Below are 55,669 nucleotides of genomic sequence, written 5' to 3'. Positions count from 1 at the left end.
AGAATGCAGCCACTGGCAAGACGGTGACGGTCAGCGGCATCACCTTGGGCGGCGCGGATGCGGGCAACTACACGCTGGCCAGCGATGTTGCCATCGGCACGGCCGATATCGGCAAGGTGACGATCAACGGTGTCAGTGGCATCAGCGCCGGCAACAAGGTGTATGACGGCAAAACTGCCGCCAGCCTGAATCTGGCAGGTGCCACGTTCAACGGCATGGTGGCGGGCGATACACTGGCCTTGGACAGCGGCACGGTCAGCGGCGTCTTCAGCGACAAGAATGCGGCAGTTGGCAAGACGGTGACGATCAACGGTTTGGGCCTGAGTGGGCAGGATGCGGCCAACTATGTGCTAGCGAGCAATATTGCAAGCACCACGGCCGATATCACGCGCGCCAGCCTGGTCGTCAGCGTCACGGCGGCCAGCCGCGTATATGACACCACCACGGGCGCCAGCGTGACCCTGAGCGACAACCGCATCGGCAACGATCAGTTGGCCTTTAGCACGAATGGCGCCAAATTCAGCGACAAGAATGCAGGCATGGGCAAGACGGTAACGGTTGGCGGGATTGCCATCTCCGGTGTCGATGCGGGCAACTATACGGTCAATGGCACGGCCAGCGCCACGGCTAATATTGCGCAGGCGGCCTTGACCGTGAAGGTCGGCAACGCGGAAAAAGACCAGGGAAATGCCAATCCGGCATTCAACGCCAGCTATGCGGGCTTGCTGGGCGGCGATACAGCGGCCGGTGAACTGAGCGGCAACCTGGCATTCAGTACGACCGCAATGACCGGCTCAGCGGCAGGCGATTACCTGGTCTTGGCTTCTGGCCTGGCATCGACCAACTATGCCCTGAACTATGTCGATGGCGTGCTGAAAGTCAAGCCGACGGCTGCGCTGCAAGGTACCATCGCGAATGTGATCGCTGCCGTCAACGTGGTGCCATCGCAGGGCAACATGGTCGCCAGCGAGACGGTGACGGGCAAGCCCGACGCGAAAGGCGAAGGCAAGGGCAATCAGGACGGCGCTCCGGTGGTGCAGATGGCAGGCAATGTTATCAGCAACGTTTTGCCAGGCTTGCGCTTGAGTGTGGTGGATAGCGGCTTGCGCCTGCCCGTCGAATCGGGCGGCAACAACAGCCTGGAAAGCCAGTAACGCTGGCGGCATCGTTCTGTAGGGATGCCGGAGATGCCGCTTCGTGTTTCGCAGCGGCTTTTTTATACGGCCATGGCATGGCGGCGCTCGTATAATTGCCGCACAGAATTTATGTTTCTTCTTCAGTGCAGCGCTTCACGGAAAGTAATTACGCATGGTATCGAATTTCATCGGCGTGGCCGGCTTGCCCCGCGCCGGTTCCACCTTGCTGTGCCAGCTGCTGGCGCAGCACCCCGACCTGTATTGCGAAGGCAATAGCTCCCCCCTGTGCAATACTTTGAGGGGCATGCGGCGCATGGTCAGCGACGATCCTTTTTTCCTATCGCAACTCGATACGGCCTTCGATACCAGTTATGGCCATCTGAAAACGGCCATGCAAGGCTTCTTGCGCGGCTGGTACCAGGACTGCGGCAAGCAGGGCGTGGTCGACAAGAACCGCGCTTGGCTGCACTGCGTGGAAATGCTGCTGCAACTGGCGCCTGAGGCCAAGATCATCGTCTGCGTGCGCGAACTGGGGCAAGTCTATGGCTCCATCGAGGCGCAGCACCAGCGTACCATCCTGCTCGATTTTATTGATCACCTGGCCGACTACGACCGACTGGGCCGGGCCGACATGTTGTTTGGCAAGGGTCATACCATTGGCGACCCCTTGAGTGGGCTGCAGGCCGTACTGGATCTGCCCCTCGCAGTGCAGCGCAAACTGTATTTCGTGCGCTTCGAAGACGTGATGGCGCGTCCCGTGGAATGCATGTCGCACCTGTATGCGTGGCTGGGCCTGTCGCCCTTCCAGATCGACCCGCAGGACCTGGCTGTCGGCATCCAGGAAAGCGACAGCCATTACCGCATGAAATACACGCATCGCCAGCAGGCGACGATCAGCGCGCCCACTCCGCATGCGATACCGCCGCGCATCCAGGCGCAGATCGAAAGCGCGTATGGCTGGTTTTATGACCTGTATTATCCGCAACACCAACGCGTGGCGACGCCATCCGCCTGACAACACCTGCGGCAGTGCTAATACCACTTGCTGCGCCGCTGCCGGCGCGGTATTGCCGGCAGTTGCTGCAAATTCGGCTTTTTTTCCTTCCTCTCACTCGTTGCCTGCCGCACCGTAGCCGCACCGCCTGACGTTACCGGTATTGTAAAAAACACCGTTATATAAAACCACTTGACTACCAATTTTCGGCGTCGCATTCTCTGTGCAGAAAGCCGATGCTGCGCTGCGCTTTCTTTACGTACAACATAAAAAGCTACTTCGATAGTTTTCGTATAACGTTCAGGAGACAATGTGAAGACACGGCAATCAAGCCGGCTGGCTACGCCTTTCATGGCTGGCCTGCTGGGCAGCGCGCTGCTCGCTTGCGGCGGCAATTCCACCACCGAACCCCCGTCGACCCTGCTGGCGGCGACCACCGCCAGCGACAGTTGCGCGGCCTGGAGCGCCAGCGCCGTCTACACGGCGGGGCAGTGCGCCGTCTACGACGGCAAGGTCTACCGCGCCAAATGGTGGGTGCAGGGCACGGCGCCGAGCAACGAGCAATGGGGACCGTGGAGCCTGGATACCACCACACCCACACCCACTCCGACGCCGACACCGACGCCGACACCGACGCCGACACCGACGCCGACACCGACGCCGACTCCCACGCCAGGCGTGCCCTCCAGGGCCCAGGCCGAGGCCAACGAGGCGACGCTGACGAACAATGATTTCTTCCGCAAGGTCAAGGCCTCGATCCGCACCCTGGGCAATACGGCCGTCGAGGCCGTGCAGCCTGGCCTGGCCAGCAATCCGCTCAACGTCAAGCGCGTCGAGCGTCTGCTGCCGGCGGCGAAGTGGGATTATTATTTTGCCGCGCGCGACGCCAGCTACACCTACCAGCGCTTCCTGCAAGCCGTGGCCAAGTTCCCCGCCGTGTGCGACGACTACAGCGACGGGCGCAATGCGGATGCCATCTGCCGCCACAGCCTGGCCACCATGTTTGCCCACTTCGGGCAGGAAACGGGCGACCATAACGCCAGCAGCCCGCTGCCGCAATGGCGTCAGGGCTTGAAGTATTTGCGCGAACTGGGCTGCGACGAGACAGGCGCCGGCTGCGGCTACAACATCGAGTGCGCCGACCCCGTCTTCAACAAGGTGTGGACCTGCGGCAAGAATGCCGATGGCAGCTTCAAGAAATACTTTGGCCGCGGCGCCAAGCAGCTGTCCTACAACTACAATTACGGTCCGTTTTCGCAAGCCATGCATGACGGCGATCAATCCGTCCTGCTGAAAAATCCGGACCTGGTGGCCTCGACCTGGCTGAACCTGGCGTCGGCCACGTTTTTCTTTGTTTATCCGCAACCGCCGAAACCGTCGATGCTGCATGTGCTCGACGGCACGTGGGTGCCGAATGCGGCCGATACGGCGGCAGGCGCGGGCAACAATTTCGCCACCACCATCATGATCATCAACGCCGAATGCGGACAGGGCACGGAAAAGCAGGCCGCGCAAAACCGCATCGATTACTACAAGCAATTTGCCGCCGACATGGGCTGGGATTATTCCGGCGAACAATTGTCGTGCGCCAACATGCAACGTTTCACCCCGGCCAGTTCCGCTTCCTACAACATCTACTGGGAAAAGAACTGGAGTGCGGGTGGCGATAACCAATGCCAGCTGGTCAGCTATCAAACCCCGTACAGCGCCTTGCAGGCGGGGAACTACGTGAAATGCGTGGAAGCCAACTGGAATGTGAAGTTGCAGTAAAGCAAGTGCAGGAAGGCCGGCCAGGGATCACAGTTGACAAGAGCCCCCAGAGGGGCCTGCAACAGCTCACAACGTACAAGCTGTACAACCATAACGGAGACCCACATCACATGAAATCGAATGCATTATTGATGGCCCTGCTCAGCGGCGTGCTCGTCGCTTGCGGCGGCGGCCAGGAAGGCACGACGGCCACGCCAAACACCTTGCTGGCCGCCGTCGAAGCGTGCGCCGTCTGGGATGCCGCCACCGTCTATACGGGCGGCCAGTGCGTGCTTTACCAGGGCGTTACCTACAAGGCCAAGTGGTGGACGCAGGGCAATGTCCCCAGCGCCGCCGACCAGTGGGGCCCGTGGGCCGTGACGGATACGCCGACGCCAACGCCGACCCCGACTCCGACCCCGACTCCGACGCCAACGCCAACGCCGACGCCGACGCCAACGCCGACCCCAACGCCGACCCCAACGCCGACCCCAACGCCGACACCGACACCGACACCGACACCGACACCGACACCGACACCAACGCCCACGCCCACGCCCACGGCCTGCCGTCCGGACGGCTTGATCTCGGCCGTGCCGAATGTGCCGTATTGCAAGGTGTACGACGCGAATGGCCGCGAAGTGCTGGGCAATGGCTTGAACCGGCGCATCGTCGGCTATTTCGCCAGCTGGCGCACGGGTGTCGATGGCAGTCCTACGTATCTGGTGAACAACTTGCCGTGGGATAAGATCACTCACCTGAACTATGCGTTTGCTTCTGTCGACCCGGCCACCTCGAAGATCGCCATCGGCAGCGGTGCGGCCAATCCCGATACGGGTCTGACCTGGCCGAACGTGCCGGCGGCGGCCATGGACCCGTCCCTGCCGTACAAGGGCCACTTCAACTTGCTGGCGCAATACAAGAAGAAGTATCCGGGCGTGAAACTGATGATTTCCGTGGGCGGCTGGGCCGGCAGCGGCGGCTTCTACACGGCCACGACGAATGCGGACGGCAGCATCAACACGGCCGGCATCAATACCCTGGCCGATTCCATGGTGGCGTTCGTGCGCCAGTACAACTTCTTTGATGGCGTCGATGTCGATTACGAACACCCGACCACCAACAATGAAGCGGGCAATCCGAACGATTTCGCCGCCTCGAAACCACGGCTGGCCGGCCTGATGACGAGCTACAACGTGCTGCTGAAAGTGCTGCGCCAGAAGCTCGACGAAGCGGCCGTGCAGGACAATAAATACTATCTGCTCACCATCGCCGGTTCCGCCTCGGGCTGGGTCTTGCGCGGCGAGGAAAATATGTCGGGATTGAAATATCTCGATTATGCCAGCCTGATGAGTTACGACTTGCACGGCGCGTGGAACCAGTACGTGGGGCCGAACGCGGCGCTGTTTGACGACGGCAACGATGGCGAACTGCGGGCCGGCAACGCCTACCAGTACCAGAACATCGGCTACCTGAATACGGACTGGGCCTATCGCTATTACCGGGGCGCCATGCAGGCGGGACGCATCAATATCGGCGTGCCGTTCTACACGCGGGGCTGGAAGGACGTGACGGGCGGTACGAACGGCCTGTGGGGCACGACGCCACTGATCAGCTCCACGGTCACCTGCGCCGGCACCAAGACGTGCGGCACGGGCGCCACCGGCATCGATAACGTGTGGTTCGACCTCGACTCGCAAGGCAAGCCCACGCCGGGCGGTGGCAACCCCATCTGGCATGCGCTGAACTTGCAAAACGGCATCGTGCCAAGCTACCTGGACGCCTACAAGGTCACGGACAAGGCCCTGGTAGGCACTTATGTGCCGTACTACAGCAGCACCATGGTGGCGCCGTGGCTGTGGAATGCGAGCAAGAAAGTGTTCATTTCCACGGAAACTACGCAGTCGATCGCGGCCAAGGCCCAGTACATCGTCAACAACAATATCGGCGGCGTGATGATCTGGGAAATGGCGGGCGACTATGCCTGGGATGCCACGCGCAATGGCGGCAAGGGCGAGTACTTCATGGGCACCACCCTGACGGACGTGCTGTACCAGGCCTTCCGCACGGCCGGCGTGTATGGCAACAAGCGCGCCGAAATCGCCATGCCGGGCACGGCTGCCAACGTCAGCATCACCTTGGGCGGCTGGAAGCTGGGTGACAACAACTTCCCCATCAACCCGGTGATGACGCTGAAGAACAACACCACGTCGACCTTGCCCGGCGGCACCGTGGTGGAGTTCGATTATCCCGTGTCGGCGCCATCGGACATGAGCGACCAGTCGGGCTTCGGCTTGACGGTAATCAATGCCGGCTACACGGGACCGAACAATATCGGCGGCTTCACCAAGAACTACAACCGGGCCCGCTTCGCGATTCCCGCCTGGCAATCGCTGGCGCCGGGCGGCTCCGTGGCGCTGACCGTGAACTACCGCTTGCCCATCTCGGGACCGGCCAACTACACGGTCACCGTGGGCGGCACCAAGTATGCGCTGACGCAAGAGTACCCGGAATTGCCGGTGGCCTTGCCGTAAGGCGATGATACGGTAGGGTAAACAGGGAAGGGCGGAACCGCGGTTCCGCCCTTTTTCAATTGCAGCAATTAAACTAGCTTAGAACCAAGTTTCCACTTGGAAACCATACGACGTGCCGCTGGTATTGTTGTTGTACACGGGACCGGAGTTGTTCGACGCGTTGACCGAAGCGGTAGCCGCATCGTTCCATTTGCCGTAGGTAACAAAAGCGCGCAACTCGGGACGCGACCACAGGCCAGGACCGGCGGAGATCGTCGGTGCGATGGTCAGCTTGGTCAGGCGCTTGGCCGGCAGGCCGCCCGCTTGCGTCACGCGATCCGTGCCCAGTTCCGTCACCAGCTTGAAGTTGTTGGTGAACGCATACACGGGACGCACGCCGACCGAGGTCCAGGTCGAGGAACCGGTGGCGTTCGACTCGTCTTTTTGCCACAGGGCGACGAATTCCATGCCGAAGTTTTCCATCGGCTGGATCGCCATGTCATTGAAGACGCGCGTGCGCTTCACGTCCGAACCGAACGAAGTGCTGCCGGTAGCACCCAACTGGCCGTTGCCGGAACCACCGATGCCGGGGCCGACGCCGTACTGCACGCCGAAGGTATTGCCGCCGCCGAAGACCTTGCCTTGACGGTGGAATGCCGACAGCTGCCAGCCATTGTGCTTCGGACCGTAGCCGTCGTTATCCTTGCCCTGGCCGATGATATAGGTCGCGGCGATGTCCAGCAAGCCATCCTGGTTCACAGGGATGTCGCCGTAGATCAGATTCTGGCGCACGGCCGAAGTGGTGCCCACCACGTTGGTCACGGGATTCACGTTGCGCACGTCGTTATCCTTGAAGAAGGCATACGACAGCTTGCCCGTGCCCACAGGAATGCGATCCAGGCCGGCACCTGTGCCGTTCATGTTGATGTATTGCAGATCCAGCATGTGGATGTCGGGACGGTAGTAGAAGCGTTTGCCGACCCAGGCCGTGCCGCCGTTCAGGAAATCGAGTCCCTGCGCTTCGACATAGGCCTTGACGATGCCCAGCTTGCGGTCGCCGAAATCGGACGATGGCGCGTAAGCGTTGACCCAGATGGTGGCCAGGTAGTTCACGTCGCCGGACTTGGCGACGGACTTGGTGTAGCCGAATTCCGTGTAGGCGTCGCACTCATTGCCCAGACGATATTTCATGGTATTGCCGCCCAGACCATAGCAGCTTTGCGGGCCGCCGCCGTCAGCGGTGGTGCTGCCGGCGCCGGCGCGCAGGTAGCCGTGGAAGCCTTCGGCATCACCTGGGTACATGGGGCCGGCGGCAGCGGAAGCGCTGGCGATGGCCAGGATCAGGGCAGGTAAGGTTTTCAATGCAGTGCGATTCATGCGGTCTCCAGAATAATGTAGGTGGTAGCGCTGGCGCCCCCGAGGACGGCCATCGCATACGGTCTAATGCCGAAAACCAAGTCTAGCAGCGCTTTTTTAACCACCCTGATACAAAACGGACAAGTGACGATACTTTCTTCCAGAGTGTTGTTTTTGCTGCATATCGATACTCTCGCGCATAGTGGACCTGCAAAAGAGTATCGAATTGCGGTTTCGGAGTATCAGAAAGTATCAAAGGCCGGTGCTACATTGTGGTCGTGGTGCTAAGTACCTGAGCATTGCCAACGACAAAAAACACTGGAGACACACAATGAAACGTTCCGCCATTGCCGCGCTGTGCGCCGGCGCCTTCTGCTTCGCTTCGTCCGCCTTTGCCGCCACCGACCTGGTCATCGCCACCGTCAACAACGGCCACATGATCGAAATGCAAAAGCTCAGCAAGTTCTTCGAGCAAGCCAATCCCGACATCAAGCTCAAATGGGTGACCCTGGAAGAGGGCGTCTTGCGTCAGCGCATGACCACCGACATCGCCACCAAGGGCGGCCAGTTCGACGTGATGACCATCGGCCTGTATGAAACCCCTATTTGGGGCAAGAAAAACTGGCTGATCCCCATCAAGCCGGACGCCAAATACGATATCGACGACTTGCTGCCGGCCATACGCGAAGGCCTCTCCGGCGATGGCAAGCTGTACGCGTCGCCGTTCTATGGCGAAAGCTCGATGATCATGTACCGCAGCGACCTGGTCAAAAAGGCGGGCGTGACGATCGAAGACCGCCCCACCTGGAACCAGTTGCGCGACGTGGCCGCCAAGCTGCACGATCCGGCCAATGGCGTGTACGGTATCTGCCTGCGCGGCAAGCCGGGCTGGGGCGACAACATGGCGCTGATCACCACCATGGCCAATTCCTACGGCGGCCAGCTGTTCGACATGCAATGGAAACCGCAATTTACCAGCAAGCCGTGGAAGGATGCGGTCACCATGTATGTCGACCTGATGAAGAAATACGGCCCGCCGGGCGCGGCCGCCAACAGCTTCAATGAAAACCTGGCGCTGTTCAACCAGGGCAAGTGCGGCATCTGGATCGATGCGACGATTGCCGCGTCTTTCATCACGGACCCGAAACAGAGCAAGGTGGCCGATAAGGTGGCGTTTGCCCAGTCGCCCATCGGCGTGACGGAGCGGGGCGCCAACTGGCTGTGGATCTGGTCGCTCGCCATCCCAGCGAGCTCCAAGCACCCGAATGAAGCGCAACGCTTCATCAACTGGGCCACGTCGCCCGACTACGTGAAACTGGTTGCCAAAGAAACCAGTTGGGCCAACGTGCCGACGGGCACGCGCAAATCGACGTATGCCAACCCCGAGTTCCAGAAAGTAGCGAAATTTGCCGCCGCCGAAGGCAAGGCGCTGGCCACCACGCGCGCCGTGCAAAGCACCATGCTGCCATCGCCGTACGTGGGCGTGCAATTCGCGTCCATCCCCGAATTCCAGGTGATCGGCGTGGCGGCAGGCCAGCAGATGGCGGCGGCGCTGCTGGGCAAGGTGACGGTCGACCAGGCGCTGGAATTGTCGCAGCAGACGGCGGAGCGGGAGATGCGCAAGGGCGGCTATTACAAGTAAGAGGATAGCCTGACCAAACCTACTACGCGTCGCGCTTTGCGGCCGGCGATGCTCACCGTACTAGAGTACGGTTGCGCTTCTCGGCCACAAATCACTGCCGCTCGCTACGGTTTTGTCAGGCATCTATGCTGTTTGGTTTGTAAAACAGGTGAAGTGGCTGGTCTTGCTATTGCGTGAGATCAATCACTCACCTCACGTCCCAAGAGAACATTATGAAACGCATTATCCCCCGGGCTTTGCTGACGCCGGCCGTGGTCGCCGTCTCCGTCATTTCCGTGATCCCGCTGCTGATCACCCTGTTTTACTCGTTCGTGCGCTATTCCATGCTCGATCCGAGCGGCCATCCTTTCCATGGCCTGGCCAATTTTCACTTTTTCTTTACCGATGCATCTTTCCTGCCGGCATTGCAGAACACGTTTACTTTGTTGTTTTCCGTCATGCTGATCACCGTGGTGCTGGGCACGGCGCTGGGACTGCTGATCAATGAAGCGTTCCCCGGGCGCGCCATCGTGCGCGTGCTGCTGATTTCGCCGTTTCTCGTCATGCCGGCCGTCAACGCCCTGATGTGGAAGAACATGCTGCTCAACCCGATCTACGGCTTGTTCGCGCAAATCAGCATCTTCTTTGGCGCCACGCCCGTCGACTGGCTGTCGGCCCACCCCCTGTTTTCCATCATCATGATGGTGTCTTGGCAATGGCTGCCGTTTGCCTGCCTGATCTTCATGACAGCCCTGCAATCGATGGACCGCGAACAGCTGGAAGCGGCGCGCATGGATGGCGCCACGTATGTGCAGCAGTTGCGCTACCTCTACATCCCCCATCTGGGCCGCGCTGTTTCGGTGGTGCTGATGATCGAGATGATCTTTTTGCTGTCGATCTTTGCGGAAATCTTTACCACCACGGGCGGCGGTCCCGGCTTCGACACGACCACCATCACTTTCATGATTTATCAGCAGGCACTGCTGTCGTATGACGTGGGAGCGGCCTCGGCCGGCGCCCTGTTCGCCGTGCTCATCGCCAACATCGCCGCCTTCTTCCTGATGCGCGTCATCGGCAAGAACCTGTCGAAATAAGGAGACCTTGATGCATAGCAAACTCAATCTGTATAGCCGCACGGCCGCCGCCTGGCTGTGCGCGCTGCTGCTGTTCTTTCCCATCTTCTGGTTGGGTCTGATGGCCTTCAAGACGGAAGGGCAAGCCATTTCCACGCCGCCCCTGCTGTTCTTCACGCCGACCCTCGACAGCTTCCGCGAAGTGCTGGCGCGCGACAATTACTTCGGTTACGCGTGGAACTCCTTGTTTACCAGCGTGGTCTCGACGGCCATCGGCCTCTTGATCGCCATTCCGGCCGCCTATTCGATGGCTTTCTTTCCCACGGGCGGCACCATCGGCTTGCTGAAATTCATGCTCAGCTCGCGCTACATGCCCGGCGTGGGCGCCCTGATGCCCGTCTATATCTGCTACCAGTACTTTGGCCTGCTCGACACGCGCATCGGCCTGACCATCATGTTCATGCTGATGAATCTGCCCATCATGATCTGGCTGCTGTACACGAGCATGAAGGAGTTGCCGCGTGAAATCCTGGAAGCGTCGCGCATGGATGGCGCCACCGTGTGGGATGAATTCCGCCATGTCGTGCTGCCCCTGTCCGTGGGCGGCATCGCTTCCACGGCCCTCGTGTGCATGGTGTGGTCGTGGAACGAATCGTTCTGGTCGCTGAACCTGGGCGCCTCCAATGCGGGCACGCTGGCCTGGCTCATCGCTTCGTATTCCAGCCCGGAAGGTTTGTTCTGGGCGAAATTGTCGGCCGCCTCCCTGATGGCGATTGCGCCCATCATGGCGCTGGGCTGGTTCTGTCAAAAACAATTGGTGCAGGGCATGACCTTTGGCGCTGTTAAGTAAACACTATTGGATGACATCATGGCTTATCTTCAACTGAGCAATATCGAGAAATTCTTTGGCGAGCACCGCGCCATCAAGGGCATCGACCTGGACATCCAGCAGGGCGAATTCGTCGTCTTCGTGGGGCCGTCAGGTTGCGGAAAATCAACCCTGCTGCGCCTGATCGCGGGCCTGGAACCGATCGATGGCGGCAAACTGTCGCTCGACGGGCGCGACATCACGAACGTGCCATCGTCCAAGCGGGACCTGGCGATGGTATTCCAGTCGTATGCGCTATACCCGCACATGACGGTGTTCCAGAACATGTCCTTCGCGCTGAAGCTGGCCGGCGTCGATCCTGCCATCATCCGCGAAAAAGTCGACAAGGCGGCCGCCATCCTCGACCTGGGGAAATACCTGGAACGCACGCCGAAGGAGCTGTCGGGCGGCCAGCGCCAGCGCGTGGCCATCGGCCGCGCCATCGTGCGCGACCCGAAAGTGTTTTTGTTCGATGAACCGTTGTCGAACCTGGACGCGGCCCTGCGCGTGCAGACGCGCATCGAGATCGCCAAGCTGCACCGCGAGCTGGGCGCCACCACCATCTATGTCACGCACGACCAGGTGGAAGCGATGACCCTGGCCGACCGCGTGGTGGTGCTGCGCGACGGGCAGATCGAGCAGCATGGCTCGCCATTGGAACTGTATGACCGCCCCGCCAACCGCTTTGTCGCGCAATTCATCGGCACGCCCAGCATGAACGTGGTACCCGCCGACGCAGCACCGCAACTGCTGGCGCAGGCGGGCAGCGCGGCGCAGACCGACGGTTTTGTCGGCATCCGCCCCGAGCACGTGCACCTGGGGGCGGCGCAGCCGGGCAGCGTGCCCGTCACCGTCGACCTGGTCGAATCCCTGGGCGTGGAAACGCTGACCTATGTGCGCCTGCCGAACAATGTGCAGGTGGTCTCGCGCGGCGCCGAACGCAGCAGCCTGCAGCCGGGCCAGCAGACGCACCTGACCTTCGAACCGGGCTTCGTGCATTATTTTGACCGCGCGGGCAAGACTTACGCGGCAGCGAAAGGAGCGCTGTAATGGACGCCATCGCATTGAACCAGGCGAACCTGGCGCAGCTGCCAGCCAGGGTGGCCGTGCCCGCGTATGCGCGCGGCGCGCTCGTGCCCAGCATCGTGCATATCGGCGTGGGCGGCTTTTTCCGAGCCCACCAGGCCGTGTACCTCGACGATTTGCTGGCCTTGCCCGGAAATGAGCAATGGGGCTATTCCGGCGTGGGCTTGCTGGTGATTGATGCGGCCATGCGCGACGCCATGCAGGCGCAGGATGGGCTGTACACGGTGGTCGAGCGCAGCGCGGCCGGCGACTCGGCGCGCATCATCGGCAGCATCGGCGAATACCTGTATGCGCCCGACGAGCCGCAAGCCGTGCTGGAAAAGCTGGCCGACCCTGGCACGCGCATCGTCGCGCTGACCATCACCGAGGGCGGCTACTATGTGAATCAGGGCACGGGCGAGTTTGATGCGGATCATGCCGACATCGTGCATGAACTGGCGCATCCCGAGGCGCCGCGCTGCTCGTTCGGCTACCTGGCCGCCGCCCTGGCCCTGCGACACCAGCGGGGACTGGCGCCGTTTACCATCATGTCCTGCGATAACCTGCAAAACAATGGCGACGTGACGCGCAAGATGCTGCTGGCCTTTGTCTCCCTGCGCGACGGGGAACTGGCGCGCTGGCTGGCCACGCATGGCAGCTTCCCCAACAGCATGGTCGACCGCATCACGCCGGCCACCACCGATGAACACCGGGCGCTGGTGCGCGATACGTTCGGCATCGCCGACGCCTGGCCCGTGGTGTGCGAGCCGTTCCGCCAGTGGGTCATCGAGGACGAATTCCCGCAGGGCCGGCCGGCCTGGGAAAAGGTGGGCGCGCAGATGACGCACGACGTGCTGCCGTATGAAAAGATGAAGCTGCGCTTGCTCAATGCCAGCCACCAGGCCCTGTGCTACATAGGCATGCAGCTCGGTTACACGTATGCGCATGAAGCGATGATGGATGCCGGCATCCGACTGCTCGTGCGGCGCATGATGGATGACGAGGTCACGCCCCTGCTCGATGAAGTGGAGGGCATCGACCTGGCCAGCTACAAGGACACCCTGGTCGAGCGCTTCTCGAATCCGGCCGTGCGCGACCAGCTGGCGCGCATCGGCACGGAGGGTTCGGCGCGCATCCCGAAATTCGTGCTGCCGTCCGTGCGCGAAGCGCTGGCGCAAGGCGGCGCCATCAAGCTGCTGGCCTTCACGGTGGCATGCTGGTTCCGCTACCTGGAAGGCCACGACGAGCAGGGGCGCGAGATGCCCCTGAACGACCCGTATGCGGCACGCCTCCGGGCACTGGCGCTGCAGGGCGGGGCCGATGCCACGGCGCTGCTGTCCTTGCGCGAGCTGTTCGGTGACTTGAGCGACACACAAGCGTTCACGCAGGCGGTGGGCGAGGCGCTGGCCAGCCTGTATGGACTGGGCGCGCGTGCTGCGCTGGAACAGAGCGTCGCCTGACGGGGAGGGCGCGCCATGCCACGCAAAGCCGATGCTGTCTTGCCGCAGATGGAGCTGGAACAGCAGCGCGATGCCACGCCCGGCTTCGAACCAAAAGGCAGTTTCGGCTTCATCCGCTACCTGGAGCATGGCTTTCCGAATGCACTGGTGCGCTGGCACTATCACGACGAGTACGAACTGCACCTGATCGTCAAGACGAGCGGCAAGGTCTTCGTGGGCGACTACATCGGCCAGTTCACGCCCGGCCACCTGGTGCTGACGGGGCCGCGCGTGCCGCACAACTGGGTCTCGCTCGACACGCCGCCCGAAGGCGTGGCCTTGCGCGACATGGTGATCCAGTTTTCGCACGCGCCGCTGGCTTCGATGTCCGCCGCCATTCCCGAATTGAAGGATATTTTTCCGCTGCTGCAGCGCGCCCTGCACGGCGTGGAGTTCTTTGGCGTCAGCGAGCAGTCGCTGCGGCGCTTCCAGCGCATCCGCGACAGCAGCGGCCTGCCGCGCTTCATCGAGTTTTTGACCTTGTTGGGTGAACTGGCGCAGACCAGCGATTACCAATTGCTGTCGACGGTGCCGATGCAGTCGAGCGACGACGACGTTGCCTTGGCGCGCATCAGTTCGGCCATCAACTTCATCGTGCACAATTACAGCAGCCAGTTCTCGCTGAAACAGCTGGCCGAGCAGGTGGACATGCCCGAGCGGACGTTTTCGCGTTTCTTCCGCAGCGCCACGGGTAACAGCTTCACGGACTTCGTCAACCGCCTGCGCATCAACAAGGCGTGCCAGCTGCTGATGGAGACGGAGCGCTATGTCAGCAACATCTGCTACGAAGCGGGATTCAATAACGTGGCCAACTTCAACCGGCGTTTCCTGGAATTGAAGGGCATGACGCCGAAGGAGTTTCGCCAGCAGGCGCTGGGCCGTTTTGGCGCATGAGGCTTTTTGAGGTACATTGGATGGCACAGGCGGGGACAGCCTGAGAGAGACAAGCATGGAACACCTGTGGCAGAAGGACAGCGAGCGCAAGGCGCCTGAACTGGAACGCGAAAGCTACGACGGCATCATCAATTACCTGGAACATGGCTATCCCAGCTCGCGCGTGCGCTGGCACTGCCATGAAGAGTATGAGCTGCACCTGATCGTCGCCACCAGCGGGCGATTGTTCGTGGGCGACTATATCGGCGAATTCTCGCCCGGCCACCTGGTGCTGACGGGCCCGCGCCTGCCGCATAACTGGATCTCGAACGTGGTGCCGGAAGGGGGCGTGGCCCTGCGTGACATGATCGTGCAATTCGCCCACGCGCCGCTGGCTGGCGCCGCGCGTGTTATCCCCGAACTGCGCGAGCTGCTGCCCCTGCTGGAGCGCTCCAGCTATGGAGTGGAGTTTTTCGACATGGGCCATGAGGCGGAGCAGCACCTGGCGCGCATCCGCGCCACGCATGGCGCCGAGCGCTTCGCCGAATTCGTCCAGTTAATCAGCAAGCTGGCGCGCACGGCCAACTACCGCTTGCTATCGAGCGCCTCCCTGCGCTCGTACGACGATGACGCCACCCTGGCCAAGGTCAATTCCGTCCTCAACTACATCACGGACAATTACCGCGAGCCGATTTCGGCGGAAATGCTGGCCGAGCAAGTGGGCATGTCGCTGAGTAAATTCTCGCGCTTCTTCCGCAAGGCGACGGGCAACAGTTTTACGGATTTCATCAGCCGTTTGCGCATCAACAAGGCGTGCCAGCTGTTGATGGATACCGATCACTATGTGTCGAACGTCTGTTACGACGTGGGTTTCCAGAATGTGGCCAATTTCAACCGCCGCTTCCTGCAGGTGAAAGGCGTCACGCCGAAGGAATTTCGGCGCCAGGCCGATGGCCGCTTTGGCGGCATCGGCGGGCCTGTTGCGGATACGCCACTGGCGTGAAGGCTGTCATGGGCTTGTCACTTTGCCCAGTTACTCTCCACGGCTTCAATCCCACCTTAGCCGAGGAATGCATGAACACTGCTGTAACGTCGACCCCGAAACTGACCCTGCTGGCCATCGCCGCCAGCCTGACCCTGGCCGCTTGCGGCGGCAGCGATAGTACGCCGGCGGAACCGGCCAAACCCGTGGCGCAGACGGGCGTGTTCCTCGACGGTGCGGTGGAGGGACTCGATTACGTGGCTGGCAGCGCGGCCAAGTCCAGCACCAATGCCAAGGGCGAATTCATTTGCAACCCGGGCGAGACGGTGGCTTTCAGCGTGGGCGGCCTGGCCCTGGGCTCGGCGCCATGCGGCGCCGTCGTCACGCCGCTGGCGCTGGCCGCCAGCACGAATGTGGCGGACGACAAGGTCGTCAACCGCCTGCTGGCGCTGCAACTGCTCGATGACGACAGCGATCCGTCGAACGGCATCAAGCTCACGGCCGAAGTGAAGGCAGCGTTGGCCGGCAAGACGCTGGACTTTGCCGTCGCTCCGGCCGTCTTCAACGCGGCCCTGGTCGCACACTTGAGCAGCGTGGGCGGGAAATTCGCCAGTCGTACGGTCGATGCGGAGCGCCGCGCCCTGGTGCGCGAGCATTTCGAAGATACCCTCGCCTCGAAAGTGGGCGCGCCCGTCAACGAAGCGCTGACGCAGGCCAATCCGGTGGGCGAAGTGAAAGTCACCGTGACGCGCTACCAGATCCAGGCAGCGGACAAATACTATGTGCCGTACGAAGGCGCGAATGCGAAAATCAAGGGCGAATTCCCGAACGGCTTCCTGCCGTCGTATGGTTCGGGCCTGGCCTACAAGGGCAAGAATGCGGCGGGCGACCTGGAATTCTATGGCTTGACGGACCGCGGCCCGAATGGCGATGGCCCGCTGCTGCCCGACCCATCGGGCAAGGGCACCATCGGCAGCAAGATCTTCCCGTCACCCAGTTTTACCCCCTCGTTCGGCGTGATCACGGTGGGCAAGAACGGCGCCGTGCTGACGTCCAGCACCCCGATCAAGGTATCGGCCACCGTCAACAGCTCGGGCTTGCCCGTGCCCGTAGGCGCGGTGGGCAATTCGGCCGAGATTCCCGTCATGGATGCGATGAAGTTCGACGCGACCGGCAAGGCTGTCTTCAACGCGGGCGGCCTCGATTCGGAAGCCATCGTCGTCGATGCGAAGCGCAATGCGCTGTGGGTGTCCGACGAATACGGCCCGTTCATCGTCAAGATCGATGCCGCCACTGGCGTCATCCAGGCCAAGTACGAGCCGGGCAAGGGCTTGCCGGCGCTGTTCGCCAAGCGCCGCGCGAATCGCGGCATGGAAGGCATGACCCTCGACACGAGCAACGACAAGCTGTACGCCTTCCTGCAAAGCCCCTTGTCCGACGGCAGCGCGCCGTACACGGTGACGAAGAAGAATGAACAGGTCGAGCGCTTCGCCCGCTTCACGCGCTGGATCGAATTCGATCCGACGACGGGCACCAGCGGCAAGATGTATGCGTATCCGCTGAATGCCGCCGACTACCAGGATGGCCGCACGGGCAACGCCAAGCTGGGCGACATGGTGGCGCTGGGCGGCGGCAAGTTCCTCGTCATCGAGCAGGGCGCCGCGCCGTCGGGCAAGGTCTTTAACAAGCTGATGCTGGTCGAATTGAAGGGCGCCACCGATATCGCGGCCGCCGCCTTCAATGCGACGACCTCCGACCTGGAAAAAAGCAGCATGGGCGGCGCGGCCGTGAATGGCGCCGACTGGACGGCTGTCACGCCGCTGAAGAAAACCCTGCTGCTGGACTTGAACGCCATCGGCTGGGCGGCGGAAAAGGCCGAAGGCTTGACCCTGATCGACGACTCCACCATCGCGCTGGCCAACGACAATGACTTCGGCCTGAAAACCAAGATCTTTGATGCGAATGGCGTGGAAGTGGCGGATGCCGACGTGACCAAGTGCACGGTTGATGCGAACGGCGCCATCGTCACCAGCGCTGCCGTCGGCTGCACTGCGGGCAATACCATCCGCGTGGCGCGCGGCGACGACCGTGAACGCCCTAGCCGCTTGTGGATCGTGAAGTTCGCCAAGGCGCTCAATACGTATTGATGCAGCCGGACGGATGAAAAAAAGCCGCACAGTGTGAACTGTGCGGCTTTTTTACTGTGGGCCAGGCTTACTTTTTGGTGTAGGTGTTCAACCAGTCCAGCACCGTGTGATGCCACAGCAGCGAGTTCGCCGGTTTCAGCACCCAGTGGTTTTCGTCCGGGAAGACCAGCAGCTTGCTCTGGATACCCTGGCGCTGCAGCGCCGTGAAGGTGCCCAGGCCTTGCGCGGTAGGGATGCGGAAGTCCAGGTCGCCCTGCACCACCAGCATCGGCGTCTTCCAGTTTTTCACGAAGTTCACGGGGTTGAACTGTTCGTGCTTGGCTGGCGCGTCGTAGTACGGGCCGCCGTTTTCCCACTCGGTGAACCACAGTTCTTCCGTCGCGTAAGCCATGCCGCGGTTGTCGAACACGCCGTCGTGGTTGACCAGGCATTTGAAGCCGTCCGGCCAGTTACCGGCGATCCAGTTCATCATGTAGCCGCCATACGACGCGCCCAGCGCGCAGCTGCGCTCGCGGTCCAGCCATGGGAACTTCTTGGTGGCCGCTTCCAGGCCCTTCTGCAGATCGACCAGTGGCTTGCCGCCCCAGTCGCCGCTGATGGAATCCGTGAACTTCTGGCCATAGCCGGTCGAGCCGTGGAAGTCGATGAAGACGGTGGCGTAGCCGGCGCCCGCATACACTTGCGGATTCCAGCGGTAGCTCCAGCTGTTGCCAAAACTGCCTTGCGGGCCGCCGTGGACGAGGAAAGCGATGGGATACTTTTCACCGGCCTTGGCATTCCACGGCTTCATCACGTGGCCGTAGACGGTTTCGCCATTCGCGCCCGCGAACGAGAACTGTTCATATTCGCCGAAACGCACGTCGGCCAGCGCTGCCGCATTCTGCTTCGTCAACTGCTGCATCGGTGCGTTTTCCGACTTCGCGTCGAGTTTACGCGTGTACAGCTGCGCGCCCGAAGCCAGGTTGGCTTGCGCCAGCACGATGGTATTGCCGCGCACGTCGAAGTCGCCCACGGCGCCCTTGCCCGTCAGCGCAGCGACCTTGCCGCTGGCCGCGTCGATGTGGAACAGGCGGTGCTGGCCCACGTCATCGGCGGCGACCAGGAAGGCCTTGCCGTCCGGCGTCCAGCGGAAGTCCGCCACGGAACGATCCCAGTCATCGGCCAGGGTGCGTTTCTTGCCCGTGGCGACATCCATCAAGACCAGGTGGAAGCGGTCCGCCTCGAAGCCCGGCTTGGTCATGGCGACATACGCCAGGGTGCGGCCATCGGGCGAATACGTGGCTTTCGCATCCCAGGCCGGATTGTCGGCGGTGAGATTGCGCGGCGCCTGGCCGCCGGCGGCAGGTATCGTGTAGACGTCGAAGTTGGTCGACCACGATTCCGTGCGGCCAGCTACGCGCACCGAGAATGCCACGGTCTTGCCGTCCGGGCTGAAGTGGTATTCGCCATTGTCGCCGAACGGTTTGGAAGGCGCGTCGCCATCCAGGGTGCCGCTCAGGCTGACAGGTGCGGCGCTGACCTTGCCGCTGGCGTCGATGGGCGCCGAGTACAGCGCATTGCGGCGGCCGTCGGCCCAGGTATCCCAGTGGCGCACGAACATCTGGTCGTAGACCATGCCGCTCGCCTTGTTCTTGGCTTTTTCATCGAGGCGTTTTTTGCTGCAGGCGACGTCCGCGCAATCGAGGAAGACGCCCATGCTGAAGGCCAGGCGGTCGCCCTGCGGCGACAAGCGGTAGGTGTCCACGTCCAGCGCCAGGTCGGTGACCTTGGCCGCTTCGCCGCCGTTCAGCGGGAGCTGCCACACTTGCGAGGAGCCGGAACGGCCCGACAGGAAGTAGATGGCGTCGCCGTTCGGCGACCATTGCGGGTCGCTGGCGCTGGCATCGCCGCGCGTGAGCTGGCGCGGCGCCGCGTTTGGCGCGCGCAGGTCGACCATCCACAGCTGCGTGTTGCCGCGGTTTTTGTCCAGGTTGGTGGTGCGCACCGTGTAGACGACGCGCGTGGCGTCCGGCGACAGCACGGGACTCCCCACGCGTTCCATTGCCACCATGTCTTCCACGGTGAAACCGCGCGGCGCGGCCAGCGCAGATTCTGCAGCAGCGGCGGTGGTGGCCATGGCGGCACTGAATGCTCCCAAGAGCAGCAGACGTAAACTCATTCAAACTCCCGTTTTATATTGCGACGTTATCGATATGGTATTGACGTGGCCGGCTGTACCGCCGGCAGCCCGACATCATAGCAATAAAGAGGCAGTCCAAGCGGGAGTTGACCGCCGGTTAGCCGGCCGGAGTTGCCAGTTGGTCGAGCGCCACGTGGCCCAGGAATCCGCCCTGGCTTGCCGCTGGCAAGCCATCCTCGATGGCGTGGGCAAAGCGGATGCCGGGGTCTTGTTCCAGCGCGGCCAGCACGCGCGCCACGTGCCGATAGTCGGCCAGGCGCGCCAGTTGCAGCGGTTCGGCCCAGCGCGCCGTGGCGGCCAGGTAGGCGTCGGCAATCGTGGGCGTGGCATCGGAAGCCAGCCAGGCGCGGCCAGCGAGCAGGCGCTCCAGGTGCGCCAGGCTTTTGTTCACCTTCTCGACGGCCATCTCGCGCCAGACGGCTGCGCGCGCATCGCCAGCGGCGGCGCGCGATGCCTGGAAGGCGGGCATGAAGGCGGCGTGGAAGGTCGTGTGCAAAAAGGAGAGCACGCTGTTCAGGCGGTCGTACTCCTGCGTGCCTTGGGCAAAACCCAGCTGGCTGTCCGGCGCGCGGGCGGCCAGGTGCAGCAGGATCGCCATGCTTTCCAGCAGCGGCGTGCCCGCGTGCGTGAGCAGGGCCGGCGTCTGGCCCAGGGGATTGATGGCGAGAAAGGCAGGATGCTGCTTGCTGGCCGGGTCGCGCGCTTCCACGCGGGCAAGTTGAAAGGGCAAGCCGCTCCATTCGAGGGCGGCGATGGCGGCAAACGAGCAGCCAAACGGCACGCTGTAGACCAGGGTGGTTTCCAAGTCGAAACTCCAATGGGGTGAGAGAAGGGCAGTCTAAGGGCAATGGTTACTATTTGGAAGAAGGCAGAATAATGTGATATAGGTACATTTTTTATACCAGGTGGGAAGCCAACCATGAAAGACAATGTCTCCGGCTGCGCCGTGGAAGAAGCCATGCGACTGCTGGGCGGGCGCTGGAGAGTGGTGCTGCTCAGCTATCTGATGGCGGGGCCGAAGCGCTTCAGCGAAATCCGCCGCGCCGTACCGAATATTTCGCAGCGCATGCTGACCCTGGACTTGCGCGCGCTGGAAGAGGCGGGCTTGCTGACGCGCACCATCTACGCGGAAGTGCCAGTGAAGGTGGAATACCGGCTGACGGAGGAGGGCTTGCGCCTGCAGGAACTGGTGGAAATGCTGCGCGCCATCGGCCTGCGCCTGCGCGGGCAGGCGGACGGGGGCGGCGCTTTTCTCGCACCGGATACCGTGGATAATTCCCTATAGAAACAGCTGTTTTTATGCAAAGTGCTAGACTGCCGGCCTTTCATCACTACTCTTGATACCCATGCGCCTGACCTCCTTCGCCCTGACCGCCGCCGCCCTGTTCGCCGCCTTGCCGGCCCATGCCGCTACCATGCCCACGCTGGAGCAAATCCAGGCTGCAGTGCAGGCGGGCGTGGCCAAGACCCAAGCCAAGATGCAATCGGCTATGCCGGTACCGATCGCCGTCAAGGTCAAGAGCCTGCAGGGTTGCCAGGATTCGCTGGAAGTGCCAGGCGAAGTGGTGTGCCTGGTCGCCATGAGCGCCGGCATGCGCGATGGTTTTAATGTGTTGCCGCTGCGTAATGAGGGCGGCACCTGGGTCGGCGTCGAGCGCAAGGATGCCAAGTTCGCGGGACCGTCGCCGGCCGAGGCGCAAGCGATGATACGCGCCTGGGCCAAGGAAGAAGTGGCGCGCAATCCGGAAGCGGCCAAGGATGTGCAGATGCAGGAAGCGCAGACCACCATGCAGGTCAAGGCCGTCAACGAGTGCGACGTCAAGCGCAAGACGGGTTACCTGGTGTGCGACACGGAATTGAGCGTACCGAGCCGTCCGGAAGGCATCAAGACGGAACTGACCTTCATGCTGGAAAGCGGCAACTGGCGCTACGTGCCACGTTAAACGCCACGCTGTTTGCCGCCGGAACAGCCACGCTGTTCCGGTATTGCTCTCGCCATCCTCCTGTGGCCACGCTGCCACCTGCAATATTTGCAGATTCACAAGGTAATTTCGCACGTAAGAATTGCTGCTTTTAATTAATAATTAAATATTAAAATTAAGGTATCGGTGCAAACTGCCGCCGGCTTCCTGCCGTCCCGCATTTGCCCGCTTTCCCGTGCCCGCGAGGGCTACAGCCAAGGATCCGACCGTGCGACTCAATCTTCCTTCCGCTCGGGCCGCTCGTGGAGCGGCATGGTGAAAAACCGCTGCAAGAATGGCGATTACTACTGGGTGCTGGCGAACGTGACGCCGGTGGTGGCGGATGGCGTGGCTGTCGGCTACGTGTCCGTGCGCACCAAGCCCACGCGCCAGCATGTGGCGAAGGCATGCACCCTGTATGCGCAGGCCCGGCTACGCCCCTGCGTGCGCCGGAGCGTCGCCGTGCTACAGCAGGCGCTCGGACAGCGCCTTGAAGGGTACCTTGGGCACGAGGAAGGCGAACGGCCTGGACACGGGCGGCAACTGCCCCAGCAAGCCGCAGTCGGCGCGCAAGGTCGTCAGCGCTTGCACTTGATCCAGATCAACGGGCAGGTCGATTTCACCGAAAACCAGCTTGTCGTTGCGTGGCACGTGCGCGATGGCCGCATCCTGGCAAGCCAGGAAGGCGACGGCATCATGCCAGTTGCCGAACAGCTGGTGCCAATCCCCGTCGAGCGTCTTGCCGCCAACGATGTCGGCCTGCACCTCCAGTGCCGGAGCGCTGCCGGTGCCGCTGGCAATGCTGCAGTGGGCTTGCGTGGCGCTGACCTCCAGCGTCATGCCGGCGGCCAGGTGCGTCGGTAATATGTCGCTGAACAACCGCGTGCCCAGCGCATGGGGCAAGCTATCCATGATGTTTTTCAGAAAATACACGCAGGGCACGGCGGGCGCGCCCGGTGGCGTGTGCTCCAGGTACAAACGCCAGTTGCTTTGCAGGGGAGACGGCAGCAGCCGGCGCAAGGGATCGGGCAGGGCTGGGCCGAAATGCCCGTGGCGGTAGGTCAGCACGGTAAACGGCGTCTTGCCATCGCGCTGCCACAGGGTCACGCCAGCGGGCAGCAATTGCTGCGCGGCAGCGGCGTCGACCAGCCAGCTCACATAGACGACGTCGCGCACGTCGCTGTGCAGGGTCAGGAAGGGCAGGCGGGACAGGATAGCCTGGCGCGCGTTGGCAAAGTGCGTGCAGTTGGCGAGTGCGGCAAACAGGCGCCCCGGCCAGCCCGCGCGCGGGTGACGGTAAGTATTGTCGTGCAATTGGGAACTTTCGGGAAAGGCGCAGGAAGGTTGATACGCTAACGCTGCAACGCCCGTCCACATCATCGCGAGCGGCAGTGATGTGTGGCCTAGACGCGCAGCTATGCTGGAGCACAGCGAGCATCACAGGCCGCACAGGGCGCCGCGCAGCCGATGTGGGCGGGCGTCACTATTACTGCATTACTGCATGTGCCAGCCGTGGCTCACCACGATGGATTGTCCGCTCAGTGCCGTCGACGGGAAGGCGGCCAGGAAGATGGCCGTTTGCGCCACGTCCTGGGTGGTGGTGAATTCGCCGTCGATGGTTTCCTTCAGCATCACATTCTTGATCACTTCCTCTTCCGTGATCTTCAACTGGGCCGCCTGCTCGGGGATTTGCTTGTCGACCAGCGGCGTGCGCACGAAGCCGGGGCAGATGACGTTGGCGCGGATGTGGTCTTTCGCGCCTTCCTTGGCCACCACCTTGGCCAGGCCCAGCAAGCCATGCTTGGCGGCAACGTAGGCGCTCTTGAAGGGCGAGCCTTCGTGCGAGTGCACGGACCCCATGTAGATGATGGCGCCGCCGCGGCCCGCCTTGATCATTTCGCGCATGCAGGCGCGCGTGGTGAGGAAGGCGCCGTCCAGGTGAATGGCCAGCATCTTTTTCCATTGATCGAACGGGTAGTCGACGACGGGGCTGATGATCTGGATGCCCGCATTGCTGATCAGAATATCGATGCCGCCGAAGTGGGCCACGGCATCCGCCACGCCCTTGTCGACCTGTGCTTCGCTGGAGACATCCATGGCGACGGCAAATGCCTGGCCGCCCGATTGCTTGATTTCCTCGGCCGTCTTGCTGGCCGCTTCCAGGGCCAGGTCGGCGATGACCACCTTGGCGCCTTGTTTCGCGTATTCAATGGCCATTTCCTTGCCGATACCACTGGCGGCGCCGGTAATCAGTGCGACTTTGTCTTTGAGTTGCATATTAATCCTTTGCATTGCGGGTTGGAGTGATCGTGGGAAGTCAGACTATGCCAGTATAGCCAGAAAACGCGCCGGGCATGGCCCGCGCACGCCTACAAACCAGCTTGCCTCGCCTGCAACTCCTGCAGGCGCCAGGCGCCGGGATTGGTGCCTGCCCATACGCGGAACGCGTGGTTGAACGCACTCTGTTCCTGGTAGCCGAGCAGAAAGGCGATATCGACCAGGGACAAGTCCGGCTCGCGCAAATAATCGCGCGCCAGGCCATAGCGGGCCTGGTCCAGCAGGGCCTGGAAACTGGTGCCCGCATCGGCCAGCTTGCGCTGCAGGGTGCGCGGCGTGACGGCTAGGGTGGCGGCAACGGTGGCCAGCCGGGCCGAACCCTGGCGCAAGCCCGCCACGATGGCCGCATGGACCTGTGCCTCGATGCCGCCGCCGCTCTCTGCTGCGGACTGCCGCTGCGCCAGCAATTGCTCCGCATGCTGGCACAGCACGGGGTACAGGCTGACGTCGGCGTTCGGCACGGGCCAGTCCAGCAATTGCGCATCGAAGGTGGCTGTGTTGGCGGGGGCGTTGAAGGCGGGCAGGCTGCCCAGCACGCGCACGTATTCATCGCGGTGCGCCGCGTGGCGCAGCAAGTCGCCGCCGCCATCATGGGTAAACGCCAGCCGGGCCGGCGGCAGCGGCAGGCCCGCCAGCCAGTCGCCGCAGACGCGGATGCCTGCAAAGACGCTGTCGACCAGGTGCCGGCTGGCGCCCGGATAGTGGCTGGCCCAGCGGTAATGCGCGATGGCGCCATCGCGCTGCAATGTCGAGCGGCCCAGGTCGTGCGCCAGCCGTTCATAGCGGGCCGTCTGTTCCAGCGCCTGGCCCACATTCTTGCAACTGAGCAAAATCAACCCATACGCGCTGTAAGTGCCCATGCGCACGCGCTGGCCCACATGCAGGCCAAAATGCGCATCGCCCGCCAGTTGCGCACCCGCATCGAGCAGGCGCACGTAGTCGCGCGCGGCCAGGCTGGCCGCTGACGCTTCCAGGCTGTGCGGCGCCACGCCGGCCGCGCGCGCCAGGGTGGTGGTGGCGATGCCGTGCGCGCCGGCCGCTTCCAGCAGCGGTTGCAGATAGGCGCCCGCGACCCTGCCGTCCGCGTGGTGGCTGTCAGTGCCTGGCATGATGGAACAATGCGATTGTCATGAAAAACCAATACCCTTGGACTGTGGCGGCATATGCTGTTGAGAAGGCAAGGACAGTATAGCAAGCCGCCGTGGCGCGCAACTGGCCAAACACAGGGGATGTCGATGCAACGCTGGAATGGCTGGGGGGACGAGAGTGTCACGTATGCGCTGAGCGCAGAGGCGCTGGCTTTTTTGGGCGAGCGTCTGGGGTCGGGCAGCCCCATGCTCGACGCCACATTTGACGACGCTTGCGCGCGGGTGCCCGCTTCGCGCCTGGCGCCGCATCCGCTGATCGACACCACGCCTGCCACGCGCGTGCGCCATGCGCTGGGTCAAAGCCTGCCCGACTGGTTCAAGCTGCGCCACGGCAGCATCGGCGCGGTGCCCGATGGCGTGGCCTTTCCCGACAGCGCGCTGCAGGTACGCCAGCTGCTCGAATACGCGCGCCAGGCGTGCGTGGCCGTGATACCCCACGGTGGCGGCACCAGCGTGGCCGGGCACCTGACGGTGGCGGCGGGGTCGCGCCCTGTGCTGTCGTTGAGCCTCCGGCGCTTGTCTGCGCTGGGCCATCTGGACCGCGAGGCGCAGCTGGCCACGTTTGGTGCCGGCGTCTACGGTCCCGACCTGGAAGCGCAGCTGCGCGCGCAGGGCTATACCCTGGGCCACTATCCGCAGTCGTTCGAATATTCCACCCTGGGCGGCTGGATCGCCACGCGCTCGTCGGGCCAGCAATCGCTGCGCTATGGCCGCATCGAGCAGTTGTTTGCGGGCGGCGAAGTGGAAACGCCGTCCGGCACCTTGACGATTCCCACGTTTCCCGCCTCGGCGGCCGGCATCGACTTGCGCGAAATGGTGCTCGGTTCCGAAGGGCGGCTGGGCATCCTGACGCAGGCCACCGTGCGCATCTCGCCGCTGCCGCCCCACGAAGCATTCCACGCCGTGTTTTTCGCCGACTGGGGTCAGGCGCAGGCGGCCGTGCGGGCGCTGGCCCAGTCACGCCTGCCCCTGTGCATGCTGCGCCTGTCGAACGCGCTCGAGACGCAGACCATGCTGACCCTGGCCGGCCACAAGAAACTGGTGGGATTGCTGGAGCGATACTTGTCCCTGCGCGGCTGCGCAGAAGGAAAATGCATGCTGATGGTGGGCGTCAGCGGAGACGCAAAACCGGCGCGCGCGGCCCTGCGCGGCGCCCTGGCGCTGGCGCGGCGGCACAAGGGCGTGCATGTGGGGCGGCACATGGGCGACAAGTGGAAACAGGGGCGCTTTCGCAACGTCTACCTGCGCAATGGCGCCTGGGAACACGGCTATGTCATCGACACGGTGGAAACGGCCGTCGACTGGCCGCGCGTGGCGCCGATGATGGCGGCGCTGGAGCAGGCGGGGGCTGGTGCGCTGGCCGCGCATGGCGAGCAGGTGCACGCCTACACGCATCTGTCGCATGTGTATGCGCAGGGTGCCAGTGTCTACACCACGTATGTGTACCGGCTGGCGCCCACGTATGAAGAAAACATGGCGCGCTGGCGCAGCTTGAAGGACGCGGCCTGCGCCGCCATCGTGGCCAACGGCGGCACCATCAGCCACCAGCACGGCGTGGGCACGGATCACGCGCCTTGGCTGGCAGCCGAAAAGGGAGAATTGGGTATTGCTGCCATGCGCGCGCTGCTGCGCCAGTTCGACCCGCAGGGCATGATGAACCCCGGCAAACTGCTGCCCGAGCCCGGGGGCGGATTGTGAGCAGGGCGGATTTGCCTGGCGTCCTGGCGCGCGACTGGGATGTGCTGATCGTCGGCGGCGGCATCACAGGCGCCGGCATCTTGCTGGAAGCATCGCGGCGCGGCTTGACGGCGCTGCTGGTGGAACAGCGCGATTTTGCCTGGGGTACGTCGAGCCGTTCATCGAAGCTGGTGCACGGCGGCCTGCGCTACCTCAAACAGGGCCAGTTCGCGATGACGCGTGAGTCGGTGCATGAGCGGCAAGCCTTGCTGACGGATGCTGCCGGGCTGGTCGAGCCGCAGGGCTTTGCCTTTGGCGACTACGTCGGCAGGAAACCGGGGCGGCGCCAGTTCATGCTGGGACTGGCCATCTATGACGTGATGGCGGGCCGGCGCGCGCGCAGCTATGTCGCCGCAGACGATTTTGCCATGCTGGCGCCGCACGTCCAGCGCGAAGGCTTGCAAGGCGGCATGCTGTACCAGGACGCCAAGACGGACGATGCGCGCCTGGTGCTGCGCGTGCTGCAAGAGGCGCGCCGCCATGGCGGTGTGGCCGTCAATTACCTGGGCGTGGCATCGCTGCTGCGTGAAGACGGCAAGGTCGTGGGCGCCATGCTCAAGGATGCGCTCGACGGTACGGCGCCTGCCGTGCGCGCGCGCCTGGTGATCAGCGCCACAGGCGCCTGGGCCGACGGCTTGCGCGGCCAGGTGGGAGAAAAGCCGAAGCTGCGGCCCCTGCGCGGCAGCCATCTGCTGCTGCCTGCCTGGCGCCTGCCGCTGGCGCAAGCCGTCAGCCTGATGCACCCGCACGATGGCCGCCCCGTCTTCGCCTATCCGTGGGAAGGCGTGACTCTGGTGGGCACCACCGATGTCGACCACGGCGCCAGCCTGGACCTGGAGCCGGCCATCACGCGCAGCGAACTCGCATACCTGCTGGTGGCGCTGCGCTGGCAGTTTCCGCAGCTGGCGCTGGGCGAAGACGACGTTCTGGCCACGTTTGCCGGCGTGCGCCCCGTGATCGATAGCGGCCAGCTTGACCCGTCGAAGGAAGCGCGCGAACATGCGCTATGGCTGGAAAGCGGCTTGCTGACGGTGGCGGGCGGCAAGCTGACGACGTTTCGCGCGATCGCCCTCGACGCATTGCGCCGCGCTGCGCCGCTGCTGCCTGGCTGGCAGGCGGATTTGCGCCCCTTGCCCATTTTTGACGCCACGCCGCCCTTGTCGGGCAAGGCCTTGCTGCTCGATGGCGAGCAGCGCGCGCGCTTGCTGGGCCGTCATGGCGCGGCCGCGCAGGCGCTGTGCGAGGCGGCGCAGGGCGGCGAACTGGAGCAGATTCCCGGCACGCAGACTTTATGGGCGCAGTTGCGCTGGGGCGCGCGCAGGGAGGACGTGCAACACCTGGACGACCTGCTGCTGCGGCGCACGCGCCTCGGTTTGCAGCTGGCCGGCGGCGCGCTTGCTATCATGCCGCGCCTGCGCGCCATCTGCCAGCGTGAACTGGGGTGGGATGATGTACGCTGGGATGTGGAACAGACGCGCTATCTGGCCCTGTGGCGCAGTCATTACAGCGTGCCGCAAGGCGCATGAAGTCAACGATAAAAGCAACGATAAAAAATATAAAAAGGAGAACATCATCGAGACCATCCTGTTTGGCCAGCCCCTGGCGCTGGGCGACGCCCGCATCACCTACGACAGCCTGTCCCCGCTGGACCTGCGCCAGCCCGTGAATGCCCTCATCGAGGACCTGGGGGAAGACTTGCTGCAAATCACGTGCGCGAATGGCGATATCGTCGACGTGGGCTGGTATCCGGCCTGGAATGCGCAGGGACGCTTGCGCGTGGTGGCCGTTCGCGGGCAGGATTGGGAAGCGCCCGTGTTCAGCGCGCAGCCGGAAAAAGATCCGCAGGCGCTGCTGCAGGCGCTGCGCGCCGCCCTGGCCAGCGTGGCATAAGCCATGGCCTCCGTAGTGGGCAATGGCCCATATATACTCTCCATCGACAATGGCACGCAAAGCGTGCGCGCGCTGCTGTTTGACCGGGACGGCAACCTGGCGGCCAAGGCGCAGGTGTTCCTCGAAGCGTATTACTCCGAGCACCCCGGCTGGGCCGAGCATGACGCCGACGGCTACTGGCAAGCCGTGTGCGCAGCGTGCCAGCAGCTGTGGTGCAGCACCGTCATTGAAAAATCGTCGGTCGCAGGCGTGGCGGTGACCACGCAGCGCGGCACGGTGGTCAACGTGGATGAACATGGCGCACCCCTGCGCCCCGCCATCACCTGGCTGGACCAGCGCAGCACGCGCCAGATTCCCCCACTGTCGCCGTGGTGGCGCGCCGTTTTCCGCGCCACGCGCCTCGAAGGCACGATCACGTACTTCCGCCGCGAGGCCGAGATCAACTGGATCAGCGCGCACCAGCCCGACGTCTGGCGCCGCACGCATAAATTCCTGCTGCTGTCGGGCTTTCTGAATCACCGCCTGTGCGGAAAGTATATCGATTCGACGGGATCGCAAGTGGCGTACATCCCGTTCGACTACAAGCGCCACGCCTGGGCCGGGCGCTTCGACTGGAAATGGCAGGCGCTGGCGATTCAGCGCTCCATGCTGCCGGAACTGGTGACGCCGGGCACGCGCATGGGCGCCATCACGGCCGCGGCGGCGGCAGCGACGGGCATCCCGGAGGGCACGCCCTTGCTGGCGGCAGCGGCCGACAAGGCCTGCGAAGTGCTGGGCGCCGGCTGCGTCGAGCCGCATGTGGCGTGCCTCAGCTACGGCACTACGGCCACCATCAACACGACCAATCGCAACTACGTGGAAGTGACGCGCTTCATTCCGCCGTATCCGGCCGCCATGCCGGGCGCCTACAGCACGGAAGTGCAGATTTTCCGCGGCTACTGGATGGTCAACTGGTTCAAGGAGCAGTTCGGCGACCGCGAACGGGCGGCGGCGGCCGACGATGGCACGGGCTTGTCCGCCGAGGCGCTGTTCGACCGCCTGGTCGAGGCCGTGCCGCCCGGCTCCATGGGCCTGATGCTGCAACCGTACTGGAGCCCCGGCATCAAGGTGCCGGGCCCGGAAGCGAAGGGCGCCATGATCGGCTTTGGCGACGTGCACACGCGCGCGCACATGTACCGCGCCATCCTCGAGGGGCTCGCGTATGCGCTGCGCGAAGGCAAGGAGCGCATCGAGCGGCGCAGCGGCATTGCAATTACGGAGTTGCGCATCGCGGGCGGAGGCTCGCAAAGCGACGCGGCCATGCAGCTGACGGCCGACATCTTCGGCTTGCCCGCCGCGCGCGCCCACGTGTATGAAAGTTCGGGCCTGGGCGCGGCCATCGCCGCCGCCGTGGGCCTGGGCTGGCATGCGGATTTTCCCGCCGCCGTGCAAGCCATGACGCGCAAGGGCAAGGTATTCCAGCCGCACCCCGGGCATAGCAAGGTCTATGAACAACTGTATCGGCGCGTTTACCAGAAGATGTATGCGCGACTGCAACCGCTGTATCGCGAGATCGCCGACATCACCGGCTATCCTGAAAAGTGAAGGTGAAGGTGAAGGTGAAGGTGAAGGTGAAGGTGAAGGTGAAGGTGAAGGCGGCTAGCGCTGCACGAGCGCCTTGACCGTTTCCCAGGCCGTGCTGCCCGAATGCGTGGCGCGTACCTGGTTGCGTCCCCCTTCCTTTGCCACGTACAGGGCGCGGTCGGCGGCGACGAACAGCGCTTCGCGATCGTCCAGCTGGTGCGGGTAGATGGTCGCCACGCCGATACTGACGGTGATCCACGGCGACGTGGCGGAGCGCGGATGCGGCAGTTGCAGTGCTTCGATCTGCGTGCGGATGGCTACGGCCAGGTGCAGGGCGCCGTCGGCGTCCGTGTCGGCGAGGAGCATGACGAATTCCTCGCCGCCGTAGCGGGCCGCCAGGTCGCCCGGGCGGACGGCATGCGCGGCGATGGCTTGCGCCACCTGCTTCAGGCAGCTGTCGCCGGCTGGATGGCCCAGGCTGTCGTTGTACAGCTTGAAGTGATCGACGTCGAGCACCACCAGCGACAGGGCGCCGCCGCCGCGTACGGCGCGCTGCCACTCTTTCTCCAGGAAGCTGTCGAAATGCCGGCGATTGGCGATCTTTGTCAGCGGGTCGAGGTAGGCGGCGCGTTGCAAGGCGTCTTCCGACTGTTTATGGTGCGTGATGTCGTGCAGCAGGCCGATATACAGGGGCTGGCGCAGATACATGGGCGTGAGCGTCAGGTCCATGCTCAGCGCCGCGCCGTTGCGGTGGCGGATTGCCACTTCGCGCGTGCCATGTTTGTGCGCCGTCTCCGGATTGGCCGCGTACATGGCGAAGTAATCGAGGTATTCCTGCGTCACCAGGGGGCTGAGCAGTTCAGCGATCGAGCGTCCGGTCAGCTCATTTTCGCGGTAGCCCAGGTACTGGTCGCAGGCGGGATTGGTGTACTGGATGCGCCCGTCCGCCTCGATGATCAGCAAGCCCTCGGCCATGTTGTTGACGATAGTGCGCAGGCGCTCGGCCTGTTCCTGCTGGTTTTCATTGTTGCTGCGGATGTGCAGCTGGGTGCGCACGCGCGCGCACACTTCGGCCATGCGCAGCGGCTTGCTGATGTAGTCGACGGCGCCGCAGTCGAAGCCGGCCACCACGTCTTCCGTCTCCGTCTTGGCGCTCATGAAGATGACGGGAATGCGCTGCGTCAGCGGGTGTTGCTTGAGGCGGCGGCAGGTTTCGATGCCATCCATGTCCGGCATCAGCACGTCGAGCAGGATCAGGTCGGGGTGGGCGCGCTGGGCGATCGCCAGCGCCCGTTCGCCGGACGTGGCGACATAGGTTTGATAACCTTGTTCGCTCATCAGCTTGCGCAGCAGCTCAAGGTTGGCCGGCGCATCATCGACAATCAAAATCGCGGCTTCATGCCGCTGGGGACATCCCACACTGCCTGGACTCATTGCTGCCGGCCTTCTCGATGTACTCTGCGATGCCAGCATTTGCTGCACTTTCGGTGATGCTGACCGGGTTTAAATCTGATATAGCGATCAAATCATACCGCTTTGCCAATTTTTTGGGTGAAAAAATCGACATTATGGGAAGTGGAAAATATTATTTTTATGCTATTTTTAAAAATAAATACACGTAGTTGCTATCGTGAAGACAGTTTTTGGGCGGAAAAGACGCGTGCCCGTTGGCGTTGGGAGCAGCAGTGACACGCCCCGCAGCAGGCGGGGCGTGGAGGGGGAATTACATTTTTGCGGCGATCAGTTTGCCCAGGATGGCGATGCCCTCGCGGATGCGTTCCGGCGGCACCGTCACGAACGACAGGCGCAGCGTGTGCGTGTCCGGCGTATTCGCATAGAACGGCGCGCCCGGCACGAAGGCGACCTTGTTGGCGATGGCTTCATCGAGCAGTTTCATGGCGTCGATGTGTTTCGGCAGCGTGACCCAGATGAACATGCCGCCTTCCGGTTTGGTCCAGCTGACGCCGGACGGGAAATGCTCTTCCAGCGCCGACAGCATGGCCTGGCATTGGTTGCCGTACAGGCTGCGGATGCTGGGGATATGCTGGTCCAGGAAGCCATCCTTGATGACTTCATGCACGACCATCTGCGTCAGCTGCGACGTGTGCAGGTCGGCCGCCTGCTTGGCCAGTTCCAAGCGGCGCACCAGCGGCATCGGCGCCACCACGTAGCCGAGGCGGATGCCGGGCGTGAGCACCTTGGAGAATGAACCCATGTAGATCACGCCGTCCGGATTCATGTTGATCATCTTCGGATACGGCTCGCCGCTGTAACTCAGGGCGCCGTACGGATCATCCTCGATCAGCGGCAGGCCGTGGCGGGCGCAGGTTTCCACCAGTTCCACGCGGCGCGCCACGGACAGGCTGCGGCCGGTCGGGTTCTGGAAGTTCGGCAGCGCGTACAGCAGGCGCGCGCCATCGGCGACGGGGTTGATCGACGACGGCACCAGGCCCTCGTCATCGGTATCGACGGAAACGAATTCGGGACGGTAGACGGAAAACGCCTGCAGCGCGCCCAGGTAGCTGGGGGTTTCCACCAGCACGCGGCTGCCTTCGTCGATCAGGACCTTGCCCAGCAAGTCCAGCGCCTGTTGCGAGCCGGACGTCATCAACACTTGTTCGAGCAGGATGGTGCTGCCATTGCTGGATAAGGAGTCGGCGATCCACTGGCGCAGCGGCAGATAGCCATCGGTCGGGCCGTATTGCAGGGCCACCTTGCCATTGTTCGACAGGACCTTGTCGAAGGCGATCTTCATTTCTTCCACGGGGAAGGTGGCGGGCGAGGGCAGGCCGCCGGCAAACGAGATGATCTCGGGACGCTGCGTGATCTTCAGGATTTCGCGGATGAACGAGCTTTGCAGCTGTTCCGCGCGTTCGGCAAAGCGCCATTGGATCGGATTCGGATTTTCAATTTTCATACGAGTCTCACAGAAGATGCCGAGCTGCGCCGGCTGGATTTGTTGGCCCGCTTGTGGCGGTGCGTGCGCAAGCGGCGCCGGATAGGCGTCGCCATGGTGCTGCGGTATTGTACGGCTTGCACGCCGCTCTGCCCATCCGCACGCGCAAGGGCGTTGCAAACGGGCGTCAGGCCGGCCTATTTCAGCTTGCGTCCGATGGCCACCACGGCGATCACGGCGCCGGCAAACAGCAGGCTTTCGCCCTTCAATGGCTCATTTAGCAGCACGGCCGCGCCCACCAGCGTGAGGAAAGGCTGCAGCAACTGCGTCTGTCCCACGCGCGCCACGCCGCCCAGCGCCATGCCCCGGTACCAGAAAAAGAAGCCGATAAACATGGAAAACACGGAGATATACGCAAAGCCCAGCCAGGCCGCGCCGCTGGCCTGCGCCATCAGTGCGCGCTGCGGCCAGGCGTTCCACAGCACCGCAGGCAGCGCGAAGGGCACGGCCAGCAGCAGCGCCCAGGAAATCACGTGCTGGCCGGGCATGGCTTGCGCCAGGCGTCCGCCCTCGGCATAGCCGAGTGCCGCCAGCAGCACGGCGGCAAAGATCAGCCAGTCGGCCAGGTGAAAGCTGCCGCCGCCCTGGCGCAGGGCGAACGCCACCACCAGCGCCGCGCCGAGCAGGGCCATCAACCAGAATCCCGCAGAAGGGCGTTCCTTGCCGCGCAGCACGGCAAACACGGCCGTGGCCAGCGGCAAAATACCCACCAGCACGGCGCCGTGCGAGGCGGGCAGGCTGCGCATGGCGATCGACGTCAGCCAGGGGAAGCCCAGCACGCAGCCCAGCGACACGAGCGCCAGCGGCAGCCACTGTTCGCGCCGCGGCAACGGTGCGCGCTGCTGCCATAGCCACAGGCCGGCCAGGCTGGCGGCCACCAGGGCGCGGCCCAGGGCAACAAAGGAGGGATCGAGTTCTGCTACCGCCAGGCGCGTGAAGGGCAGGGTCAGGCTGAAGAGCGCGACGGCGATCAGGCCCAGCAGCAACCCCTTGCGGTCATCGCTGAAGCGGGGCGGGTGGTTGGGAGAGGTAGCGGTGCTCGTGAGTGAAGACATGGGTTTCCTGGTGCGTGCGGTAAGGGAAAGGCATGGATTTGTGTGATCCATACTGCTATCCTAGGCGTGAATAGCAGTACAGTACAAATACACTTCCACGCATAATTTCACATACTGTCATGGTCATATGAGCAATACACCTGCCTTTCCATCCCTACCCTTGCTGTCGCGCGCCTCGGGCGAAACCCTGATCGACCAGATCACGCGCTCGCTGGCGGCGCGCATCGACGACAAGCTGCTGCGCGGCGGCGCGCGCATGCCTTCGATCCGCCAGTGCGCCGCCAGCCTGAACGTGTCGTGCGCCACGGTGGTGGCCAGCTACGACAAGCTGGTGGCGCGCGGCTACCTCGAATCGCGGCGCGGCGCCGGCTTTTTCGTGCGCGAGCGCTCGCCCCTGAACGCGCCGGCGCCGCCGGCTGGCGCGCAGGACGCGGCGGCGCAGACCATGGACGTGGTGTGGCTGATCCGTAACATGTTCCGCCAGACGCCGGCCATTCCTGCGCCCGGCTCCGGCATGCTGCCCGCCGAGTGGCTCGACGGCGATCTGGTGGCGCGCGCCTTGCGCGACGTCAGCCGCCAGCCCGGCAATTTGCTGCTGGGCTATGGCGCGCCGCAGGGTTTCCTGCCGCTGCGCCAGCAGTTGCAGCTGAAACTGGCGGGGCTGGAAATCGCCTGCCCGCCCGAGCAGATCGTCACCACGGTGGGCGTGATGCAGGCGCTGGACCTGGTGGCGCGCGAGTTTGTCCGCCCTGGCGAGACCATTTTCGTCGACGATCCCGCGTATTGGCTGATGTTCGGCGCCTTTGCCGCCATGGGCATGAACGTCATCGGCATCCCGCGCTTGAAAGACGGCCCCGATATCGCCGTGCTGGCCGAACTGGCGGCCCTGCACCGTCCCAAGCTGTACGTGATCAATTCTGTGCTGCACAACCCCAGCTCGACGTCGCTGTCGGCGGCCAAGGCTTTCCAGGTGTTGCGCCTGGCCGAACTGCACGACTTCCTGCTCGTCGAGGATGATATTTATTGCGACATGCACCCGGGTGGCGCGGTGCAGCCAGCCACGCGCCTGGCCGCGCTGGACCAGCTGCGCCGCGTGATTTACCTGGGCGGCTTTTCCAAGAGTCTGGCGGCGAACCTGCGCGTGGGCTTCATCGCCACGTCGCCGGAACGGGCGCAGCGCCTGGCCGACCGCAAGATGCTCGCCACGCTCACCACCAGCGACATCGGCGAGCGCGTGGTATATAAAATCCTCTCGCAAGGGCTGTACCGCAAGCATGCCGAGCGCCTGCGCACGCGGCTTGACAAGGTGCGCGAGGGTAGCTACCGCAAGGTCGAACGGGCGGGCTTGCGCTTCGATCCGGCATCAGCCGGCATGTTCGTGTGGGCGGACGCGGGCTGCGACACGAATCTGCTGGCCGAAAAGGCGCTGGCCGAGGGGCTGGTGCTGGCGCCGGGCAGCTTGTTTTCCCCGCGCCAGCTGCCGTCCACTTGCATGCGCCTGAACCTGGCCACCGTGCAGGATGAGCGCATCTGGGCGTTTTTCGCCCGCGCACTGGGGTAAACCGGACATTGCAGGACATTCGGCGGGGGCTCTTGAAATCGCCTGTACCATCCCCAACTCCGTAACATTCGTCCCATCCACAAGACTATGAGGTAAAAATGGCTGTCTCCGAAAAGCAAACCCTGGGTTTTCAGACCGAAGTGAAGCAAATGCTGCACCTGATGATCCATTCCCTGTACTCGAACAAGGAAATCTTCCTGCGCGAATTGGTCTCGAACGCGTCCGACGCGGCCGACAAACTGCGCTTCGAAGCGATCGATAACGACGCCCTGTACGGCAACGATCACGAATTGAAGATCAAGGTCAGCTTCGACAAGGATGCGCGCACCATCACCATTTCCGACAACGGCATCGGCATGACCCGTGACGAGGCGATCTCGCACCTGGGCACCATCGCCAAGTCGGGCACCAAGGAATTCTTCGGCAAGCTGTCGGGCGACCAGCAGCAAGACGCGGCCTTGATCGGCCAGTTCGGCGTGGGCTTCTATTCCGGCTTCATCGTCGCCGACAAGATCACTGTCGAAACGCGCCGCGCCGGCGTGGACGCCTCTGAAGGCGTGCGCTGGGAATCGGGCGGCGAAGGCGATTACAGCATCGAGAACATCGACAAGCCGTCGCGCGGCACGGACATCATCCTGCGCCTGCGCGAAGGCGAGGACGAATTGCTGTCGAGCTGGAAGATCAAGTCCATCATCCGCAAATACTCGGACCATATCTCGCTGCCTATCGTGATGCAGAAGGAAGAGTGGGACGAAGAGAAAAAAGAAACCGTCCTGAAAGACGAATTCGAAACCGTCAACCAGGCCAGCGCCCTGTGGGCCCGCAACAAGGCCGACATCACGCCGGAACAGTACGACGAGTTCTACAAGCACGTCTCGCACGACTTCCAGTCGCCTTTGAGCCACACGCATAACCGCGTGGAAGGCCGCAGCGAGTACACGCAGCTGCTGTACATCCCGGCCAAGGCGCCGTTCGACATGTGGGACCGCAACAAGCGCGGTGGCATCAAGCTGTACGTCAAGCGCGTCTTCATCATGGACGATGCCGAGCAGCTGATGCCGACCTATCTGCGCTTCGTGCGCGGGGTGATCGATTCGGCCGACCTGCCGCTGAACGTGTCGCGTGAAATCCTGCAAGAGTCGCGCGACGTGAAAGTCATCCGCGAAGGCTCGACCAAGCGCGTGCTGGGCATGCTGGAAGAACTGGCGAACGCGGACGAGCAGGACAAGAAGGACAAGTACGCCGTCTTCTGGAAGGAATTCGGCCAGGTGCTGAAAGAAGGCATTGGCGAAGACGCGGCCAACAAGGAGCGCCTGGCCAAGCTGCTGCGCTTTGCCTCGACCGCCAACGACAGCGACGAGCAAATCACCTCGTTCGCCGACTACGTGGCACGCATGAAGGAAGGCCAGGACAAGATTTACTACGTCACGGCCGACAATTACGCCGCCGCCAAGAACAGCCCGCACCTGGAAATCTTCCGCAAGAAGGGCGTCGAAGTGCTGCTGCTGACGGACCGCGTCGATGAATGGATGCTGTCCTTCCTGCAGGACTTCGAAGGCAAGGAACTGGTCTCCGTCGCAAAAGGTGGCCTGGACCTGGGCGCGCTGGAAGACGAAGCGGAAAAGAAAGAGCACGAAGAAACGGAAACCTCGTACGCCGACCTGGTGGGCAAGATGAAGACCGTGCTGGCCGACAAGGCCAAGGATGTGCGCGTGACGTTCCGCCTGACCGATTCGCCAGCCTGCCTGGTGGCCGATGAAAACGAATTGTCGGGCAACCTGCTGCGCATGCTGAAGGCGGCCGGCCAGAGCGCGCCGGAATCGAAGCCGATTCTGGAAATCAACCCGAATCACCCGCTGGTGACGCGTTTGAAGTACGAAGACGCGCAAGGCGGCAAGTTCGGCGACTGGGCCAACATCCTGTTCGACCAGGCCATGCTGGCCGAAGGCGGTTCGCTGGCCGATCCTGCCAGTTTTGTGAAACGCCTCAACGAATTGCTGCTCAATTCGGCGAAGTAATCGCTTGGTTGCAAGCGTCAGCAAGCCGGCCCTTTCTTCGCGAAAGGGCCGGCTTTTTCTTTAAGGAGCAGCATGAAAATTCGCCTGATGGCGGGCCTGGGCGCGCATGCGCTGGGCTGCCTGCTGTTTATTGTGTTGAGCTGGCTGGGGTTTTACCTGTACACGCAGCTGTTCGGCAGCCTCGGCTCGCGCGGCGTGGCCGGTGGCCTGGCCTGGCCTTGCTGCTGGTGTTTTACGTGTATGCGGGCACGAATCTGCTGCTGGCGTTGCTGCCGCCTGGCTGGTGGAAGCCTGTGCTGTGTGGCTTGCTGGGCGCGGCCGTGCTTGCGTATCTGCTGCCGCAGCATCCGCTGCGGGCCATGTACTTCAGTGTGCTGTCGGGCGGCTTGAGCTGGCTGGCCGTGCTGGCCAGCGCACGTTTAGTCGAGCGCCTGAGGGGCTGACAGGCCCGCGATAAAGGCGGCGACGGCACCGGCCGCCGCTGCCGGCGCCGCTTGCAGCAGCATGTGCGGCGCGTCGATATCGACCAGCTGCGTGCCGGCTGCCTGCCGCAGTATCTGCAAGGCGTTTGCCGGCGGCACTAGGCGGTCGTGGCGGGCGCGTAGATACAGCACGGGCAGGCTGCCGCGCGCGAAGCTGTGCAAGGCGTCCTTTTCCAGTATTTCCAGCACGGCGCGCAGGCGCTGGCGCAGCACGCTGGGCGGCACTTGCGCCAGTGCCGCCGACAGTTCCGCCTGCAGTGGCGGCGTGGCGTAGGGCGCCAGCAGCGCCTGGCGCAGGGCGAAGCCGGGCAGGGCGCCAAAAGGGACGAGCTCCAGCAGATGGCGCAGTGGCGCCAGCATCGGGCGCGGATTGCGCACGAACGAACAGCACAGGATCAGGGCGCGCATGCCGGGCGGCGGATCGGCACGCAAAGCTGCCCCCAGCGGTCCCGAAAACGATTCGGCCAGCAGCACGAAGGGACGGTCGCGCGGCAAGCGCTCGCGCACGAATGCTTCCAGCGCCGCATAGTCCAGCGGTGCGGCCGGATAGGCGATGGCCTGGGTGTCGATGGCGGTTTGCGCCCGCAAGGCGGCGTCAAAACGGTGGAATAGCCGGGCCGTGCCATCCATGCCGGGCAGGAGGACCAGCAGTGTCGGGGCAGGGTGGGATATCGTCATTGCGGCCATCATAACAGCCGCGCCGGCCACGCGCCGTCCGCCAGCCGCACGGCATGGGGGCTGGCGCCATGCTAGAATCGCCGGCGCGTCATGCGTGGCCGTCATAGCGGCCAAATCCCCGACAGACAGAATCATGCATATCATCTTTTCGAATTACCGCACCCTGGGCGGCGCCTTGCTGGCAGCGGCCTGCGTCCTTTCCCAGCCCGCCCGCGCCATGGCGGCACCCTCGGCGCCAGCCGGGAAAAGCCTGTCTTCCCTGCTGGCCGGCGGTCCCTTGCCGCGCCTGAGCGACGATGCGCAGGTGCGCGCGGTCCTGTTCGATTTCTTCGGTTACGCGCGCGGAAGCTACACGGAGGACGATGAATTGCTGCTGGCGCAGGCGCTCGAAGCGATCAGTGAAAAGCGCGACGCCACGCGCACTGTGCTGGCCGATGGCCGCCAGTTGCTGGCGTCGATGAATGACCGCAAGCAGGGCCGCGAACGGGGCGCCATGCTGCTCGACAAACGCGGTGCCATCATCGCCTTTGGCCTGGTCAACGGGCATTGCCACCTTGAGGGCCAGCCGCTGGCGAAAGTCTGCAATCCCGATCCGAATGCGGTGCTGACGGTGTTCCACCGCAAGGGCATGCTGGTCGGCGAAGCGGCGCCCTTGCTGGCCTGGGCGCGGCAATTGCCGCCCATGCTGGCGCTGATCGCGGGCGACAAGGAAGCGGGCGCCGATGGGCAGAAGATCGCCAGCGTCGAATATGTGCTGGCGCAGCCGGCCCTGCCGGGCTGGAACCGCGCCCAGCTGCCGCCTGCGTATCCGCCGGCGCTCTTGCCGCTGCTGCTCGATAAATCCACGGTGCTGACGTCGGCCGGCGCCGGCGTGTTTGCCTATCCGCTCACGCTCAAAGGCAAGAAACAGAACAATGTGCTGGACCATGCCGAAGGCCGCCCGCCGCGCGACCTGGAAGTGGCGCTGCGCAGCTACGCCAGTTTCGATGCGGTGGTGGAACGCTACCGCCAGCTGGCCAAGGGCGCCCGGCTGCAGCGCAACGAGCGCACGGCCTACCTCGATGGCGATATGGGGCAGGGCAGCTACCGCGTCTACATCCGCAACACGGGCGCGGACGGGGTGATGATCGACGTGGCGCTGTGGCAGCGCAAGCTGGCGGCCGGCCGCTAGGTCCGCCAGATCAATGCAGGCGCGCGTCGTCGTAGCCCAGTTGCGCCAGCTGCGCGGCGATGGCATCGTCGCGTGTTTTCCTGCCGGTGCGCAGGCGCACATGCGTCAGGGACGCGGGCAAGCCATGCGCCAGCAGGGCGTCGGTGTCGAGCATGGTCTCGGATGCCGACAACTGGCGCAGGGTGGGCAAGGCGGCGAGGCCGGGCAGGCTGTCGAGCGTCTTGCAGGTGTGCAAGTTCAGGCGTTCGAGCACGGGATTGGGCCCCAGCGCGATCTGCCGCAGCTTGATCTGGTCTTCCACCCATAGCGCCTGCAGCAGGGGAAAGCGGCCGATATCGCCCAGCGTTTCCAGGCCGCGCACGCGTATCACTTCCAGCTTCTTTAGCCTTGGCGCTTCGATGTGCGCGATCGATTCGCGGCCACCCAGCTGCAACAGCAGCCTGTCCAGGCGGGCCATCTCCGAGATAAAATCCAGCGCTACCTTGCTCTTGATGCGGTACAGCGACAGGTCATGCAGCGCCGGCAGGCTGGCCAGCGTTTCGATATGCTGGTGGTGGCCCTCGATGACCAAGCTGGCCAGGTGCGCATAGTGGCGCAGGGGCGCCAGATCGATATTGTTCCTGGCCGATTCGCCCAACTGCAGATATTCGAGGCCGCGCAAATTGTCCAGCTGAAGGATGTCGGCCTGCGCCAGCTCGTACACGCCCAGGCTCAGGCGCTTCAGGTGGCGCAACTCGCCCAACGCTTCCAGATGGATGGCTTGCCGATGGCAATCGATGGACAGGCTGGCCACATGCGGCAGCGCGCGCAGGATGCGGGCATCGAACACCCTCGGATCGTAACCGTAGATACGGATGGTCAGCGCCGTGCCGCAGGTGGCGGCCAGGGCGTCGAGGTCGGCCAGCAGCGGCCCCGGCTCGCCCAGGGTATTGAACTGCACCAGCACCTGTTGGCCGCCCGCGACGGCGGCGCGGATCGCCCCGGCATCGATGCGTTCGGGGTTCTGGATGCACTGCGGCTGTCTTGCCTGCGTCATGGTCACAGTCCGATGGGGTAGTCCACCTGTCTGGGGGGTGGGCAGCCTGCCGGCCCCGGGAACGTCTGCTTGCCCGTGTCGTCGAATCGCTTGCCGCAATCGACCAGCACGCGTTTGCGGAAGGTGAAGATGCTGGCCACCTTGCCGTTCGGGTGGTAGCAGATATTGTCGCCATCGCGGTCGGCCGAACCGTAGCTGATGATTGACTGGCCATTGACCGTGCGCGTGCTGTGGCCCCTGCGCGGCTCAGTGCATTTGAGCTGGCCGCTTTCATAATAGGCGTTGACGACGGACGTGTCGGCGGCGCGGTCGACCAGCAGTTCGTCCTTGCGCTTGCCGTTCGGGTAGTTCGAATAACCTTCCTGGCGCTGGCCGTACTGGAAGGCGTAGTAATACTGCGGCTTGCCGTCCGGGTAGTACATGTGGTGGTATTCGCACACGTCGTCGCGCGTGCTGCCGTACTCCTTGAAGGTGCAGCGGTGGATGTCGTTGAGCAGCTGGCCGTCTTCATAGTATTCGCGCAGGTGCGTGAGCAGGCGGCCCTGGTCGATGACGGCCAGGCGTTCCGGCTTGCCGCTCGGGTAGTAGCGCGCGTCCAGGCCCTGCTTCTTTCCGTTGTCCCACAGCGTGTCGAGGCGCAGGATTTTCCCGCTGTCGTCGAACGCCTGTTCGCGCCCATCGAGCTGGCCGTTGCGGTAGGTGGCCGTGTAGACCACGTATTCCTTGCCGGCCGGGCCAAGATAGCGTGTGCGACTGCCATCGAGCACGCCCGCCTGGTAGTGGTCGCGCACGCGCAGTGCGCCTTGCGCATCCGTGTCGAGGGCCTCGCCCTGTTTCTTGCCTTTGACGAAGGTGACGCTTTGCGTGACCTTGTCCTTGAGCTTGAGCTTCCACGGCCCGTCGCGCAAGCCGTCGATGAAGCTGCCGTCGCCGTCTTCCGTGATCCATGCGCCGTGGCGCGTGCCGTTCACGTAGTTGCCGCGCGTTTGCAGCTTGCCGCCCATGCGGCGTTCGTGCGGGCCGTTCAGCTGGCCGCCTGCATAGGTGTCGAAACCCGTCACTTCCTCTTCATCGGCATAGTTGACGACCGTCCAGCGGCCATCGCGCTTGCCGGCCCGGTACATGCCGCTCTCGCTCTGTTTGGGGTAATCGAAGTGCCACAGGCCTTCTTGCAGGCCGTTGACGAAATTGCCTTTCTCGCTGCCTTCGTGCATGCCCTCGCGCACCCACAGTCCCTGGCGCTTGCCCTTCACGTACTGGCCCCGCTCGACCACCGAACCGTCGTCCCAGGCCAGGCTGTAGAGGACGGAGGGGCCGTCCTCGCTGCCCGTGAACTGCTGCGGCGCCGTTTCCCACGTCACTTGCCACAGGCGGTAATTGGGCAGGATGCCGGCACCCGCATCGCTGTACAGCGTGTAGCTGGCGGTGAGAAAGCGCTCGCCCTTCTTCTGGAAGGTCTTCTTGTAGGTGATGGCGTCCTTGCCGCCTGCCGCCACCGGCTTGCCGTCATCGCTGTAGTAGCCGACGATGGTGCCTTGCGTATGGTCGATGGCGTCGAAGTCCGCATTGCCGCTCTTGCCCCGCGCGACGCTGTAGTCCATGGGCGCCAGTTTCGCCAGCGCCGCCTTGACCTGCCCCGCATTGGGGGCGGCGCCTTGCGCCACGATGCGGTTCAGGGCTGGCTGGAGGCCGTCGAGGCGCCGGTACTTGCCGGAGCTGCGGTGGTAGCGGTAGGCGCGCAGGCCGTTCTTGTCACCCTGGCGTAACAGCACCAGCATGGTTTGCACGCTGGTGTCCGATTCCTTGTCCAGCGAGGCGTAGAAGACGGAGCGGATGACGGCGTTGCCGAACTGGTCGAGCAAAATGGGTTTCGCGCTGCTGCCTTTGCATTCGCAGTAGTAGCCGTTGACGCCCTCTTTTTCCTTGAGAAAGGCGACATCCAGGCCGCTATCCTGCGAAGCGCTGATGGCGGGATGGGCGAGGCTCTTGCCTTCGTAGAAGGGCGCGCCGTGGGCGAGGGCGGAACAAAGCAGCAAGGGCAGTAGCAGACGTTTCATCGTGGGGCTGGCGCCGGGGCGCCGCTATGGAAAGGCCACGATTCTGCCTGTGTTCTCCGATGCGGGCAAATGCGCGCGCGCGTATCGTGTGCGCTGCGCGTCCCGGTTCAGGCCTGGTGCGCGGCGCAAAAATCCAGCAGCAGCTGCTCGCCTTCCGGCCACGGGCCGTAGCCGGCATCGCCGTTGATATGGCCGGCGTCGCCGATCATGGTCAGTTCGCTGCCCCAGGCGGCGGCAAAGGCGCGTGCCCGCGCGAAGCTGACATAGGGGTCATCGCCGCTGGCGACCACCAGGCTGGGGAAGGGCAGGGCTTGCAGCGGCATGGGTGCAAAGCCCGACGTGCCGGTGGGGTAGGAGGGCGCTTCCACATCGCTGGGGGCGACGAGGAAGGCGCCGGCGATCTTGTGCGGCGAGCCGCTGGCAGCCCAATGGGCCACCAGCGCGCAGGCCAGGCTGTGCGCCGCCAGCACGGGCGGGCGCTCGCAGGCGGCGATGGCGCGGTCGAGCTCCGCCACCCATTCGTCCTTGTCCGGCGTCTGCCATTCCCCGTGCGGCACGCGCGACCATTGCGGGTGGCGCGCTTCCCAATGGGTTTGCCAGTGCTGCGGCCCGGAATTCCACAGGCCGGCCAGGGTCAGGACGAGAGGCGACATCGATGCTCCTTAAAGTTCGGTTCGTAGGGCAAACAGTTCCGGGAACAATACCACGTCGAGCATCTTGCGCAAATAGCTCACGCCCGCCGTGCCGCCCGTGCCTGTCTTGAAGCCGATGATGCGCTCCACCGTCGTCACATGGCGGAAGCGCCAGAAGCGGAAGGCCGTTTCCAGGTCGACCAGCTTTTCGGCCAGCTCGTACAGGGCCCAGTATTTCGACGGGTCGCGGTAGACTTCCAGCCAGGCCGCTTTTACCGAGGCGTCGGCGGCGGTCGGCTGGGTCCAGTCGGCGTCCAGGCGCTCGGGCGCGATGAGCAGGCCGCTGCGCGCCAGCAGCTTGACGGCTTCATCGTAGACGGACGGCGTGCGCAGGGCAGCGTCGAGCACCTTGTAGGTTTCTGGCGCCGTCGTATGCACGTTGAGCAGGGCGGCGTTCTTGTTCCCCAGGATGAATTCGATCTCGCGGTACTGGAAGGACTGGAAGCCGGACGAGGCGCCCAGGTAGGGGCGGATGGCCGTGTATTCGGGCGGCGTCATGGTGGCCAGCACGTCCCAGGCATGCACCAGCTGGTCCATGATGCGCGCCACGCGGGCCAGCATCTTGAAGGCGGGCGCCAGGTCACCGCTTTGCAGGTTGGCGCGCACGGCGTGCATTTCGTGCAGCATCAGCTTCATCCACAATTCGCTGGTCTGGTGCTGCACGATGAACAGCATTTCGTTGTGGTTCGGCGACAGCGGATGCTGGGCCGTCAGGATGCGGTCCAGCGCCAGGTAGTTACCGTAGCTCATCGATTCGCTGAAATCCATCTGCGCGCCATGCCATTCGGCGCCTTGCTGGGCGCCCGCATGCATGGGGCAGCCGCTGCTGTTTTCTTTGCTCATGGTGTTCTCTTGTTCCAGGTTCAGGTGACGGCATCGCGCTTGGCGGCGATGTCGTAGGCTTGGGTGTCGAGGATGTCGCGCAGGATCTCCACGGCATCCCACACGTCGGCAAAGCTGGTGTACAGGGGTGTGAAGCCGAAGCGCATGATGGCCGGCTCGCGGTAGTCGCCGATCACGCCGCGCGCGATCAGCGCCTGCATCACGGCATAGCCGTGCGGATGCGTGAAGCTGACCTGGCTGCCGCGCCGCGCATGCTCGCGCGGCGTGACGAGGCCCAGCGGATGGCTGGCGCAGCGCTGTTCCACCAGGGCGATGAACAGGTCCGTCAGGGCCAGCGACTTGCGGCGGATCGCTTCCATGCTCGTTTGCGCAAAGATCTCCAGGCCGCATTCGACCAGGGCCAGCGAGATGATGGGCTGCGTGCCGCACAGGGCGCGCGCGATGCCGTCGGCCGGCGCAAAGCCTGGGTCCATGGCGAACGGCGTGGCGTGGCCCCACCAGCCGGACAGTGGCTGGCGGAAGCGCGCCTGGTGCTTTGCCGGCACCCAGATGAAGGCGGGCGATCCGGGGCCGCCATTCAGGTATTTATAGGTGCAGCCGACGGCCAGGTCGGCGCCGGCGCCGTTCAGGTCCAGCGGCACGGCGCCGGCCGAATGGGCCAGGTCCCACAGCGCCAGCGCGCCCTGCGCGTGGCAATGGCTGCTGATGGCGGCCATGTCGTGCTGGTAGCCGGTACGGTAGTTGACGTGCGTGAGCATGGCGACGGCGCAATCGGCAGCGATGGCTTGCGCCAGCTCCTCGGGACTGTCGACCAGGCGCAGCTGGTAGCCGCGGTCGAGCCAGGCGGCCAGGCCTTGCGCCATGTACAGGTCGGTGGGGAAGTTGCTGCGTTCGCTGACGATGATACTGCGCGCGGCATGCGCGGGATCGCTGGCCTGCATCTGCAGGGCGGCCGCCAGGGCCTTGAACAGGTTGACGGAGGTGGTGTCGGTGATGACCACTTCGCCCGTACCGGCGCCCAGCAGCGGGGCCAGGCGGTCACCCAGGCGCTTGGGCAAGTCGAACCAGCCTGCCGTATTCCAGCTGCGGATCAGGTCCGTGCCCCATTCGGCCGTGATGACGTGCTGGGCACGGGCCAGGGCCGCTTTCGGCCGGGCGCCCAGGGAATTGCCATCGAGGTAAATCACGCCTTGCGGCAAGTCGAATTGCTGGCGCAAGGGCGCCAGGGGATCATCGAGATCGCGCGCGTTGCAGTCATGTCGAGAAATCATGGTGGCTTTCATGTTAATTCTTGTCTTAATGGCACTATATTGCTTGAGGCCTAAAGTATTGTGCGGAAGCAGGCAGTGTAGCAAATCCCCGCCAAAAAGCGGAATTTCCGCGCCGGCCGGGGGCGGAAAGTGCCTCCCTGCGGGGCGTCAACGAAAAAAATCACGATTTAAAAAAATATTTTCAAATCACCCTAAAGTTCTGCGATTCGCCGCCGTCAACCATTACATGAGCGGTGCCAAACCGGCCAAAAAAGAATGCGGCTTTTTTAAATATTTTTCGAAAAAGCCCTAAAGTTCCTGCCAAGGCAGCCGTTATCTAGGTAAGCAGACTTGATTCTGATCAAGTTGTTGTAAAAAAGTGATATTTTTTACAGGCCTGAAGTCGGGTAAATCCCACTCCGCGCCCACCCTCCACATCCGCGCCGTTACTGGCGTGCGACCATGATCGAGTAGTGTTTGTCAGACAAACACCTACGGTCCTGCCCGCCATTTCCCGACCTAAAATACAGTCCTTCGCCTCTGTTGCGTTTGATGTTGCTCCTGCAGAATGTATCTCACTGGCAACAAACAACGCCAGATGAATTCAACGGATTTAGGAGATGGAAATGACTGCTAACGACATGATGGCTGAGATTCGCGACGCTAACCTGAGCTACCTGATGCTGGCTCAGCAAATGATTCGTGCGGACAAGGTAACGGCCATCTTCCGTTTGGGCATAGCCGCCGAAATCGCCGAATTGATCGAAGGCATGAGCAATGCGCAGATCCTGAAGCTCGCTGGCGGAAACATGATGCTGGCCCGCTTCCGCTTCGATGACAGCGCCATCCTGGGCATGTTGACGAACTACAATAAAGACCGCTCGCTGGCCCAGTCGCATGCCGCTATCCTGATGGCCGGCCAAGGTGTCGAAGAAATCGCCTAAGTTTTTAAATTAGTACTCGTCAGTCGCGGAGCAGTCAGCATGGCCAAGAAAAGTGTCGTATCGGAAGCGCAAGAAATCCAGCTGGCCATCGAGTTGATACAGCTGGGCGCGCGCCTGCAACTGCTGGAGACCGAAGTCTCGCTGTCGCGCGAACGCCTGCTGAACCTGTACAAGGAATTGAAGGGCGTCTCGCCGCCCAAGGGCATGCTGCCCTTTTCCACCGACTGGTTCCTCACCTGGCAGCCGAATATCCATTCCTCGCTGTTCATCAATATCCACAAATTCCTCGTCGACCACGCCGGCGCCACCGGCATCGAAGCCGTGATGAAGGCGTATAAGCTGTATCTGGAGCAAATGCCGCCAGAGGCCGGTGAAGAGCCGCAGCTGTCGCTGACGCGGGCCTGGACCCTGGTGCGCTTTTTCAGCAGCAAGATGCTGAACATGGCGCCTTGCGGCAAGTGCGGCGGCAAGTTTGTCGTCAACTGCCTCGACCTGAACGCCGATTATGTCTGCGGCCTGTGTCACATGCCTTCGCGTGCAGGCAAGACCAAGAAGGCGCGCGATGAAGCGGCCGCAGTCGCGTCGCCGCGTGTGACCGCCTGATACTGCCTCCGCACCGTTCGAGCCGGAGCCGGTCGCCTGACCGGACTCCGGCTTTTTCATGGTGCTTTCGCTTACACTGGCGTTTTCCTCCGATGACTGTCCCATGCTGCAACAAATCCTGCGCGCGCCCGCGCTCAAGGCCATCCTGATCCAGGTGCTGGCCTTTCCCTTGATGTTGCTATTGGTATATGGCCTGGCGCGTGCGGGCCTGGTCATGTCGTTGCCGGTCGTGGCCTTGCTGCAGGGCGTGCTGGCGGCGCTCATTACCTGGCGCGCGGGCCTGGCGCGCTGGTGGTGCGCCATCGGCGTGCTGTTTGCGCCCGGGCTGCTGGCGGCCAGCCTGTTGCACTGGCCCCCGGCCGTGTTCCTGGCGGCCTTTGTTTTCCTGCTGAGCCTGTATTGGTCCACATTTCGCACGCAAGTGCCGTTTTATCCGTCGGGGCCGCGCGTATGGCAGGCGGTCGCCGAGCTGATCGCGGACCGTCCCGGCGTGCGCCTGATCGATATAGGCAGCGGCCTGGGCGGCCTGGTGCTGGACCTGGCGCGGCGCCGGCCCGATGGGCAGTTTTCCGGCATCGAACTGGCGCCGTTGCCGTGGCTGGCAAGCCGCCTGCGCGCGCGGCTGTCGGGGAGCCGCGCGCGCTTCCTGCACGGCGACTACGAAGCGCTCGATTTCAGCCGCTATGATGCGGTCTTTGCTTACCTGTCGCCCGCGGCGATGGCGGCCCTGTGGAGCAAGGCGGAAAAGGAGATGTTGCCCGGTAGCATGCTTCTTAGTTACGAATTCCAGATTGTGGCACGCGAACCCGATATGACCATCGCCGCCACAGAGGGTGGCCCTTTGCTTTACATATGGTGCTTTTAAGCAATTGTCTGCGTTATTTGCTTGCCCGGAGGGCAATCTCACGTTATTGTAGTTCCACACGGCATTTTCTCGGAATTGCATTGAAAAGCGGCTTATTTAAATTGACTTTCGGTCACTTTTTTTGCCGCTGTCTTCGTCGGCGGCGCAGCCGCCAGAAGGCAGGAACAGGTTTGAACATGCCGGGCACCCAGGCCCGGCCATTATTGGGAGTCAGGGCACTTTGTTAGTCATAATCGGATACATCCTCGTCTGCGCCTCGGTCTTTGGCGGTTTCGCGCTGGCGGGCGGCCATCTGGCGGCGCTGTTTCAGCCGATAGAATTGCTGATGATCGGCGGCGCCGCCCTGGGCGCCTTCCTTGTTGGTAACAATAACAAGGCGATCAAGGCGACGATCGCCGCCTTGCCCAGCCTGTTCAAGGGTTCGCGCTATACCAAAGAGTTGTACATGGAACTGATGTCGCTGCTGTTCGAAGTGCTCAGCAAGGTGCGCAAGGAAGGCTTGATGTCGATCGAAGGCGATATCGACAAGCCCGAAGAGAGCCCCCTGTTTTCCAAGTATCCGGCCGTGCTGGCCGATCACCATATCATCGAATTCATGACCGATTACCTGCGCTTGATGGTATCGGGCAATATGGATGCCTTCCAGATCGAAAATCTGATGGACAACGAAATCGAGACGCACCATCACGAAGGCGCCGTGCCGGCCCACGTGATTGCCAAGGTGGGCGACGGCTTGCCCGCTTTCGGTATCGTCGCCGCCGTCATGGGCGTGGTGCACACGATGGAATCGGTGGGCATCCCCCCAGCCGAGCTGGGCATGCTGATCGCGCACGCGCTGGTCGGCACCTTCCTCGGCATCTTGCTGGCGTATGGTTTCGTGGGTCCCCTGGCCAGCTTGCTGGAACAGAAGCTGGAAGAGTCGAGCAAGATGTTCCAGTGCGTGAAAGTAACCCTGCTGGCCAGCCTGAACGGGTATGCGCCGGCGCTGGCCGTGGAGTTCGGCCGCAAGGTCCTGTTCTCGACCGAGCGCCCGACGTTCAACGAGCTGGAAGACCACATCAAGAAATCGAAAACGAAGTAAGCAGTGAACATACGCCTGGACACCATGAGTTATTTGCAGCACACGGAAGGGGGACGCCATGGCCGATGAAGGCATGCGCCCGATTATCGTCAAGCGTATCAAGAAAACGGCTGGCGGCCACCATGGCGGGGCGTGGAAAATCGCCTACGCCGACTTTGTCACGGCCATGATGGCCTTCTTCCTGCTGATGTGGCTGCTTGGCTCCACTTCGAAGGGCGACTTGAACGGCATTTCCGAATTCTTCAAGACACCGCTGAAAGTGGCGATGGCGGGCGGTTCCGGCAGCGGCGAGAGCAATTCCGTGATCCAGGGCGGCGGCCAGGACCTGTCACGCCAGGATGGACAAGTGCGCAAGGCGCAGGAAGAGCCGCAGCGCAAATCGTTCGACCTCAATTCCGCCAAGGCCGCGCTCGAACGCGAGGAAGGCAAGCGCCTGCAGGCGCTCAAGGCGCGCATCGAAGCGACCATCGATGCCGATCCCCTGCTGAAAAAATACAAGAACCAATTGCTGCTCGATATCACCAGCGAAGGGTTGCGCATCCAGATCGTCGACGAGCAGAATCGTCCGATGTTTGCGCTCGCTAATGCGAATCTGCAACCATATACCAAGGAAATCCTGCACGCCATCGGCTTCGTGCTGAATGAAGTACCGAACCGCATCGGCCTGTCCGGGCACACGGATTCGACGCCCTACATGAGCGATGCCGGCTACAGCAACTGGGAATTGTCGGCTGACCGCGCGAATGCGTCGCGGCGCGAACTGGTGATTGGCGGCATGAAGGAAGAGAAAGTATTGCGCGTGGTGGGACTGGGCTCGGCCGCCCACCTGGACAAGCTCGATCCCTTCAATCCGATCAACCGGCGCATCAGCATCATCGTCATGAACAAACGCACGGAAGAAAATGTTCTGCGCGATGGGTCGGCGATAGAGCTGCCGGTGACCGATGCCGCTTCCGCCGCTGTCGCTTCAGGGCTGGCGGCCGGTGCGCCGCCTGCGGTAGCGCCACCTCCCAGCCCGGCAGCGGCGAAAAAATGACACGCAAGGCTGTCAACGCGTGGTGTATTGAAACAATGAGACCTTTATGACAAGAAAGAAAATACTTGGCTCGCATGTGAAACGCCTGCTGTCTGGCGTGTCGGACCATGGCCGCAAGCACTTGACGGAGGTGGAAACCGATCTGGTGCAGACCGGCATCTTGCTGGAAGAGGCGATCGAGAAGCTGTCCTTCAATTTCATGGCGATACACGCAGCCGTCGCTGCGCAGCAAGATACCATCGCCATGCTGCTCGAAGGCGGTATTCCGGCCGAGCAGCAGCGGGAAAAACTGCTGGCATTGCAGGATGAAGTGGGAGGCTATGTGAACGCCGCCATCACCAGCCTGCAGTTCCAGGACATGACCAGTCAGCTGATCGAGCGCACCTTGAAGCGCGTGACGGGCTTGCGCGAGTTCCTCGGTACCTTGGGCTCGCATGGCGCGGAGATGTTGCCGGAGAGCGACAATGAAGAAATTGTCGCCTTGCTGGGGCGCGTCAGCATGGCGCTGGCGATTCAAAGCCTGGAGTTGCGCAGCGTGCTGCGCAAGGCGGTCAGCCAACAGCATTTGGAAAGTGGCGACATCGAGCTGTTCTAGCATGCCAGTGCGGAACGCTTGCGGTTGCATGGATTGATTAATCAAATACTCGGGCAGGATGCCCGGAATAAGTGGGAGCAAAGATGGCCAAAACGATACTTGCAGTGGACGATTCCAGCTCATTGCGCCAGATGGTGGCGTTCAGTCTGAAAGCCGCCGGTTACCAGGTGGTGGAGGCCGTCGATGGCCAGGACGGACTGGAAAAAGCCAAGCTGCAAACCGTGGACCTGGTATTGACGGACCAGAACATGCCGCGCATGGATGGCCTGGAGCTGATCAAGTTGCTGCGCGAACTGCCGACGTACCAGAAGGTGCCCATCCTGATGCTGACGACGGAGTCGTCGGACGAAATGAAGTCGAAAGGACGTGCCGCCGGCGCCAATGGCTGGCTGGTCAAACCCTTCGATCCGCAACGCCTGATCGAAGTGGTCAAGAAGGTGATCGGCTGATGCCAGCCGAGCAGCGCAACGATGCAATTGACGGAGTCACCCTATGACCATCGATATTAGCCAGTTTTTCCAGGTCTTTTTCGATGAGGCCGAAGAACTGCTGGCTGAAAAAGAACGGCTGCTGCTGGCCGTCGATATTGCGGCGCCCGACGCCGAAGACCTGAATGCCATTTTCCGCACCGCCCATTCGATCAAGGGCGGCGCATCGACGTTCGGCCTGAGCGACATGAGCGAGGTGACGCACATCCTCGAGTCGCTGCTCGACCGCATCCGCCAGGGCCAGATGGCCCTGACGGCGGAACACGTCGACGCCTTCTTGGCCGCCAAGGACATCCTCAAGATGCAGCTCGACGGCCATCGCCTGGGCAGCGCCGTCGACCAGGATGCCGTGGCCAATGTGCGCATGATGCTGCAGTCGTTCTCGCAGGACGTGCCCGTGGCCGCGCTCACGCCTGTCGCGCCAGCCTTCCATACGGCGGAAAAGGCAGCCGTCAGCCATGCCGGTGGCCAGCGCTACCGCCTGGAGCTGCCGAAGATGGAAGAGCGCGAAGTCGATGCGCTGGCGGCCGAACTGGGCTTGCTGGGCGATGTCGCCGTGTCCACCCTGGCCGACGCACGCAAGGTGCTGGAAGTGACGACGCACGAAAGCCTGGACGATATCCTGGCCATCTGCTCGTTCGTGCTCAATCCCGACGACATGGTAATCACGCAGGCGCCGCCATTGGCGCCAGGCGAAGCCGAAGCGGCCCGCGCGGCGCAGGAAAAAGCCCAGGGCTATGGTTTCTTCGACCCGCTGCCAGGGGTGCCTGCCGCGCAGGGCGCGACGGACCCCGGCTATGGCTTCTTCCAGCCGATCGAGGACATCCGCGCCGCCGCCGGTGTGCAGAGCGACACCGAACAAGGCTATGGTTTCTTCCAGCCTTTGGCCCAGATCCGCGCCGATGCCGCCAAGGCGGGCAACGCCGGTGCTGCCGGCGTGCCGGCCGTGGCGAGCGCCGTGACCGAGGTGGAGCAGGAAAAGAAACCGGCCAAGAAAGAGGGCGAGAAGGCCGGTACCGAATCGTCGTCGATCCGCGTCTCGATTGAAAAAGTCGACCAGCTGATCAACCTGGTAGGCGAGCTGGTGATCACGCAGGCGATGATCGAGCAGCGCGCCGGTGCGCTCGACCCGATGCTGCACGAGAAACTGCTCGACAGCGTCAGCCACCTGACGCGCAATACGCGCGACTTGCAGGAAGCGGTGATGTCGATTCGCATGATGCCGATGGATTTCGTCTTTTCGCGCTTCCCGCGCATGGTGCGCGACCTGGCGACCAAGTTGGGCAAGAAGGTCGATTTCATCACCAATGGCGCCGCCACGGAACTGGACAAGGGCCTCATCGAGCGCATCGTCGATCCGCTGACGCACCTGGTGCGCAACAGCATCGACCACGGCGTGGAAATGCCGGCCGCCCGCGTGGCAGCCGGCAAGACCGAGGCCGGCCGTTTGTTCCTCTCGGCCAGCCACCAGGGCGGCAATATCATCATCGAAGTATCCGATGATGGCGCGGGGCTGAACCGCGAGCGCATCCTGGCCAAGGCGCAGCAGCAGGGACTGGACGTGTCCGAGACGATGAGCGACGCCGAAGTGTGGCAGCTGATCTTCGCGCCCGGCTTTTCCACCGCCGAAGCGGTCACCGACGTGTCGGGCCGCGGCGTGGGCATGGATGTCGTCAAGCGCAATATCAGCGCCATGGGCGGCGTGGTCGATATCCGTTCGGCGAAGGGTTTCGGCACGACGATTTCCATCTCGCTGCCGCTGACCCTGGCCATCCTGGACGGCATGTCGATCCGCGTCGGCGACGAAGTGTATATTTTACCGCTGGGCTTTGTCATCGAATCGCTGCAGCCAGCCGTTGAAGATGTCAAGGACATCGCTGGCCGCGGGCAGGTGGTGAAAGTGCGCGGCGAGTACCTGCCGCTGATCCCGCTGTATCAGATGTTCGACATCACACCGCGCTTTACCAGTCCATCGGAAGGCATCTGCGTGATTCTCGAGACGGAAGGGCGCAAGGCGGCCCTGTTTGTCGACGACCTGGTGGGACAACAGCAGGTCGTGGTGAAAAACCTCGAATCGAATTACCGCAAGGTGGTGGGCATTTCCGGCGCTACCATCCTGGGCGATGGCGGCGTGTCGCTGATTCTCGATGTCGCTGCCCTGATCCGTTCCTCTCGCCAGCTGGCCGACGAGTCCATTTTTTCGTAATACCGATAGATAAAGATAGGAAAACGCACCATGTCAGATACTCAACAAACATCCGGAAGCAATGCGGGCGACGGCAAGGATATCGCCGGCCGTGAATTCCTGGCCTTTACCCTGGGCTCCGAAGAGTACGGCATCGATATCCTGAAGGTCCAGGAGATCCGTGGCTACGAAGCGGTCACCCGCATCGCTAACGCGCCTGAATTCATCAAGGGCGTGATCAACCTGCGCGGCATCATCATTCCCGTGGTCGACATGCGCATCAAGTTCAACCTGGGCACGCCCGTGTACGACCAGTTCACGGTGGTGATCATCCTGAACATCGGCGGTCGCATCGTCGGCATGGTGGTCGACAGCGTCTCCGACGTCACCACCCTGACGCCGGAGCAGGTCAAGCCGGCGCCGGAAATGGGCACCGCCTTCTCGACCGACTACATGATCGGCCTGGGCACCATCGACGAGCGCATGCTGATCCTGGTCGATATCGACAAACTGATGTCGAGCAGCGAGATGGGCCTGATCGACAAGCTGGCGGCGTAAGCAGCCGGATGGCAGCAAGGCGGCGCCCGGTGCGCTGCCGTTTTGCCACGCAAAGTATCACTACAGATATGCATGTACCGGCGCGAGCGTTAGCTAGAGGCGCGCCGGTAGGCTGCAAGGTCCGACAGAGACCAGGCCATAACACGGCGCCGTCCGGTTGAACGGGCGCCGTTCACATAAATATTGGAGACTGTAATGAGTTTGCGCGATTTCAAGATAGGCACCCGGCTGGGAATAGGTTTCGGCAGCATCCTCGCCATCCTGGTGGTGGTGATCGTTTCGGCGAATGCACTGAATTACCGTAACAAGGCCCAATTGCTCACGGGCCTGGCGCTGGCAAGCGAAAAAAATACGCAGGCGTCGCTGATGAAAAGCGCGATGCTGGAAACCGGTATCGCCATGCGCAATACCGGCCTGCAGGGCGATGTGGGCCTGATGCAGGTGGAGGAGGGCAAGGTGCGCGAGCAGCGCAAGTTGTACGACGGTGCGCGCGGCAAGCTGTCCAGCCTGGGCCTGTCCGACAGCGAGAAGACGCTGCTGGCCAATATCGCCAAGGTCGACAGCGAAGTCGATGCCGCCTTCAAGGAAGCGATGGGGCAGGTGCTGGCGTTTAACAGCGAGGGCGCAGCCAAGGTGATTGCCACCCGCATCGACCCCTTGAACAAGATGACCCTGGCCGATATCAACAAGCTGCTCAACTTGCAGCAGGTGGCCCAGCAAAGCTTCATGGACGACTCGCTGGCGGCCGATGCGCGCCTGATGACAGTGCTCTTCATCCTGGGCGGCGCGGCGGTGGCGATCGGCGCCTGGTGCGCCATCTTCAT

48 protein-coding genes (1 of these 48 cut by a window edge) are annotated in these 55,669 nt (G+C 63.0%); 32 read left to right on the top strand and 16 right to left on the bottom strand.

The window, feature by feature from the left end; genetic code table 11:
- Positions 1 to 1,154: YDG domain-containing protein (locus ACQ4W0_RS14530; protein WP_436577348.1), on the top strand; the 1,154-nt coding region annotated here is incomplete at its 5' end.
- 154 nt (positions 1,155 to 1,308) lie between these two features.
- Positions 1,309 to 2,151, top strand: a complete 843-nt coding sequence (locus ACQ4W0_RS14525) for a sulfotransferase family protein (protein WP_436577347.1) — start codon at positions 1,309 to 1,311, stop codon at positions 2,149 to 2,151.
- A gap of 17 nt (positions 2,152 to 2,168) precedes the next feature.
- Here the strand turns inward: ACQ4W0_RS14525 and ACQ4W0_RS14520 are convergent, their stop codons facing one another.
- The gene (locus ACQ4W0_RS14520; RefSeq protein ID WP_436577346.1) at positions 2,169 to 2,483 is read right to left on the bottom strand and encodes a hypothetical protein; all 315 of its coding nucleotides are present in this window, start codon (positions 2,481 to 2,483) and stop codon (positions 2,169 to 2,171) included.
- Between ACQ4W0_RS14520 and ACQ4W0_RS14515 the strand changes: the two genes are divergently transcribed.
- Both ACQ4W0_RS14515 and ACQ4W0_RS14510 read left to right on the top strand, forming a co-directional pair.
- Complete coding sequence (locus tag ACQ4W0_RS14515) at positions 2,482 to 3,900, top strand: glycoside hydrolase family 19 protein (protein WP_436577345.1); 1,419 nt, start codon at positions 2,482 to 2,484, stop codon at positions 3,898 to 3,900. The two genes, ACQ4W0_RS14520 and ACQ4W0_RS14515, sit on opposite strands and share 2 nt — an antisense overlap.
- 110 nt (positions 3,901 to 4,010) lie before the next feature.
- Complete coding sequence (locus ACQ4W0_RS14510; protein ID WP_436577344.1) at positions 4,011 to 6,413, top strand: chitinase C-terminal domain-containing protein; 2,403 nt, start codon at positions 4,011 to 4,013, stop codon at positions 6,411 to 6,413.
- A gap of 78 nt (positions 6,414 to 6,491) precedes the next feature.
- Here ACQ4W0_RS14510 and ACQ4W0_RS14505 read toward each other — a convergent pair whose 3' ends face one another.
- Complete coding sequence (locus ACQ4W0_RS14505; protein WP_436577343.1) at positions 6,492 to 7,769, bottom strand: maltoporin; 1,278 nt, start codon at positions 7,767 to 7,769, stop codon at positions 6,492 to 6,494.
- Positions 7,770 to 8,079: 310 nt separating this feature from the next.
- Here ACQ4W0_RS14505 and ACQ4W0_RS14500 point away from each other — a divergent pair, with 310 nt between their 5' ends.
- The 8 genes from ACQ4W0_RS14500 to ACQ4W0_RS14465 all read left to right on the top strand — a co-directional run bounded on the left by ACQ4W0_RS14500 (position 8,080) and on the right by ACQ4W0_RS14465 (position 17,876).
- Positions 8,080 to 9,390: an ABC transporter substrate-binding protein gene (locus tag ACQ4W0_RS14500; protein WP_436577342.1), complete on the top strand. Its 1,311-nt coding sequence runs from the start codon at positions 8,080 to 8,082 to the stop codon at positions 9,388 to 9,390.
- 212 nt (positions 9,391 to 9,602) lie between these two features.
- Positions 9,603 to 10,463 carry a carbohydrate ABC transporter permease gene (locus ACQ4W0_RS14495; protein ID WP_436577341.1) on the top strand — a complete coding sequence of 287 codons (861 nt, stop codon included), beginning with the start codon at positions 9,603 to 9,605 and terminating at the stop codon, positions 10,461 to 10,463.
- Between the two features lie 10 nt (positions 10,464 to 10,473).
- Complete coding sequence (locus tag ACQ4W0_RS14490; RefSeq protein ID WP_436577340.1) at positions 10,474 to 11,292, top strand: carbohydrate ABC transporter permease; 819 nt, start codon at positions 10,474 to 10,476, stop codon at positions 11,290 to 11,292.
- 18 nt (positions 11,293 to 11,310) lie between these two features.
- Positions 11,311 to 12,360: an ABC transporter ATP-binding protein gene (locus ACQ4W0_RS14485; protein WP_436577339.1), complete on the top strand. Its 1,050-nt coding sequence runs from the start codon at positions 11,311 to 11,313 to the stop codon at positions 12,358 to 12,360.
- Positions 12,360 to 13,835, top strand: a complete 1,476-nt coding sequence (locus tag ACQ4W0_RS14480; RefSeq protein ID WP_436577338.1) for a mannitol dehydrogenase family protein — start codon at positions 12,360 to 12,362, stop codon at positions 13,833 to 13,835. Before ACQ4W0_RS14485 ends, ACQ4W0_RS14480 begins: the two co-directional genes overlap by 1 nt.
- 15 nt (positions 13,836 to 13,850) lie before the next feature.
- A complete protein-coding gene (locus tag ACQ4W0_RS14475; protein ID WP_436577337.1) occupies positions 13,851 to 14,768 on the top strand; it encodes a helix-turn-helix domain-containing protein in 918 nt (305 codons plus the stop codon).
- Positions 14,769 to 14,823: 55 nt separating this feature from the next.
- Positions 14,824 to 15,750, top strand: coding sequence for a helix-turn-helix domain-containing protein (locus tag ACQ4W0_RS14470; RefSeq protein WP_436577336.1), 927 nt, complete (start codon positions 14,824 to 14,826; stop codon positions 15,748 to 15,750).
- 71 nt (positions 15,751 to 15,821) lie between these two features.
- Complete coding sequence (locus tag ACQ4W0_RS14465) at positions 15,822 to 17,876, top strand: esterase-like activity of phytase family protein (RefSeq protein ID WP_436577335.1); 2,055 nt, start codon at positions 15,822 to 15,824, stop codon at positions 17,874 to 17,876.
- A 67-nt stretch (positions 17,877 to 17,943) separates the two neighbouring features.
- Here ACQ4W0_RS14465 and ACQ4W0_RS14460 read toward each other — a convergent pair whose 3' ends face one another.
- Both ACQ4W0_RS14460 and ACQ4W0_RS14455 read right to left on the bottom strand, forming a co-directional pair.
- Positions 17,944 to 20,034, bottom strand: a complete 2,091-nt coding sequence (locus ACQ4W0_RS14460) for a S9 family peptidase (RefSeq protein WP_436577334.1) — start codon at positions 20,032 to 20,034, stop codon at positions 17,944 to 17,946.
- A gap of 118 nt (positions 20,035 to 20,152) precedes the next feature.
- Positions 20,153 to 20,860 carry a glutathione S-transferase family protein gene (locus ACQ4W0_RS14455; protein ID WP_436577333.1) on the bottom strand — a complete coding sequence of 236 codons (708 nt, stop codon included), beginning with the start codon at positions 20,858 to 20,860 and terminating at the stop codon, positions 20,153 to 20,155.
- Positions 20,861 to 20,974: 114 nt separating this feature from the next.
- Here ACQ4W0_RS14455 and ACQ4W0_RS14450 point away from each other — a divergent pair, with 114 nt between their 5' ends.
- Positions 20,975 to 21,340 (top strand): winged helix-turn-helix transcriptional regulator, encoded by a 366-nt coding sequence (locus ACQ4W0_RS14450; protein ID WP_436577332.1) that lies wholly within the window; start codon positions 20,975 to 20,977, stop codon positions 21,338 to 21,340.
- 61 nt (positions 21,341 to 21,401) lie between these two features.
- Positions 21,402 to 21,998 carry a hypothetical protein gene (locus ACQ4W0_RS14445; protein ID WP_436577331.1) on the top strand — a complete coding sequence of 199 codons (597 nt, stop codon included), beginning with the start codon at positions 21,402 to 21,404 and terminating at the stop codon, positions 21,996 to 21,998.
- Positions 21,999 to 22,481: 483 nt separating this feature from the next.
- On the opposite strand, the gene ACQ4W0_RS14440 is transcribed toward ACQ4W0_RS14445, so the two are convergent.
- From ACQ4W0_RS14440 to ACQ4W0_RS14430, 3 genes are all read right to left on the bottom strand, one after another.
- Positions 22,482 to 23,330: a DUF2071 domain-containing protein gene (locus ACQ4W0_RS14440; RefSeq protein WP_436577330.1), complete on the bottom strand. Its 849-nt coding sequence runs from the start codon at positions 23,328 to 23,330 to the stop codon at positions 22,482 to 22,484.
- A gap of 180 nt (positions 23,331 to 23,510) precedes the next feature.
- Complete coding sequence (locus ACQ4W0_RS14435; protein ID WP_436577329.1) at positions 23,511 to 24,293, bottom strand: 3-hydroxybutyrate dehydrogenase; 783 nt, start codon at positions 24,291 to 24,293, stop codon at positions 23,511 to 23,513.
- Between the two features lie 92 nt (positions 24,294 to 24,385).
- Entirely contained in the window at positions 24,386 to 25,462 is a 1,077-nt protein-coding gene (locus ACQ4W0_RS14430; RefSeq protein ID WP_436577328.1) for an AraC family transcriptional regulator, read from the bottom strand.
- A gap of 126 nt (positions 25,463 to 25,588) precedes the next feature.
- Here ACQ4W0_RS14430 and ACQ4W0_RS14425 point away from each other — a divergent pair, with 126 nt between their 5' ends.
- The 4 genes from ACQ4W0_RS14425 to ACQ4W0_RS14410 are packed head-to-tail and all read left to right on the top strand — an operon-like array spanning position 25,589 to position 30,712.
- Positions 25,589 to 27,199 (top strand): FAD-binding oxidoreductase, encoded by a 1,611-nt coding sequence (locus tag ACQ4W0_RS14425; RefSeq protein WP_436577327.1) that lies wholly within the window; start codon positions 25,589 to 25,591, stop codon positions 27,197 to 27,199.
- Positions 27,196 to 28,764 carry a glycerol-3-phosphate dehydrogenase/oxidase gene (locus ACQ4W0_RS14420; RefSeq protein WP_436577326.1) on the top strand — a complete coding sequence of 523 codons (1,569 nt, stop codon included), beginning with the start codon at positions 27,196 to 27,198 and terminating at the stop codon, positions 28,762 to 28,764. The genes ACQ4W0_RS14425 and ACQ4W0_RS14420 overlap by 4 nt, the downstream gene beginning before the upstream one ends.
- Positions 28,700 to 29,128, top strand: coding sequence for a hypothetical protein (locus tag ACQ4W0_RS14415; RefSeq protein WP_436577325.1), 429 nt, complete (start codon positions 28,700 to 28,702; stop codon positions 29,126 to 29,128). Before ACQ4W0_RS14420 ends, ACQ4W0_RS14415 begins: the two co-directional genes overlap by 65 nt.
- Before the next feature lie 3 nt (positions 29,129 to 29,131).
- Complete coding sequence (locus ACQ4W0_RS14410; RefSeq protein WP_436577324.1) at positions 29,132 to 30,712, top strand: FGGY-family carbohydrate kinase; 1,581 nt, start codon at positions 29,132 to 29,134, stop codon at positions 30,710 to 30,712.
- A 54-nt stretch (positions 30,713 to 30,766) separates the two neighbouring features.
- Here ACQ4W0_RS14410 and ACQ4W0_RS14405 read toward each other — a convergent pair whose 3' ends face one another.
- From ACQ4W0_RS14405 to ACQ4W0_RS14395, 3 genes are all read right to left on the bottom strand, one after another.
- Positions 30,767 to 32,125, bottom strand: a complete 1,359-nt coding sequence (locus tag ACQ4W0_RS14405) for a diguanylate cyclase domain-containing protein (RefSeq protein ID WP_436577323.1) — start codon at positions 32,123 to 32,125, stop codon at positions 30,767 to 30,769.
- 289 nt (positions 32,126 to 32,414) lie between these two features.
- Positions 32,415 to 33,608 (bottom strand): aminotransferase-like domain-containing protein, encoded by a 1,194-nt coding sequence (locus ACQ4W0_RS14400; RefSeq protein WP_436577322.1) that lies wholly within the window; start codon positions 33,606 to 33,608, stop codon positions 32,415 to 32,417.
- A 176-nt stretch (positions 33,609 to 33,784) separates the two neighbouring features.
- Complete coding sequence (locus ACQ4W0_RS14395) at positions 33,785 to 34,702, bottom strand: DMT family transporter (RefSeq protein ID WP_436577321.1); 918 nt, start codon at positions 34,700 to 34,702, stop codon at positions 33,785 to 33,787.
- Between the two features lie 127 nt (positions 34,703 to 34,829).
- Here ACQ4W0_RS14395 and ACQ4W0_RS14390 point away from each other — a divergent pair, with 127 nt between their 5' ends.
- The 3 genes from ACQ4W0_RS14390 (at position 34,830) to ACQ4W0_RS14380 (ending at position 38,724) form a co-directional block, all read left to right on the top strand.
- Entirely contained in the window at positions 34,830 to 36,263 is a 1,434-nt protein-coding gene (locus tag ACQ4W0_RS14390) for an aminotransferase-like domain-containing protein (RefSeq protein ID WP_436577320.1), read from the top strand.
- A 98-nt stretch (positions 36,264 to 36,361) separates the two neighbouring features.
- Positions 36,362 to 38,281 carry a molecular chaperone HtpG gene (gene htpG / locus ACQ4W0_RS14385; protein WP_436577319.1) on the top strand — a complete coding sequence of 640 codons (1,920 nt, stop codon included), beginning with the start codon at positions 36,362 to 36,364 and terminating at the stop codon, positions 38,279 to 38,281.
- Positions 38,282 to 38,499: 218 nt separating this feature from the next.
- The gene (locus tag ACQ4W0_RS14380) at positions 38,500 to 38,724 is read left to right on the top strand and encodes a hypothetical protein (protein WP_436577318.1); all 225 of its coding nucleotides are present in this window, start codon (positions 38,500 to 38,502) and stop codon (positions 38,722 to 38,724) included.
- Here the strand turns inward: ACQ4W0_RS14380 and ACQ4W0_RS14375 are convergent.
- Entirely contained in the window at positions 38,701 to 39,441 is a 741-nt protein-coding gene (locus tag ACQ4W0_RS14375; RefSeq protein ID WP_436577317.1) for an alpha/beta fold hydrolase, read from the bottom strand. The genes ACQ4W0_RS14380 and ACQ4W0_RS14375 overlap by 24 nt on opposite strands.
- A 133-nt stretch (positions 39,442 to 39,574) precedes the next feature.
- Here ACQ4W0_RS14375 and ACQ4W0_RS14370 point away from each other — a divergent pair, with 133 nt between their 5' ends.
- Positions 39,575 to 40,612, top strand: coding sequence for a hypothetical protein (locus tag ACQ4W0_RS14370; RefSeq protein WP_436577316.1), 1,038 nt, complete (start codon positions 39,575 to 39,577; stop codon positions 40,610 to 40,612).
- A 10-nt stretch (positions 40,613 to 40,622) separates the two neighbouring features.
- On the opposite strand, the gene ACQ4W0_RS14365 is transcribed toward ACQ4W0_RS14370, so the two are convergent.
- From ACQ4W0_RS14365 to kynU, 5 genes are all read right to left on the bottom strand, one after another.
- The gene (locus ACQ4W0_RS14365; protein ID WP_436577315.1) at positions 40,623 to 41,648 is read right to left on the bottom strand and encodes a hypothetical protein; all 1,026 of its coding nucleotides are present in this window, start codon (positions 41,646 to 41,648) and stop codon (positions 40,623 to 40,625) included.
- Positions 41,649 to 41,650: 2 nt separating this feature from the next.
- Positions 41,651 to 43,705 carry a toxin-antitoxin system YwqK family antitoxin gene (locus ACQ4W0_RS14360; protein WP_436577314.1) on the bottom strand — a complete coding sequence of 685 codons (2,055 nt, stop codon included), beginning with the start codon at positions 43,703 to 43,705 and terminating at the stop codon, positions 41,651 to 41,653.
- 107 nt (positions 43,706 to 43,812) lie between these two features.
- Complete coding sequence (locus ACQ4W0_RS14355) at positions 43,813 to 44,358, bottom strand: RBBP9/YdeN family alpha/beta hydrolase (protein ID WP_436577313.1); 546 nt, start codon at positions 44,356 to 44,358, stop codon at positions 43,813 to 43,815.
- A gap of 9 nt (positions 44,359 to 44,367) precedes the next feature.
- Positions 44,368 to 45,240: a tryptophan 2,3-dioxygenase gene (gene kynA, locus ACQ4W0_RS14350; protein WP_436577312.1), complete on the bottom strand. Its 873-nt coding sequence runs from the start codon at positions 45,238 to 45,240 to the stop codon at positions 44,368 to 44,370.
- Positions 45,241 to 45,260: 20 nt separating this feature from the next.
- The gene (kynU, locus tag ACQ4W0_RS14345; RefSeq protein WP_436577311.1) at positions 45,261 to 46,511 is read right to left on the bottom strand and encodes a kynureninase; all 1,251 of its coding nucleotides are present in this window, start codon (positions 46,509 to 46,511) and stop codon (positions 45,261 to 45,263) included.
- Between the two features lie 605 nt (positions 46,512 to 47,116).
- Here kynU and flhD point away from each other — a divergent pair.
- The 10 genes from flhD to ACQ4W0_RS14295 form a co-directional block, all read left to right on the top strand.
- On the top strand, positions 47,117 to 47,434 hold the full coding sequence (flhD, locus tag ACQ4W0_RS14340) for a flagellar transcriptional regulator FlhD (RefSeq protein ID WP_034758381.1): 318 nt from the start codon (positions 47,117 to 47,119) through the stop codon (positions 47,432 to 47,434).
- Positions 47,435 to 47,473: 39 nt separating this feature from the next.
- Entirely contained in the window at positions 47,474 to 48,037 is a 564-nt protein-coding gene (gene flhC / locus ACQ4W0_RS14335; RefSeq protein ID WP_436577310.1) for a flagellar transcriptional regulator FlhC, read from the top strand.
- 103 nt (positions 48,038 to 48,140) lie between these two features.
- On the top strand, positions 48,141 to 48,902 hold the full coding sequence (locus ACQ4W0_RS14330) for an SAM-dependent methyltransferase (RefSeq protein ID WP_436577309.1): 762 nt from the start codon (positions 48,141 to 48,143) through the stop codon (positions 48,900 to 48,902).
- Positions 48,903 to 49,122: 220 nt separating this feature from the next.
- Complete coding sequence (gene motA / locus ACQ4W0_RS14325) at positions 49,123 to 49,983, top strand: flagellar motor stator protein MotA (protein WP_436577308.1); 861 nt, start codon at positions 49,123 to 49,125, stop codon at positions 49,981 to 49,983.
- A gap of 58 nt (positions 49,984 to 50,041) precedes the next feature.
- Positions 50,042 to 51,019, top strand: a complete 978-nt coding sequence (motB, locus tag ACQ4W0_RS14320; protein ID WP_436577307.1) for a flagellar motor protein MotB — start codon at positions 50,042 to 50,044, stop codon at positions 51,017 to 51,019.
- Positions 51,020 to 51,065: 46 nt separating this feature from the next.
- Entirely contained in the window at positions 51,066 to 51,614 is a 549-nt protein-coding gene (locus tag ACQ4W0_RS14315; RefSeq protein WP_101480496.1) for a chemotaxis protein, read from the top strand.
- A gap of 83 nt (positions 51,615 to 51,697) precedes the next feature.
- Positions 51,698 to 52,063 (top strand): response regulator, encoded by a 366-nt coding sequence (locus tag ACQ4W0_RS14310; RefSeq protein WP_034758362.1) that lies wholly within the window; start codon positions 51,698 to 51,700, stop codon positions 52,061 to 52,063.
- A gap of 43 nt (positions 52,064 to 52,106) precedes the next feature.
- Complete coding sequence (gene cheA / locus ACQ4W0_RS14305; protein ID WP_436577306.1) at positions 52,107 to 54,308, top strand: chemotaxis protein CheA; 2,202 nt, start codon at positions 52,107 to 52,109, stop codon at positions 54,306 to 54,308.
- Between the two features lie 30 nt (positions 54,309 to 54,338).
- Complete coding sequence (locus tag ACQ4W0_RS14300) at positions 54,339 to 54,845, top strand: chemotaxis protein CheW (RefSeq protein WP_034758356.1); 507 nt, start codon at positions 54,339 to 54,341, stop codon at positions 54,843 to 54,845.
- A 195-nt stretch (positions 54,846 to 55,040) separates the two neighbouring features.
- On the top strand, positions 55,041 to 55,669 hold the start of the coding sequence (locus ACQ4W0_RS14295; RefSeq protein WP_436577305.1) for a methyl-accepting chemotaxis protein. 1,090 nt of this gene lie beyond the right edge of the window; the window shows 629 of its 1,719 coding nt (coding positions 1-629); its start codon is at positions 55,041 to 55,043; its stop codon lies off the right edge, out of view.

Origin of the sequence: Janthinobacterium breve (assembly GCF_051380895.1) — a bacterium.
Classification (GTDB): Bacteria; Pseudomonadota; Gammaproteobacteria; order Burkholderiales; family Burkholderiaceae_D; genus Janthinobacterium.
Note: the sequence above shows the minus strand (reverse complement) of the source record. Positions and strands in the feature narration are given on the sequence as shown.

Coding starts and splice junctions, on each gene's coding strand:
- ACQ4W0_RS14525 (WP_436577347.1), top strand. CDS start 1,309: ATGGTATCGAATTTCATCGGCGTGGCCGGCTTGCCCCGCGCCGGTTCC.
- ACQ4W0_RS14515 (WP_436577345.1), top strand. CDS start 2,482: ATGGCTGGCCTGCTGGGCAGCGCGCTGCTCGCTTGCGGCGGCAATTCC.
- ACQ4W0_RS14520 (WP_436577346.1), bottom strand. CDS start 2,483: ATGAAAGGCGTAGCCAGCCGGCTTGATTGCCGTGTCTTCACATTGTCT.
- ACQ4W0_RS14510 (WP_436577344.1), top strand. CDS start 4,011: ATGAAATCGAATGCATTATTGATGGCCCTGCTCAGCGGCGTGCTCGTC.
- ACQ4W0_RS14505 (WP_436577343.1), bottom strand. CDS start 7,769: ATGAATCGCACTGCATTGAAAACCTTACCTGCCCTGATCCTGGCCATC.
- ACQ4W0_RS14500 (WP_436577342.1), top strand. CDS start 8,080: ATGAAACGTTCCGCCATTGCCGCGCTGTGCGCCGGCGCCTTCTGCTTC.
- ACQ4W0_RS14495 (WP_436577341.1), top strand. CDS start 9,603: ATGAAACGCATTATCCCCCGGGCTTTGCTGACGCCGGCCGTGGTCGCC.
- ACQ4W0_RS14490 (WP_436577340.1), top strand. CDS start 10,474: ATGCATAGCAAACTCAATCTGTATAGCCGCACGGCCGCCGCCTGGCTG.
- ACQ4W0_RS14485 (WP_436577339.1), top strand. CDS start 11,311: ATGGCTTATCTTCAACTGAGCAATATCGAGAAATTCTTTGGCGAGCAC.
- ACQ4W0_RS14480 (WP_436577338.1), top strand. CDS start 12,360: ATGGACGCCATCGCATTGAACCAGGCGAACCTGGCGCAGCTGCCAGCC.
- ACQ4W0_RS14475 (WP_436577337.1), top strand. CDS start 13,851: ATGCCACGCAAAGCCGATGCTGTCTTGCCGCAGATGGAGCTGGAACAG.
- ACQ4W0_RS14470 (WP_436577336.1), top strand. CDS start 14,824: ATGGAACACCTGTGGCAGAAGGACAGCGAGCGCAAGGCGCCTGAACTG.
- ACQ4W0_RS14465 (WP_436577335.1), top strand. CDS start 15,822: ATGAACACTGCTGTAACGTCGACCCCGAAACTGACCCTGCTGGCCATC.
- ACQ4W0_RS14460 (WP_436577334.1), bottom strand. CDS start 20,034: ATGAGTTTACGTCTGCTGCTCTTGGGAGCATTCAGTGCCGCCATGGCC.
- ACQ4W0_RS14450 (WP_436577332.1), top strand. CDS start 20,975: ATGAAAGACAATGTCTCCGGCTGCGCCGTGGAAGAAGCCATGCGACTG.
- ACQ4W0_RS14445 (WP_436577331.1), top strand. CDS start 21,402: ATGCGCCTGACCTCCTTCGCCCTGACCGCCGCCGCCCTGTTCGCCGCC.
- ACQ4W0_RS14435 (WP_436577329.1), bottom strand. CDS start 24,293: ATGCAACTCAAAGACAAAGTCGCACTGATTACCGGCGCCGCCAGTGGT.
- ACQ4W0_RS14430 (WP_436577328.1), bottom strand. CDS start 25,462: ATGCCAGGCACTGACAGCCACCACGCGGACGGCAGGGTCGCGGGCGCC.
- ACQ4W0_RS14425 (WP_436577327.1), top strand. CDS start 25,589: ATGCAACGCTGGAATGGCTGGGGGGACGAGAGTGTCACGTATGCGCTG.
- ACQ4W0_RS14415 (WP_436577325.1), top strand. CDS start 28,700: ATGTGGAACAGACGCGCTATCTGGCCCTGTGGCGCAGTCATTACAGCG.
- ACQ4W0_RS14410 (WP_436577324.1), top strand. CDS start 29,132: ATGGCCTCCGTAGTGGGCAATGGCCCATATATACTCTCCATCGACAAT.
- ACQ4W0_RS14405 (WP_436577323.1), bottom strand. CDS start 32,125: ATGAGTCCAGGCAGTGTGGGATGTCCCCAGCGGCATGAAGCCGCGATT.
- ACQ4W0_RS14400 (WP_436577322.1), bottom strand. CDS start 33,608: ATGAAAATTGAAAATCCGAATCCGATCCAATGGCGCTTTGCCGAACGC.
- ACQ4W0_RS14395 (WP_436577321.1), bottom strand. CDS start 34,702: ATGTCTTCACTCACGAGCACCGCTACCTCTCCCAACCACCCGCCCCGC.
- ACQ4W0_RS14390 (WP_436577320.1), top strand. CDS start 34,830: ATGAGCAATACACCTGCCTTTCCATCCCTACCCTTGCTGTCGCGCGCC.
- htpG (WP_436577319.1), top strand. CDS start 36,362: ATGGCTGTCTCCGAAAAGCAAACCCTGGGTTTTCAGACCGAAGTGAAG.
- ACQ4W0_RS14375 (WP_436577317.1), bottom strand. CDS start 39,441: ATGACGATATCCCACCCTGCCCCGACACTGCTGGTCCTCCTGCCCGGC.
- ACQ4W0_RS14370 (WP_436577316.1), top strand. CDS start 39,575: ATGCATATCATCTTTTCGAATTACCGCACCCTGGGCGGCGCCTTGCTG.
- ACQ4W0_RS14365 (WP_436577315.1), bottom strand. CDS start 41,648: ATGACGCAGGCAAGACAGCCGCAGTGCATCCAGAACCCCGAACGCATC.
- ACQ4W0_RS14360 (WP_436577314.1), bottom strand. CDS start 43,705: ATGAAACGTCTGCTACTGCCCTTGCTGCTTTGTTCCGCCCTCGCCCAC.
- ACQ4W0_RS14355 (WP_436577313.1), bottom strand. CDS start 44,358: ATGTCGCCTCTCGTCCTGACCCTGGCCGGCCTGTGGAATTCCGGGCCG.
- kynA (WP_436577312.1), bottom strand. CDS start 45,240: ATGAGCAAAGAAAACAGCAGCGGCTGCCCCATGCATGCGGGCGCCCAG.
- kynU (WP_436577311.1), bottom strand. CDS start 46,511: ATGATTTCTCGACATGACTGCAACGCGCGCGATCTCGATGATCCCCTG.
- flhD (WP_034758381.1), top strand. CDS start 47,117: ATGACTGCTAACGACATGATGGCTGAGATTCGCGACGCTAACCTGAGC.
- flhC (WP_436577310.1), top strand. CDS start 47,474: ATGGCCAAGAAAAGTGTCGTATCGGAAGCGCAAGAAATCCAGCTGGCC.
- ACQ4W0_RS14330 (WP_436577309.1), top strand. CDS start 48,141: ATGCTGCAACAAATCCTGCGCGCGCCCGCGCTCAAGGCCATCCTGATC.
- motB (WP_436577307.1), top strand. CDS start 50,042: ATGGCCGATGAAGGCATGCGCCCGATTATCGTCAAGCGTATCAAGAAA.
- ACQ4W0_RS14315 (WP_101480496.1), top strand. CDS start 51,066: ATGACAAGAAAGAAAATACTTGGCTCGCATGTGAAACGCCTGCTGTCT.
- ACQ4W0_RS14310 (WP_034758362.1), top strand. CDS start 51,698: ATGGCCAAAACGATACTTGCAGTGGACGATTCCAGCTCATTGCGCCAG.
- cheA (WP_436577306.1), top strand. CDS start 52,107: ATGACCATCGATATTAGCCAGTTTTTCCAGGTCTTTTTCGATGAGGCC.
- ACQ4W0_RS14300 (WP_034758356.1), top strand. CDS start 54,339: ATGTCAGATACTCAACAAACATCCGGAAGCAATGCGGGCGACGGCAAG.